Genomic DNA, 56,333 nt, shown 5'->3' with positions numbered 1-56,333 from the left:
TTGGGATCAGCCACTCTCACCAAGGGCGCCGATGCATCAACACGCGCGCCAGGTTGGACCATTACTTCAGTCACAATGCCTGCACGCGTTGCCAGCAACAGCGCCTCATTCCCAGCCAGCTTCACACCACTGGCAGCCAGCTCGGCGCGTCGGGCTTGGGCCATGGCCGCAGCCTCTGTGGCGCGTGCCTGTGTTGACTGCCATCGACTGGCTGCGATGATGCCGTCTTCATGGAGCAATCGGTCTCGCGTCAGGGATTGCTGTGCCAGCCGCGACTGTGACTCGGCTTCCGCCACTGCGCGACGCGCTTCATAGAGCTGAGGGCTGGTGAAAGTCACCACGGGCTGGCCCGCTCGCACGGACTGGCCTACAGCGACCAGCACACGTGGCAGCGCCCCCGCATAAGGCGCAGCCACAACGGCCTGAGCATCGGGTCTCAGAACCACACGCGCATGAGCCGAAATATTGAGCTCGTCAGAACTCTGGATGGACTGAAAGCGCACGCCCAAGGTACGCGCCTGCTCAGGGGATAGAGACACGGCCTCGGCGGCCATGCCTGCGACTGGCAGCGCAAGTGCGCCGGCCAACAGCCATTGGTGGAAGAACATTCCTGACTCCGGAAAAAGAAAAGACATGCATCCATGCGTATGCATGGATGCTGGCAAGCCTGTGAAAGGCTTGGGGGGTCAGGAAAACTGAGGCGGAGCTTGGGCCGGGGATGGTCGTATGACGCGACCTTGCCAGCGTGAAAGCCTGTGCGCCGGCTCGGGGGGCGGTGTGGGCCTTGCAGCAGTGCAACGCATGAGCGAGGCACGCAGACCCCAAGTCAGCAGAGTGAGGCCAATAACGGCCAGCAACGGGACAGGGAGCAGATCTAGTGGTTGCAGTGCGTTCTGCACGTCAACTTCAAAAGGCTCGGATTGAGCTTGATGGACATCGTGGTCACTGAGAGAGTCGTGTCCAGTGAACAGATGGAAATGAGAATCAGCAATTCTGGAAGGTGTCGCGTGCACATGCAGGCCAGATTGATTCGGAGTCCCGAAGTGGCCGTGCAGCAGCGGTATCAGCAGTTGCGCCGCCATGATCAGCAGCAGCAATGCGCTCCGAAGAGAAAGTCTCTGGATGGCACGCGACATGCGATCGATTGTAGCGCTGCGACCTTCGGTGTAACAGCGCAATCTATTGATCAGGATTAGACATTCCGCCGACAAGACGCCCGGCCGTTCGGCTGGCCGCTGCTGGGCGGCTATCCGCAGCAGCGTCTACAGCGATGGATATGGCTCGAGTGCATGGCGCCGTGCCGGGCATTGCATGGCTGCTGCAGCGCAGCCAAAAAAGGGGAGCCAAGCTCCCCCTTCGAATTGCTGGTGCCCTCAAGAAAGAGCCTGATGAGCCGCATATCCAGCGCTGCAAGTCATGCCGGCTGGGGCGGCCTATTGCACGGCTTCGTCCTGGTCGGCCAGGAAGCCGCCGCTCTGGTGCGCCCAGAGCTTGGCGTAGATGCCGCCGCGCTGCAGCAGTTGCTGGTGCGTGCCTTCTTCCACGATATGGCCTTCGTTCATGACGATCAGGCGATCCATGGCGGCGATGGTGGACAGGCGGTGGGCAATGGCGATCACGGTCTTGCCGTCCATCAGCGAGTCCAGGCTTTCCTGGATGGCGGCCTCCACCTCGCTGTCCAGCGCGCTGGTGGCTTCGTCGAGCAGCAAAATCGGAGCGTCCTTGAGCATTACGCGCGCAATCGCCACGCGCTGGCGCTGGCCGCCCGAGAGCTTGATGCCGCGCTCGCCCACCTGGGCGTCATAGCCGCTGCGGCCCTTGAGGTCGGTCAGTGTGGCGATGAAGTCCGAGGCCTCGGCCTTGTCGGCCGCGGCCTGCATCTCGGCTTCGCTGGCGTCGGGGCGGCCATAGAGGATGTTGTCGCGCATGGAGCGGTGCAGCAGCGAGGTGTCCTGCGTCACCATGCCGATGGCGCTACGCAGGCTGTCCTGCGTCACGCTGCGGATGTCCTGGCCGTCGATGGTGATGCGCCCGCCTTGGGGCTCATGAAAGCGCAGCAGCAGGTTGACCAGCGTGGACTTGCCCGCGCCCGAGCGTCCGATCAGGCCGATGCGCTCGCCGGGACGGATGTGCAGGTTCAGGTGGTCCAGCACCTTTTTGCCGCCAGCCTTGTAGCCAAAGCTCACATCCTCGAAGGCAATCGCTCCTCGCGTGACCTGCAGCGGCTTGGCGTCGGGTGCATCGACGATGGTGCGCGGCTTGGTCAGCGTGGTGATGCCGTCCTGGATGGTGCCCACGTTCTCGAACAGGCCCGTCATCTGCCACATCACCCAGTGCGAGTAACCCATCAGCCGCAGCGCCATGGCAATCACGGCAGCCACCACGCCCGCAGATGCCTGAGCCTGCGTCCACAGATACAGCGCCGTGCCGCCGCTGGCCAGCAGCAGCAGGGCAATCATCAGGTGGTTGGTGATCTCGAACAGGCTGACCAGACGCATCTGCGCATAGCCCGTGGCCTTGAAGGCTTCCATGGCATTGCGCGCATATTCGGCTTCGCGGCGCGTGTGGGCGAACAGCTTGACGGTGGCGATATTGGTATAGGCATCGGTGACGCGGCCCGTCATCATGGAGCGCGCATCGGCCTGCTCCTTGCCGATCTGGCCCAGGCGCGGCACAAAGTAGAAGCAGGCGCCGGCATAGGCGACGAACCACAGTGCAAACGGAATCATCAGCCGCCACTCGAAGCTGGCGGCCAGAATCAGAATGCCGATCATGTAGACGCCCACGCCCACAAACACATCCACCACCATGAACACCACTTCTCGCACCGACAGCGCGGTCTGCATGATCTTGGTGGTGATGCGGCCGGCAAATTCGTCCGCATAGAAAGACATGCTCTGGCCCAGCATCAGCTTGTGGAACACCCAGCGCAGCCGCATGGGAAAGTTGATGGCCAGCACCTGGTGCATGACGGTGGTGTGCAGGGCCAGCAGCACCACGCTGCCAAGCAGGATGGCGGCGATGCCCAGTACCGTGGCTTGCTGCTCGGCCCAGAAGTTGGCGGGCGAGACCGTGCCAAGCCAATCCACCACGCGGCCCATGATGGCGAACAGCACTGCTTCGTAGGCGGCCAGCAGTGCCGAGGTGAGGGTCATCAGACCAATCCAGCCGCGCATGCCCTGGGTACAGGCCCAGACAAAGGCAAAAAAACCTTTGGGCGGAACCTTGGGCTCCTGTGCTGGATAAGGTGGAACCTGTTTTTCAAAAAATCGGAACAAGATGGAAATTCTCCCGGTTCATGCTTGTGGCATATCTTGTCTCCATGGTAGGGGAGTGCCCTGGATTGGTGTCAAGCGTACGGGATGACCGCTTGTCCCATGGGCCATTGGTGCGGGCCTGATGAATGCATGGCGCGCTCGGGCTATAGCGAGTTGTAGCGGGCTATATAGCGGGCTGTTGCGGCGGCTTGCGCGGCGAAAAAAAACGCCGCATCTTGTGCGGCGTGGCAGCAAAGCGCGCGGCGCGATCAGGCGTTGGGCAGAAAGCCTTCCACCGACAGATAGCGCTCGCCCGTGTCGTAGGCAAAGCCCAGCACCCTGGCGCTGGGTGGCAGCTCGGGCAGCTTCTGGGCAATGGCGGCCAGTGTGGCGCCCGAGGAGATGCCGACCAGCAGGCCTTCCTCGCGAGCGGCGCGGCGCGCGTATTCGCGTGCGGGCTCGGCCTCCACCTGAATCACGCCGTCGAGCAGGCTGACGTCAAGATTCTTGGGCACAAAGCCGGCGCCGATACCCTGGATCGGGTGGGGCGCGGGCTGACCGCCGGAGATCACGGGCGATGCCGCGGGCTCCACCGCATAGACCTTGAGGTTGGGGAACTTGGCCTTGAGCACCTTGGCCACGCCGGACAGGTGACCACCCGTGCCCACGCCGGTGATGAAGGCGTCGATGCCGTCGGGGAAGTCGCGCAGAATTTCCTGGGCCGTGGTGGCCTCATGCACGGCCACGTTGGCGGGGTTCTCGAACTGCTGGGGAATCCAGGCGCCGGGCGTCTGGGCGGCCAGTTCCTGGGCGCGGGCGATGGCGCCCTTCATGCCTTTTTCCTTGGGCGTCAGATCGAACGATGCGCCATAGGCCAGCATCAAGCGGCGGCGTTCGATGCTCATGCTCTCGGGCATGACCAGGATCAGCTTGTAGCCCTTGACGGCCGCGACTAGGGCCAGGCCCACGCCGGTGTTGCCGCTGGTGGGCTCGATGATGACGCCACCGGGTTTGAGCGCGCCGGATTTCTCGGCGTCCTCCACCATGGACAGGGCAATACGATCCTTGATGGAGCCGCCCGGGTTGCTGCGCTCGGACTTGATCCAGACGTTGGTATTGCTGCCGAACAGACGGTTGATGTGAATGACGGGCGTGTCGCCAATCGTTTGCAGAATGTTGTCAGCTCTCATCGGACCTCCGCGAATAAGGGATGGTGGGACAGTGGATCGCAGCGCAGGTTGTCTGCGCAGACACAGAGCATTGTGCACGCAAGCGTTCTGCGAATGGGCTATATCGATATGACCCGAAAAGTGGGCAAGGCCGCGGGCGATGATTAACATCGACCCATGAATCTACGGTTTCTGGAAACCTTTGTGCTGCTGGCCGAGCTGCGCAACTTCCGCATGACGGCCGAGCGGCTGTTCACCACACAGGCTGCCGTCTCCAGCCGCATTGCCACGCTGGAGCAGGAGTTCGGCGTGCGCCTGTTCGATCGCGGCGTGCGCGAGGTCACGCTCACGGCCGACGGCGCCAAGGCCCTGGTGCATGCCGAGCGCATGCTCAGGCTGATGCGCGAGATGCGCGAGGACATGCTGGACAAGCAGGCCTATGCGGGCGTGATCCGCATCGGCGCCATCGAATCCATCGTGCACAGCTGGTTCCCCGACTTTCTCGCGCTGCTGCAGCAGCGCTATCCGCGCCTGCAGGTGGAGATCGCCTGCGACACCACCATCCATATGTCGGAGCAGCTGCTCAAGGGCCAGCTCGATGTCTCGCTGCAAGCCAAGCCCGTCTCCGGCGGCGCCATCGCCAATCTGTCGCTGGGCGAGTTCGCCATGGCCTGGGTGGGCAGCCCCAAGCTGGGCATAGGCGACGAGACCCTGAGCCTGGCCGAGCTGGCGGCTTTTCCCATCATGAGCTTTGCGCGCGGCTCGGAGCCGTATGCGGTGATCGAGCAACTGTTCAGCGCCGAAGGCAGCGCCTCGCCGCACATGAACTGCATTGCCTCGGTGGCGACCATGATCCGCGTGGTCTGCGACGGCCTGGGCGTGGCGGCCGTGCCGCCGGCCATCATCCAGCGCGAGCTGGCCGAGCAGCGCCTGCGCCTGCTGCGCGTGGATCGCGAGTTTCCTTCGCTGCCGCTGGTGGCCTGCTGGCGCAACGATCACCAGAACCCGCTGGCCGAAACCGTGGTGCGCGCCGCCGAAGAGGTGGCCACGGCCTTTGCGCTGAACCACGGCCAGGCCGTGGCGCGGCTGCCCGGCCCCCGTCTGGCGGGGGATGCATAAAGCGCAGGAGCAGGCGCCAATGCCTGCCGTGCATTGGGGTGTGCCTCAGTACTGAATAAAAAAGGAGCTGCCAGCGCCTGATACCTATCTATTTCAGAGTGTTTCTTGTCTAAAATCGATTGCAGTCAAGCGCTAGCAGCTCCTGTTTTTTTCTCAGCAATCAGGCTTGGGCGAGCAAAGCCTCGACGGCCAGTGCCACCGACAGCAGGCGTTGGTCCTGACCGGCCGTGCCGGCCAGGCTCAGGCCCACGGGCGCTTCGCCCGCGCGGTGGCAGGGCAGGGACACCGCGCAGCCGTCGAGGAAGTTGATCAGCGTGGGATTGCGCAGCATCAGCCCGTTGGCCGCGAAATAGGCTTCGTCGCTGGCCTCAAGCTCGGCAATCTTGGGCGCGACCACGGGCACCGTGGGCATGAGCATCAGGTCGTGATCGGCCATCTGCGCCTGGACTCGGGCAATCCACTGCTGGCGGCGCGCCAGCAGCTCGATATAGTCGGCCGCGCTGATGTCCTTGCCGCGCAGAATGCGCGTGCCCACGCGCGGATCGTATTCGGCCAGGCGGCCGGCGCCGTCGATATGGCTGCGGTGCCAGGCCCAGGCCTCGGCGGCCGTGAAGCCGCCCTTGGCATTGATCTGCGCAAGCTCGGAGAAGGGCGGCACCACGGCCTCGGTGATCTGCACGCCGGCCGCGTACAGCAGCGACAGCGCACGCTGCCAGGCTGCGGCCACGGCGCTGTCCATGCCGTCCAGCACCACATTCGTGGGCGCCAGCAGGCGCAGGCCCTGCAGCGAGGCCGCGCGCAGTTCGCCATGCGATTGGCCCGACAGCACCGTGTCCAGCGCGGCGCAGCAGCGCACGCTGGGCGCCAGCGGTCCGATGGAGTCCAGATTGGCCGACAGCGGCAGCACGCCCTGCATGGGCACGCGGCGCGCCGTGGGCTTGAAGCCGGTCAGGCCGCACAGCGCCGAGGGAATGCGCACCGAGCCGCCGGTGTCCGAGCCGATGGCGGCCAGTGCCATGCCGTCGCTCACCGAGATGGCCGCGCCCGAGGACGATCCGCCGGGAATGCGGCCGCCGTCGATTTCACGCTGCCAGGGATTGCGCGGCGTGCCGTAGTGCGGATTCAGCCCCAGGCCCGAGTAGGCGAACTCGGTCATATTCGTCGTGCCCACGATGACCGCGCCCGCGCGGCGCAGGCGCTGCACGACTTCGGCCGTTTGCGTGGCGGGTGCGGCATCGGCCAGCAGTCTGGAGCCGCCCAGCGTGGGGTGGCCCGCGATGTCGAACAGATCCTTGACCGAGATGGGCAGGCCTTCCAGGGGCGAGCGCGCCAGGCCGGCCGCGCGCAGCGCATCGCTGGCGCGGGCTTCGGCCAGAGCCTGCTCGCGCAGCACGCGGGTGAACACGCGCGGGCCTTCGCCTTGCGTGGCGCGCTCCAGGGCCTGCTCAGCCAGTTGCACAGCGCTGGTCTGGCCTTGGGCCAGGCGCTCGGAGACCTGGTCCAGGCGGGGAGAGACTGAAGTCATGGGTAGCTCCGTGTTCAGGCGACGATGTCCAGCAGCTCGCTGAGGTAGCGGTGGCGGATGCTGCGCTGGCTGCGCGGGTCGTACAGCTCCATGGCGAACTGCGTGGCAGGGCGTATGCCGCCGATGGCCGCCATGGTGCCGCAGGTCATGCCGCTGCCTTCGGGCAGCTGGCTCTGGCCGCCGGTGTAGCCCGCGATCAGGTCCTGGGGCGTGCGCAGGCTGGCCAGCGTGCCTTCCTGGTACAGCACTTCGCAGCCGTCCTCCACGATCCACGAGCGCAGGATCAGCTCGTCCCAGTGGCCGGCCACATCGGCAAAGCGCCAGGCCTGGGTGGCCACGGGCTTGATGCAGGCCTGCTTGGAGAAGGCCACGCTATAGGCCTCGAGCTTGCGGTCGGTGTGGTCCGAGGCCAGGCTCACGAACATCTCGCCGCCGTGGCTGAAGACGAAGACCTCGGCCTCGCCCGAGGAGTCCGGGCCCAGCACCTGCAGCGTGCTGCTCTGGCTCAGCTGGTTGCTGGCGATGCGGTAGTACAGCGGCACGGCGCTGGGGCGCGGAATGCCGAGCGCGGCCAGTTCCTCGATATGGTGCTCGATGGCCGCATGGTCGCGTCCGGCCCAGCCGGCGACGATCAGGGTGTCGAAGATGGGGGCCAGGGTCTGGCCTTCGGGGGTGGTGAATTGCAGTTGCATGGCGAAAAGCTCAAAAGGGGGAGGCGGGGCCGTGGGCCCCGCACAGCGGCGCTGCGCAGGCAGCGTCAGGCGGTCACTGCTTCTTGACGAAGAGCACGACCAGGAAGGCGGCGAGGAACTCCAGCGCGGCCACGAAGTACAGCCCCGAGGACAGCGAGCCGGTGCTGGTCTTGAGCGCGCCGATCATGTAGGGCGCCACAAAGCCGGCCAGGTTGCCGATGGAGTTGATGAGGGCGATGCCGCCTGCGGCCGCCGTGCCGGCCAGAAAGGCCGAGGGAATGGACCAGAACACGGGGAAGGCGGCGAGGATGCCGACGGAGGCCAGCGTCAGCGCGCACAGGGCCAGCACGGCGTCGTGCAGGAACATGCCGGTCAGGATCAGGCCTGCTGCGGCGATCAAGGCGGCGATGGCGCTGTGCATGCGGCGCTCGCCGGTCTTGTCCGAATGCATGCCGTTCCAGACCATGGCCAGCGTGCCGGCGAGAAAGGGAATGGCCGAGATCAGACCGATCTGCAGATTGTTCTGGATGCCGATCTCCTTGATGATGGACGGCGACCAGAAGGCGATCGTGGCGTTGCCACTGACGATGCAGAAGTACACGGCAGCGCACAGCCAGACGCGGTAGTTGCGGCAGGCATCGGCGAAGGAATGCTGCTTGTGGCCTTGCTGGCTTTCCTCGGCCACGGCGGCGCTGACGGCGCGCTGTTCGGCGACGCTCAGCCACTTGGCGTTCTCGGGTTTCTCGGGCAGCCAGGCCAGCACGAAGAAGCCGGCGATCACCGAGGGAATGCCTTCAAGGATGAACAGCCATTGCCAGTTGGCCAGATGGCCCACGTCCTGCATGCCGTTCATGATGGCGCCCGCGATCGGGCCGCCCACGGCGCCGGCGATGGCGAACGAGGTCATGAACAAGCCGTTGATGCGCGCGCGGTGGCGGGCCGGGAACCAGTAGGTCAGATACAGCACCACGCCGGGGAAGAAGCCCGCCTCGACCACGCCCAGGATGAAGCGCAGCACATAGAACATGGTGGGCGTGGTCACATAGGCCATGGCCATGGAGGCAGCACCCCAGAGGATGGTGATGCGCGCCAGCGTCTTGCGTGCGCCGATCTTCTCCAGCAGCAGGTTGCTGGGCACTTCGAACAGGAAGTAGCCGATGAAGAAGATGCCGGCGCCCAGGCCGTAGACGGCCTCGCTGAACTGCAGGTCCTGCAGCATCTGCAGCTTAGCGAAGCCGACGTTGACGCGGTCTATCCAGGCCAGGACAAACAGAAAGACCAGAAAGGGGATCAGGCGCCAGGTGATCTTGCGGTAGGTGGCGTCCATGTCGGGGTGCGCGTGCGCACCGGCATGGCCGGCAAGAGGGTGGGTGGCGGAAGCCGGGCTGCTCATGGGGAGTCTCCTGTATGCGAAAGTGCAGCGGGCACATGGGGCGCTTTTGCTGGCGCTCCTGTGTGTCTTGGAACATTGGGATGCGGCGCGGGCCGGTGTTCCTGTGGCGGCAGTATCGAAAGGCAGCGAGGGGCTGTCCAACAAGAAATTCTGAGCAGCCCTGAATGCAAATTCTTATGAGCAGAGGTGGTGCGGGCTGTGCACCGGCACGAGGCAGGCGTGCACCGATAAAGCGCGGGAAAACCCTAGGCGTCATGCGCGCCCGATCGCACTGCCGGGCCGCTCAAAACCCCGGTCTGTGCCTGGTGTCAGGGATTGGTGATTGATTCACATCAAGCCTTGGGGAGATGGTGTTTCCCCTTGGGCCTGCAATCGGGAACAATGGGGCAAAGTCTGTTTGAGGGAGGACTGCTCTTGCTCACGTTCAACACAATTCTGGTGCTGCTGGGGGTCTGTTGCGTAGGCCTGCTGGTCGGTTTTTCCTGGCGCGAGCAGCGCTGGGGCCCCTGGGTCATGCTGGTGTTCGTGGTGAGTCTGCTGTCGCTGATGAGCTACGCGATTCTCAATCTGCTGCTTTAGCACCGCAGGCCAAGGCGGGACGCGCGCGCAGCGGGGCCTTCCACAGCTCGGCCAGCAGCAGACCGGCAATCGTCATGATGCCGCCCACGGCATGGTAGGCCGCCAGGGGCTCGTTCAGGGCGAATGCCGCGATCAGGGCGGTGAATACGGGGATCAGATTGAAGAACATGCTCGATCGCCCGGGCCCCAGCGTCTGCACCGCCTTCATCCACAGCAGCGGCGCGGCGATGGAGGCCATGATGCCGGCATAGCCCACCAGCGGCAGGTTGCTGGCGTCAAGCCCGGTCTTGGGCGAGAAGAGATAGAGCGGGAACTGCACGATCACGGCAACCAGCACCTGCAGATACAGCAGCTGCACCGTGGCCAGGCGCGGCATGGGCCAGCGCTTGAGCAGGATGTTGTAGACCGCATAGGCCAGCATGGCCAGGAACATCATGGCGTCGCCCAGATTCAGGCCCTCGGAAGCCAGATGGCTGAGCCGGCCCGATGAAACCACAAGCGCGACTCCCAGGATCGCCAGCAATGAGCCCCAGATGCCGCCATGCGTCAGCGGCTGGCCCAGCATGAACACGGCCAGGGCCAGTACCAGCATGGGCGTGAGCGAGCCGATGATGCCCATATGCGTGGCCGTGGTGAAGTGGGCGGCGTAATAGGCCAGGCTTTGGTAGATGACCATGCCCAGCACGCCCAGCACGAAGATCCGTGGCAGCAGAGGCTTGATGTCGGCGCGCTGGCGCCAGATCGAGGGCAGGACGAAGGGCGTGAACAGCACGGCGGCCACCAGCCAGCGAAAGAACCCGATCTCGGCCGCGCTGATGCTGTCTGCGGCCAGCTTGCTGACCACGGTGTTGACCGACCAGATCAGCACCGCGCCCAGTGGTAATAGGTATGCACCCATATGAAACTCCTTGAGGTGCTTATGATGCGCTTGACGTATTTGAAGCGCATTGCTGATTTCAGACATTTCATAACTCAAGCCGGACGAACCCATGCCTGCCTCTGCCCAGACTCCCGGCCCGGCCGCCAAGCGGTACGCCGTACAGATACTGGACACCGACACAGTGCCTGGCAGCTACTACTTTCGGTATGACGAGTTCGGCGAACACAGCGAGGCTCCGCCGCACAGCCACCGCTGGGGGCATCTGAACTATGCGGCCCACGGCAGCCTGAACATGGATGTGCCCAGCGGCCATATCCTGTGTCCGCCGCAGCACGGGGTATGGATTCCGCCGGGCGTGGTGCACAGCTGCTATTTGCAGCATGCGGTGCAGTACCGCTCCGTCTATCTGGCCCCTGATCTGTGTGCGGACCTGCCGCAGACGGCGGGCTGCATGCGCCTGGGACCCATCGTCAAGGCCGTGCTCGCGGACTTCGGCGCCAGGGGCGTGCAGATCCCGGTGACGGACGCAGATCTGCGTCTGGCCCGGGTGGTGCATGACCAGTTACGAGCCACGCCGCTGGAGCTGAGCTTTCTGCCCATGGCCCGGCATCCCGCGCTGGTGCAGGTGCTGGACGCCATGCAGTCGCGCCCCGACGACCACCGCAGCCTGGCCGAATGGGCCGAGACCGTGCACATGACGGAGCGCACGCTGGCACGCCACTGCCAGCGCGAGCTGGGCATGAGTCTGGGCGAATGGCGCCAGCGCATGCGTTATCTGCAGGCCATCGACGCGCTGGAGGCCGGCCACACCGTGCAGCAGATCGCCTACGATCTGGGCTACAGCACGCCCTCGGCCTTTATTGCCATGTTCCAGCGCGAGTCTGGCCTGCCTCCCGAGCAGTTCAGGCGCGAGTTCTGTGCAAGTTCTTTCTGAACGCGGGATAATGCGCGCCGTGAAGTGCGCCAGACCGCCGCTGGTACAAGTGCCGAAAGGCCGTACTGGAGGAACGTCCGGACTGCATAGGGCGGCGTAGCAGCTAACAGCTGTCCACCGTGAGGTGAGGATCAGAGCAACAGAGACGAGTCTGGCAGGAGTGCCGCAAGGCAGACCAACCAGGGTGAAACGGGCAATCTCTACGCGCAGCAATACCAAGTAGGCACACGTTGACGGGGCCCCCGGAGTGTGCGGGTAGGTAGCACCGAGCCATCAGGCGACTGATGGCCAAGATTAATGGCGGTCACATGGCGGGCAACCGTTGTGCACAGAATCCGGCTTATCGGCGCACTTCACACTTTCTTCCTCGATCGGGCACAGCCCGGCGAATCCACTGCATTCACTCCACCATCAGCGCGAACAGCTGATGGCGGTGGTGGATATCGAGCCGCGCAAAGGCGCGGTTGCGATAGGTCTTCACGGTGGCTGCGCTCAGTCCGAGATCGGCCGCAATGCCGTCCTGGGTCATGCCGCGCAGCAGGCGCAGGCAGACCTCGAGTTCGCGCACTGTCAGACCCGGTGCCAGCTCTCGCAGGCGAGCCGACCATTTCTCATCGCCGGCAGCCATGTCCGCCGTCAGCGCTATGTGCTTGTGCGTCAGAGCCATCAGGGCGCTGGACAGGTCCGCGAAGTCGCTCAGATGCCGGTCGGCAAAGGGTTTCTGGTGCGCATGGCGATAGAGGTTGACGGCGAACACCGAGCCATCGGCACCGGGCTCGGCAATCGAGATGCGCTCTGCCACGCCATGCGCGTCATACACGCACTGGCGATGCAAGGGCGTGACCTCGTTGGCCTGCACATGGACCAGATTGCGGGCGCCTGGCGTGCGCATATGTCCGGGCCATTCCTGGCCCCAGCTTCTGTCCTCGTGCTGGGGTCCCGATAGATAGGCGCTCCAGCACTGGCGCGTGGTGTCCAGGACGCCCTGGGAGGCCGAGAGAAACAGCCGCGGCCGGCAGCTGCCGATGCGATACACCGACAGCGAGGCCGTGGGCGCAATGGCGCTCAGCTGCGCGAGCGCGGCCTGGGCAAAACAGCCCTGTCCCAGATGCTCCACCAGACCAGCCAGCAAGGCGCTGGCCTGGGCCATGCCACTGGCCGGCATGGAGTCAGTCGTCGAAGGTAGCTTCCAGGTTCTCATCGGTGTGTCTTGGCGTGGGTTGTCATCTTCTTGGGGGACAGCGAAATCTTCAACAGTGCTTACGCTCATGTTCCTGTGCTTGGACATCGCAAGGAGAGCAATGCTGTCGCCAAACCATGATTTCCAGATTGCCGCTCCAGGGCTGCGCCACTTTGCCGAATTTCGCGTGCAGGTGGGGCCGGCGCAGGAGGTGGGCGAAACGACACGCGGCTTGCGGCGTGTGATCCCCATCGTCGGCGGCCAGGTACAGGGAGAGGACTGGTCGGCGCGTGTGCTGTCGGGCGGGGCCGACTTCCAGCTGCTGGTCAGCGATGAAGTGGCCGAGCTGGACGCACGCTATGTCATCGAAACCGACGGCGGCGATCTGATCTATGTGAGCAACCATGCCTTGCGCACCGGGCCGGCCGAGCTGATGCAGCGTCTGCGCCGCGGCGAGAGCGTTGATCCCTCGGCGATCTACTTTCGTTGTGCGCCCCGCTTTGAAACAGCCTCCAAGCGCTTTGCCTGGCTGGGGCAGCGCCTATTCGTGGGTGCGGGAGCGCGCTTTCCGGAGCAGGTCGTCATGCGGTTTTTCGAAGTGCTGTGAAACAGCATCGCAACAAGGAGACAAAACATGAAAGTACTGCAAATGCAGAACCTGCCCGGACTCACTTCAGCACGGGCCTGGCGACGTCGGCGGCTGGCCCTGGCACTGCTGGCCGGCGGCAGTGCAGCCCTGGGCGTCGCTCAGGCCCAGACGGCTTATCCGAGCAAGACGGTGCGCATGATCGTGGGCTTTCCGGCGGGCACGGGACCCGATGTAGTGGCCCGGCTGCTGGCACAGAAGCTTTCCGAAGCATGGGGAGGCGTGGGCGTAGTGGTGGACAACAAGCCCGGTGCCGCCGGCCTGATCGCAGCCAGCGAGGCGGCGCGTGCATCGGCCGACGGCTACACCATCATGCTGGCCGAGACGGGACAGCTCAGCATCGCTCCCAATACCTACCAACGGCTTGCCTACCAACCGCGCAAGGATTTCGCCCCCGTCAGCCAGGTGGTGAGTTCCGACTTCGTGCTGCTGGTCAACCCCGAAAAGGTCAAGGCGCGTAACGTCAGGGACTTTGTGGCCTGGACCCGGCAGCAAAACGGCTTGTTCATGGCCACCTTCGGAGCGGGAACGCCGGGGCATTTCGGGGCTTATATGTTTGGCGATGCCGTGCAGTCCAAACCCGAGGTGGTGCACTACAAGAGCACTTCGGATGCCTTGAGCGGCCTTTTCAGCGGCGATGTGCAGGGGGTGTTCGCTTCCTCCGGCATGGCGATCCCGCAGGTGCGTGCCGGCAAGCTGGTGGCCCTGGGAAGCACGGGCAGCGCGCGCGTGGAGCAACTGCCCGAGCTGCCGACCATGAAGGAGCAGGGCTTTGGCAACCTGGAGTTCAGCTCCTGGTTCGGCATCGTGGCGCCCGCCAGGACACCTGCGGAGGTGGTGAGCAAGCTCAATACCGATCTGCTCAAGGTCCTGCAATCGGGCGACGGCAGGGCGCGGCTGCAGGAGGCGGGCTTCAGAGTCACGGGCACCAGCGCGCAGCAGTTTGCCGACATCATTGCTGCCGATACCGTCAAATGGGGCAAGGCGGTGGCAGCGACGGGCTTCAAGGCGGATTGAGCGGACCGGCGCGTGCCGCGGCCGAGTCCGGTTGGCGGCGCGCGAAGGCCGTTCCGCTCAGAACCTTTCCCAGGGCATCAGATAGCGCCACTGGCCCTCGGGCACCTTGGCCAGAGAGACGCGGCCAAGGCGCAGCCGGCGCATGCTGACCACCGTCAGGCCGATGGCGGCGCACATCTTCTCGATCTCTTCGGGCGCAATGCCCTTGAGAGCGAAACGCAGGTGGTTTTCGCTCTGCCAGCTCACATGGCAGGGAGGCATGCGACGATGGCCGTTGCCGCCAGGGATAGGCAAGCCTTCGTACAGAATGTCCAGGCCATCTTCAATGATCTGGCCCTCTACGCCGACGATGATTTCCTGCTCCAGCCACATGCCTTCTTCGGCCAGCTTGCGTGCCACGCGCTTGTCCTGGGTGTAGACGATGAGGCCGCTGGCAGGCAGGGGAATCGTCAGAAACGACTCCAGATTCCTGAAGTGATGATCCAGCACCAGCTGGGGCATGGGCGTATCCAGCTTGGCTTTGGTGTCTTCTCTCAGCAGCGAATGCGCGCTGCGCACCCGGCCATAGGCCGGGCCCTGGGTCATGCCCGAAGGCTTGTTCATCAGGATGGTGACGGGCGGAATGGCTTCAGGCTTGGCATCCTTGCGCAGGATCACTACCTGATCGGGGCGCACGCGGGTTTCGGGCACTTGCACCACTTTGCCGTCCACCTGGACATTGCCCGCGACGATATGGAGCTCGGCTTCGCGGCGCGAGCATTGTTCTTGCTCCGCCACGCGCTTGGCCAGGCGGATGCTTTCTTGTTCAGGCAGGGATTCAGACATGGCGAGAGCTTAATGCTCCGGCCATGTCCTAGTTGTCCACAGGTCTAGCGCGGCGGTCGCGGCGCGCTATCTGCCAAGGCAGAGCTTCTGGATGCGCTCCACATGCGCCAGCAGCGATTGCTGGGCCACGGGCCACAGGGCTTGCGGCGTGTCGGCGTAGGCAATCGCCACCCAGTCCTGAATGCTGCCGTCCGGCTTGGTGCGCATGGCCTGATGCACCTTGGCCTCGCGCGCCAGGCGGTGGGCCTTGAGACGTGTGATCTGATGTCGCGCAAAGCCCAGCACATAGCCGTGGGCGGGAAGGATGTAGCGAATGTCGTACTCCAGACACAGGGAGTGCAGCCGGTCCAGCGAATCGAGGTAGTCGATCATGTTGCCGTCCGGCGGGCTGATGACGGTGGTGCTGCCATTGAGGATGTGATCGCCACTGAATAGCAGTGCGTCCTCCTCCAGCAGAAAGCACAGGTGGTTGGCCGCATGGCCGGGCGTGAAGATGGCTTGCAGCGTATGCGTGATTTCGCCTTCTGCCCCTTGTCCGCTAAGCGTGATGCGTTCTCCGTCCTGTAGCGTCACCTCGGGTTTGAAGCGACTGTTGGTGCGCGCGGTGGGCGCCGAAGGCCGGCCCATGATGGGCGGCCTGGCATGGCCGGAGAGCAGGACCATGGCCTGCAGCGGCGCGGCACCCGGCGAGTGATCGGGGTGGGAATGGGTGCAGACGATGTAGCGGATATCGCCGCCGGCGGCATCGTGCAGTCGCTGCAGATGCTCGGCATCGTTCGGTCCGGGGTCGATGGCGATATAGCCGGTATGCGCATCGCCGACCAGATAGCTGTTGGTGCCGGGGCCGGTCATCATGCCGGGGTTGGGGGCCGTCAGACGCAGCAGGTTCTTGCGCAGCGGCACGGCTTTTTCAGGCTGCCAGTCCAGATGGTGAATGCCGTGGCCGTCGGGCAGCACCATTTCCAGTTCGCCATAGGCCATATCGGTTTCGGTATGGCGTGTGTCTTTGCCTTTCAGGTGGCCGCCACGGGGGCAGGCCTGCCACAGCGGCTTCTCGCTGAGCAGGGCGTGGATCACGGCCTGGGTATCGGGCTGGTGAGCGATGCGCTGCAATGTACGCTGGGTGGGAAAGAGGATAAACAGCTTTTTCTCTTCAAAGCGCGCAATCGCATCCTGCGGAGAAATCCAGGTGGGCTCGAACTGCTCGGTTTCGTCGGCCACCGCCGTCTGACCCTCGGGCATGCGGGCCACAAAGAACGGCACGTTAAAGCGCTTGGGCAGGTCCAGTGGTGCGGTCCAGTGGGCCAGATACCAGAGCTGGTCCACGGCCAGCGTCCAGCCGCGCGCGCGGCATTGCTCATACAGCGATGCCTTGCGGTCCAGTTGCTGAACTTGGGCCGGTGGAACGGGTTGGCCGGCCTGGTCATAGGCCAGCAGGATGCCCAGCTCCTCAAAAGTCTCGCGAATGCCTGCCAGAGCCTGGGTGATGCGTTCATCTCCCGCCTCGGCGATCATGCTGGGGCGCACGCGCGCCAACGCATGACTGGCTGGGGCTGCATCTTCATCTTCCTGGCCGCCGCCGGGGAAAACATAGGCATTGGCAAAGATGCCTTGATCTGCACGCCTTGTCATCAGCACTTCAAAACCCTTGCCGTCGGCGCAGTCGCGCAGCAACAAAAGCGTGGAAGCATCGCGCGCGGGAACTGGCGTGCGCTGGGGCTGAAGCAACTGGCTGGGGCGGGGCTGGCTGGGTGATGTCATGAGGTCACATTATGCGAAGTCGCCGCGTTCGTGAATGTCACACCTGGACTAGTTGTGCACTCCTGCTGCGCGAATCGGGGAAAGCACTGAGAGCAAACGGCCAAGGATGTCTTGCATTTAGTTATTTTAAATAACAATAATGATGCAAAAGGAATGGTTATGACTCATAAAGAAATTGCAGTTGAGTTCCGCGGCGAAGCCGAACAGGTCGCCGTCATTCGCCTGATGCGTGCCGCCAAACGCAACGCCTTGTCCGATGGGCTGGTGCTGGGTCTGCGCGATGTATTCATGAATATGCCCGCCAGCGTGCGCGCTGCAGTGGTGGATGGAGATGGACCGCATTTCTGCGCCGGCCTGGATCTGAGCGAACTCAGCGAACGCGATGCGGCCCAGGGCGTTCTGCACTCACGCATGTGGCATGAGGCGCTGCGCCAGGTGCAGTTCGGCGCGGTGCCCGTGGTCGCCGCCCTGCATGGTGCCGTGGTGGGGGGCGGCCTGGAGCTGGCCAGTGCCTGCCATATCCGTGTGGCCGACAGCAGTACTTTCTATGCCTTGCCCGAAGGTTCGCGCGGCATTTTCGTCGGCGGCGGCGGCTCGGTGCGCATCCCACGCCTGATCGGAGCCGCACGCATGGCCGACATGATGTTCACAGGCCGTGTGTACAAGGCCGAAGAGGGTGAGCGCATTGGTCTGTCGCAATATCTGGTGCCCGAAGGACATGCGTTGGACAAGGCCGTGGAACTGGCGCTGCGCATTGCCGAAAACGCCCCCATGACCAATTACGCCCTGATGCACGCATTGCCCAGGATTGCCGATCAGCCCGCCGATCAGGGGCTGATGACAGAAGCTCTGATGGCTGCCGTGGCGCAGAGCGCGCCAGAAGCCAAGTTCCGTTTGCAGGAATTTCTGTCAGGGCGGGCCGCCAAGGTCAGCAAGGACTGAAAGCACTCTCAAAAAACAACGCTGTGGAGACAAAGACAATGCAGGAGACAAACACAGCCATGCAGGCCCTCGGCCAGGTGGTAGAGGGGGGCAGGCCCCGGTACCGCGAACTGGAGTTCGGCGTGCGCAGCATCCAGGTCAGGGAGGCAGGCGACGGCACTTTCTACGTGCGCTCCGACCGGGAGCTGGCAGAGCACGCAGCACGCATGACTGACAGGCTGCTGCACTGGGCGCAGACCACGCCGCAGCAGACCTTCATCGCCCAGCGGCAACGACTGGCCGACGGCAGCACCGGTGATTGGCAGCGCATCGACTATGCCCAGACGCTGGCAGCGGCGCGCAGCATTGCGCAGTCCTTGCTGGACAGAAAGCTCTCGGCAGAGCGTCCCGTCATCATCCTCAGCGAGAACGATCTCGACCATGCCATGCTGGCCATGGGTTGCCTGTATGCAGGCGTGCCCTATTGCTCGGTCTCCACGGCCTATTCGCTGGTCAGCACCGATTACGCCAAGCTGCGCCATGTGGTCGATACGCTCACGCCAGGCCTGATCTTTGCCGCCGATGCGGCGCGCTATGACAAGGCGGTACGCGCCGTGCTGTCCGAGGGCTGTGAGGTGGTGTACCGCAAGCCGGCCGTCGATGCCCGGACCTGCACCTTGTTTGCCGACCTGCTGGCGACCGAGCCCACAGCTGCGGCGGATGCCGCCATGCAGGCCACCGGGCCCGACACCATCACCAAGTTCCTGTTCACCTCGGGATCGACCAAGCTGCCCAAGGCCGTCATCAACACCCACGGAATGTGGTGCGCCAACCAGCAGCAGATTGCCCAGACCATGCCCGATATGGTCAAAGGCCCGCCCGTGCTGGTGGACTGGCTGCCCTGGAATCACACTTTCGGAGGCAACAAGAACATCGGCCTCGCGCTCTATCACGGCGGCACTGTCTATATCGACGAGGGCAAGCCTACGGCGGCGGGCATTGCCGAGACGCTGCGCAATCTGCGCGAGATCTCTCCCACCGTTTACTTCAACGTACCAACTGGCTTCGAATACATCGCCCGTGCCATGGAGAGCGATGCGCAGTTGCGCAGCAGCCTGCTCAAGCGCGTCAAGATGTTCTTCTACGCAGGAGCCTCTCTGGCACAGCCCGTCTGGGATAGCCTGCACCGCACGCAGGAGGCCGAGTGCGGCGAGCGCATCGTGATGGGCACGGGCCTGGGCATGACCGAGTCCTCGCCCTCGGCCCTGTTCATCAACCGTCCCGATGTGCGCTCGGGAGACCTGGGCGTACCGGTGCCGGGTCTGGAGCTCAAACTGGCGCCTGTGGATGGCAAGCTGGAGGTGCGCTACCGCGGGCCGAACGTCACGCCCGGCTACTGGCGCGCGCCCGAAGCCACGGCAGAGGCGTTTGACGAGGACGGATTCTTCCGCACCGGCGACGCCGTGCAGTGGCGCGACCCGCAGGATCGAAACCAGGGTCTGCGCTTTGACGGCCGCATTGCCGAAGACTTCAAGCTGGCCACGGGCACATTCGTCAACGTGGGGCCGCTGCGGGCCAGGATCATCCATGCCGGCGCGCCCTATATCCAGGATGTGGTGCTGACTGGTCTGGATCGCAAGGAGGTCGGTGCCATCGTTTTCGGGACCCCGGCCTGTGCAGCCTTGAGCGGCCTGGCAGCGGGAGCGACGCTGGAGCAGATCATGCACAGCGAGCCCGTGCAGCAGCATTTGCAGACGGTTCTGAACCAGCTGGCGCAGACGGCAACCGGTAGTGCCACCCGCATTGCGCGGGCAGTGGCGGCGATCAGGCCGCCCTCGCTGGACCTGGGCGAGGTTACGGACAAGGGCTCCATCAACCAGCGTGCCGTGCTCCAGCATCGCGCCGATGTGGTGGCAGGCCTGTACGACGAAACGCTGGCCCTGATCCTGAAGCCCAATCTCTGAGCCAGGACAGGCTTGAGCCCAATGACAGAAAGCGCAAGCAGCTTTTAAAAGGATAGTGATATGCAAGTTCAGGATCAGATTGCCATCGTCACCGGAGGAGCCTCGGGCCTTGGCGAAGCCACGGCGCGTGCGCTGGCTGCCGCAGGCGCCAGAGTTGCGGTGCTGGATCGTCAGCTCGACAAGGCCAAGGTGGTGGCTGCCGAGATCGGCGGACTGGCGCTGGAGAGCGATATCTGCGATGCGGCCAGCGTCACTGCGGCGCTGGATGCCGTTCGCGAGCAATGGGGCTCGGATGCACGTATTCTCATGAATGTGGCCGGCATCGGCACGGCCAAGCGCGTGATCGGCCGCGATGGTGAGCCCGCACCGCTGGAGGACTTTGAACGCGTGATCCGCGTCAACCTTGTCGGCAGCTACAACATGACGCGGCTGTTTGCCGCACGCTGCGCCAAGCTGGCGGCGCTGGAGGATGGCGCGCGCGGCGTGATTCTCTACACCGCCTCGGTGGCTGCCTTCGATGGCCAGGTGGGACAGCAGGCTTACAGCGCATCCAAGGGCGGCCTGGTCGGCATGACGCTGCCCATGGCGCGTGATCTGGCCCAGCACGGCATTCGTGTCTGCACCGTGGCGCCAGGCCTGTTCGCCACGCCGTTGATGAAGGAGCTGCCCGAGCCCGTGCAGCAGTCGCTGGCGGCATCCATTCCCTTTCCTTCGCGCCTGGGCAAGCCTTCGGAGTTTGCCGATCTGGCCGTGCATATCGTGCACAACGATCATCTCAATGGCGAGGTGATTCGTCTGGATGGTGCGCTGCGCATGGCTCCGCGGTAAGTGTTACCCCCTGAGGCACTTTGCGCCTTCCCCCAAGGGGGACGACACCATCGCTGCGGGGCTGCCCTTGCTCGATGTCTCTGGGTTGGAGAGTGCCAGAGCCAGCTCAGTGCCAAAGATTGAGACGTGTATTGATTCCACAGGACCGAAGAGTCCGTATTTCAAGCAGGAGACAAGTCATGCAAGGTCGTCGCAATTTCGTCAAAGGCCTGGGCGCTGGTGCCGCGCTGGCTGCATTCGGCGGCATCGCCAGCCGCAGTGCCTATGCCCAGGGCGGTGGCCCGCTGGAGCAGGTGCGCATTCTGTACGGCTTTCCGGCAGGCAGCGCTGGTGACTCGGTGGCCCGCCGCGTGGCCGAAAAAATGGGCGGCAGCAGCTACACCAGAAATATGGGCGTGGTGGAAAACAAGCCCGGAGCAGGTGGCCGCATCGCGCTGGAGAATTTGCGCAATGCCGTCGGGGACGGCTCGGTGATTGCGCTGTCCCAGGTCTCGGCCTTCTCCATCTACCCGCATATCTATAGCAAGCTGAGCTATCAGGCCAAGGATTTCGAGCCAATTTCGATTGGAGCCATCATGCACCATGGGCTGGCTGTCGGCCCCGCCGTGCCGGCCGAGGTGAAGACGCTCAAGGATTTTCTGGCCTGGTGCAAGAACAACCCCGACAAGGCCAGCTTCGGCAGCCCCGGTGCCGGCAGTCAGCCGCATCTGCTGGGGGCGCTGCTGAGTCTGCGCTCCGGCGTCAGGCTCAGCCATGCGCCATATCGCGGCATGGCACCCGGCGTCTCGGACGTCGTGGGCGGTCAGATCGCCGCCATCATGGGTACGTGCGGCGACTACCTGAGCTATTACAAGGCCGGCAAGCTGCGCGTGCTGGCCACCAGCGGCCCGCAGCGCAACCCCTATCTGCCCAATGTGCCCACCTTTGCCGAGCAGGGCTTTGCCGATTTGACGGCGGAGGAGTGGTTTGGCTTTTACGCCAATGCCAGGACACCCGCCGACGTGCGTGCACGCGCCCATGCGGCCATCACGGCAGCGCTCAAGAGCGACGCGCTCAAGGAAAGCCTGGGTGTGGTGGGCCTGATTGCCACCAGCTCCACGCCCGAGGAGATGGCCCGTTCGCAGCAGGCCGAGTTCGAGCGCTGGGGTCCGCTGGTCAAGCAGATCGGTTTTACGGGCGATTCCTGATGACCCCTCGGTATCGAATAGCATTCGGGTCGGGATTTTTCAGACAGGCTCAAGCCTGCATATAGCGATCGAACAATAGAGGAGACAAGCCATGCAAGATCGTCGCAATTTCGTCAAAGGCCTGGGCGCTGGTGCAGCGCTGGCCGCATTCGGTGGCATCGCCGGCCGCAGCGCCTATGCCCAGGGCAGCGGGCCACTGGAGCAGGTGCGCATTCTCTACGGCTTTCCCGCAGGCAGTGCCGGTGACTCGGTGGCGCGCCGTGTGGCGGAAAAGATCGGCGGCACCAGCTACTCCAAGAATATGGGCGTGGTGGAGAACAAGCCCGGTGCCGGCGGCCGCATCGCGCTGGAGAATCTGCGCAACTCCGTGGGCGACGGCTCGGTCATCGTGCTGTCGCAGGTCTCGGCCTTCTCCATCTATCCGCATATCTATAGCAAGCTGAGCTATCAGGCCAAGGACTTCGAGCCGATTTCCATCGGAGCCATCATGCACCATGGACTGGCTGTCGGCCCTGCCGTGCCGGCCGAGGTCAAGACCCTCAAGGATTTTCTGGCCTGGTGCAAGAACAACCCCGACAAGGCCAGCTTCGGCAGCCCCGGTGCCGGTACCCAGCCGCATCTGATCGGCTCCCTGCTCAGCCTGCGTTCGGGCATCAAGCTCAGCCATGTGCCTTACCGCGGCACGGCGCCTGCGGTGTCCGACCTGGCTGGTGGTCAGATTGCAGCCGTGATGGGCCCCAGCGGCGACTTCCTGAGCTACTACAAGGCCGGCAAGCTGCGCGTGCTGGCCACCAGCGGCCCGCAGCGCAACCCCTATCTGCCCAATGTCCCTACCTTTGCCGAGCAGGGCTTTGCCGATTTGACGGCCGAAGAGTGGTTTGGCTTTTATGCCAATGCCAAGACGCCTTCCGATGTGCGTGCACGCGCCCATGCGGCCATCACGGCGGCGCTCAAGAGCGACGCGCTCAAGGAAAGTGTGGGTGTGGTCGGCCTGATTGCCACCAGCTCCACGCCCGAGGAAATGGCCCGTTCGCAGCAGGCCGAGTTCGAGCGCTGGGGACCGCTGGTCAAGCAGATCGGCTTTACTGCGGATACCTGATACACCCCCTGAGCCGCTTCGCGGCTTCCCCCTCTCTCGCTGCGCGGGAGGGGACGATGCCTTCGCGGCGGGACGGCCCTTGCTTGGCATCTCTGGCATGGGCCGCGCTCGGCGCGTATGGAGTCGTTATTTAGAGATTTTCATTTGCTGCGTTGCAGCCGGTTATGTATGTCTTATTTGCCTGCCAGTGCCGATAACGCGTTTCTTCTATTTGATGTGCTCAAGGCCGATGAGCAGTTGCAGCGCCTGCCGGCGCATGCTGCAACGGATCAGGCGCTGATGCAGCAGGTGCTGGAAGAGGCCGGCAAATGGGTGGGTGAAGTGGTGGCGCCGCTGTCGCGCGAAGGTGATGAGGTCGGCGTGCAGTTTGCAGCGGGCAAGGTCACCACGCCGCCTGGATTTGCCCAGGCCTATCAGGACTTCTGGCAGGCGGGCTGGCCTGCACTGGCCTGTGCCGAGGAGGACGGCGGCCAGGGGCTGCCCTGGGTGCTGGAAGGCGTGCTGTACGAATGGCTGAGTGCCGCCAACCATGGCTGGACCATGGCGCCGGGCCTGCTGCATGGTGCTTATGAGTGCCTCAAGCACCATGGCAGCGATGCGCTCAAGGCCGCCTATCTGCCCAAGGTGGCCAGCGGTGAATGGCTGGCAACCATGTGTCTGACGGAGGCCCATGCGGGCAGCGACCTGGGGCAGGTACGCACGCAAGCCGTTCCGGTTGGCGAATCCGAGCAGGGCGAGCGCTTCGAGATCAGCGGCAGCAAGATTTTCATTTCGGGCGGCGAGCATGATCTGACCGATAACATCGTGCATCTGGTACTGGCGCGTCTGCCCGGGGCTCCGGCAGGGCCCAAGGGCCTGTCGCTGTTTCTCGTGCCCAAGCTGCTGCCAGGCGGCGAGCGCAACCGCGTGGTCTGTGAGCGCATCGAGGAAAAAATGGGCCTGCATGGCAGCCCCACCTGCGTGATGCGCTTTGATGGGGCTGCAGGCTGGTTGATAGGCCAGCCCGGAGCGGGCCTGAACGCCATTTTCGTCATGATGAATGCCGCGCGTCTGCATGTGGCGCTGCAGGGCATAGGCCTGCTGGACGCAGCATGGCAGAAGGCCCATGCCTATGCGCTGGAGCGCCGTCAGATGCGCGCGCCAGGGGTAGTTCCGGCCTCGCGTGGCACAGGCGATGCAGCAGATCTGATCATCGAGCATCCGGCCATTCGCCGCACGCTCGATCTGCAGCGTGCCTGGGTGGATGGCGGGCGTGTGCTTGCCTACCAGACCGGTATTTATCTCGATGTGGCGCGACATGCCGAAAGCGCCCGCGAGCGCGAGCAGGCCCAGCAGTGGTGCAGTCTGATCACGCCCGTGCTCAAGGCCGCCTGGACCCAGCAGGCATTCGAGGGTGCCAGCGCCTGCCTGCAGGTGTTCGGCGGCCATGGCTACATCCGCGAGTGGGGCATAGAGCAGATCGTGCGTGATTCGCGCGTGGCCATGATTTACGAAGGCACGAATGAAATTCAGGCCATCGATCTGCTGGTGCGCAAGGTGCTGCCGGACGGTGGTCAGGCCATGGGGCAATGGCTGCTGACTTTGCGCAACAGCCTGGATGCAGGTCGGGCGCTGGATGCAGAAGTGCTGCGCTGCCTGGCCCAGCTGCGCTACTTCACCACGGTGCTGGCGCAGGCCTGCAAGGAAGATGACACCCTGGCCTGGCGCGTGGCCGACGACTACCTGCGCTGCGTGGCCGTGGTGCTGCTGGGCTGGGCGTGGGCACGTATTGCGGCTACAGCAGGGGGCGATAGTGAGCGCTGGCGAGGCCCCTGCAAGCAGGTGCAGCAACGCATATTGCCCGAAATGGACTGGCGTCTGACTCTGATGAAGGCGCAGTGGGCGCAGGCTTCCGTCGTGCACGGCAACCAGCTGTTCACCTCCGCGCATTGATCAAAATGGCTGCAAGATGCGAGCAATACCGGCACAATTGCGGTCTTTTCATCGCGCTCCTGGATTGCTCTTTTGCCTTCGAAGTTGACATCGCCAATGCTCGCTCACAAGACTGCTGAACCAGACTCCAAACCTGCACGCTCCTTGCGCGGCACGCGCTCCAGAGAGGTGGGTTCGGACCTCCCGGGCTCGGGGCAGGAGCCCAGGGACAGTGCCGAGGTTTTTGCCGTCGATCAGGTCGATGCCAGCTTTCTGGAGTCGCTGCTGGGCTACAACGCCAGGCGCGCCTCGCTGGCTCTGGTGGGAGTTTTCATGCGCTGCATGGAGCGTTTTGACCTCAAGATCGTCGAGTTCTCCGTGCTGTCTCTGGTGGGCAGCAATCCGGGTATCACCTCGCGTCAGCTCTGTCAGCAACTGGCCGTGCTGCCGCCGAATATGGTGGGCATGATCGATGCGTTGGGCAAACGCGGCTTTCTGGAACGGCGTCCGCACCCGCGAGACGGCCGCGCCACGGGTCTGTACCTGACCGCGGCAGGGCGCGAACTGGTGGATACGGCCGAGCCCGAGCTCAAGAGCAGCGAGACCCGTGCCATCGCGCACCTGAGTGCTGCCGAGCAGGTGCAACTCATGGAGTTGTTGCAAAAGCTGTATCGCTGATCCCATGGCATGGCGCAGATCCTGCGCCCGGCGCGATAATGTGCGGCATCATGCAGATTCGCTTTACCAAGATGCAAGGTGCGGGCAACGACTTTGTCGTGCTTGACGAAACCCAGGCTCGCCTGGGCTTGAGCACCGCCCAGTACCGCTACCTGGCCAATCGTCACTTTGGCGTGGGCGCCGACCAGATTCTGACGGTGCGCCCGGCACCCGCAGAGGGCGTGGACTTTGAATATGTGATCCACAACGCCGACGGTGGCGAGGTCGAGCAGTGCGGAAACGGCGCACGCTGTTTTGCGCGCTATGTGCATGACAAGGGTCTGACCGACAAGAGCGTGATCCGCGTACAGACCCTCTCGGGCGTCATCGCCCCCGAAATTCATGGCAATGGCCGCGTCACGGTCGATATGGGGGCGCCTCAGCTGGATCCGGCCAAGGTGCCATTCACGACCGACGGTCTGCAGGCCGAGACTCTGGGTTCGACGCAAAAATGGCCTCTGACGCTTGATACTCCTTTGCAGCCGGCTACAGTCTGGATAGCAGCCGTTTCCATGGGCAATCCGCATGCGGTGCAGTTGGTGGACGATGTGGATGCTGCTTTGGTGGGGTTGCACGGCCCGTTGATAGAGAACCATGCCCGTTTTCCTCAGCGTGTGAACGCCGGCTTCATGCAGATCCTCAACCGCGGTGAGGTCCGCTTGCGTGTCTATGAACGTGGTGCCGGCGAGACCCTGGCCTGCGGTACGGGGGCTTGTGCCGCCGTGGTGGCCGGCATTGGCTGGGGCCTGCTCGATCAGCGAGTCGATGTGCATACCCGCGGCGGTCTGCTGACCATTGAATGGACTGGCGGTGCGCACGATCGCGTGCGCATGACCGGCCCTGCCGAATTTGTTTTTGAAGGCCAGATCGACATACCTGATACCTTATGAACAGCTTGACCGATACCGCCATGACCGAAGAGTCGATTGCCGATTACCTCCAGGAAAACCCCGATTTCTTCGAGCGCCATGCCGAGATGCTGACAGGCGTGCGTTTGATCAGCGGCCATGGCCCACGTGCCGTCAGCCTGCAGGAACGTCAGGCCGAGATGCTGCGCGAAAAGATCAAGGGTCTGGAGCATCGCATCATGGACATGGTGCGCCATGGCAGCGAGAACGCTTCCATCGCCAACAAGATTCATCAGTGGACCCATGCCCTGGTCAAGGTGCAGGACCTGCGCGAGCTGCCCCATGCGCTCACCGCCAGCCTGCAGCACACGTTTGATGTCCCCCAGGTCGCACTGCGTCTGTGGAATGTGGCGGGCGCGCACAGCGGCACCGTCTACACCATGGGAGTCAGCGATGATGCCAAGGCCTTTGCTTCGTCTCTGACCATGCCGTTCTGCGGCCCCAATATGGGTTTCGAGCCCGTGACCTGGCTGCCCAACCCCAATGCGGTGCAGTCGGTCGCGCTGCTGACTCTGCATGACGGTGCCATGGACAGCACTTCCAATGCCTTTGGCATGCTGGTGCTGGGCTCGCCCGACCCGCTGCGCTTCGATGCCACCATGGGTCTTGAATTCCTCTCCCGCATCTCCGAGCTGGCCAGTGCCTCGCTCTCGCGCATGCGCGCTCCTGCGCTGACGCTGGCGCACGGCTGAGGCTGCAAAAGGGGGTAGATACCGATGCAAGAGCGCGAGCAGCCCTCTTTTGAGGAGCAGTACGCGCAGCTTCCGGAAGTTGTCCACAGCTATCTGGAGCATGTGCGTGTGCAAAAGCGCCTGGCCGAGCGCACGCATACGCTGTATGCGCTGGACCTGATCAAGCTGCAGAGCTTTGCGCAGGCGGCAGCTCAGGAGCTTTTGACGCTGCAACCCTCGCATATCCGCCGCTTTGCTGCGCAAATGCATGGCGCCGGCCGCAGTGCACGCGGTATCGCACTGATTCTTTCGGGCTGGCGCAGCTTTTTCCGCTGGGCGGCCCAGCGGGAGCTGGTACCTTTCAACCCCGTGGAGGGCGTGCGCGGCCCCAAAGCCGCCAAGCCTCTTCCCAAGGCACTGGCTGTGGATGATGCCGTGCAACTGGCCAGCTTTCAGAACCCCGAGGCCGATCCGTGGATGGAGGCGCGTGACGTCGCTATGACCGAGCTGCTCTATAGCTGCGGCTTGCGTGTGGCCGAACTGGTGGGGCTGGATTTGCGGCCCGACCAGCAGAGCCGGCATGAAGGCAGAGGCTGGATCGACCTGGAGGCGGGTGACGCCCATGTTCAGGGCAAGGGCAGCAAGCGCCGCATCGTGCCCGTGGGGCGCATGGCGATCCTGGCCTTGCAGCGCTGGCTGGCGCTGCGCAGCAGCGCGCTGGTCGGCACTGCACAGCTCAAGGCACAGGATGAAGCGGCCTTGTTCGTCGGCCGCCGGGGCGAGCGGCTCAGCGCCCAGTCGGTCTGGTCACGTCTCAAGCAGCGAGGCCAGCAGGCGGGGCTTGCGACTGGCGTGCACCCGCATGTGCTGCGTCACTCCTTTGCCAGTCATATGCTGCAGTCCAGTGGCGATCTGCGTGCCGTGCAGGAGCTGCTCGGGCATTCCAGCATTGCCACCACGCAGATATATACGCGGCTGGATTTCCAGCATCTGGCCCAGGCTTATGAAAAAGCCCACCCGCGTGCGCAGCGCAGCAGCGTCGGAGAGACGCCCGCTCCATTGCGCATGCCGGACGACGAAGAGCAAAACTGAAGAGTCCTGATTTGATAGCTTGAAGTGATTGTTGAGTATGTGATGGAGGTGATTTTTTGCTGAAATTTCTGCCATCCCTGCTGCCCATGCGCGCTTGAAAGCACCGCTACACTCCCCAGCTGTTATCACCGGAGCGCGCATAGGGATGCGCCGCCCGTGTTTTTTGGACAGCCGCATGTGGCGGCTGGCCGCAGCAAGAGGTTTCAACGCATGGCTCTCATTCCTGTCACCATCCTCACGGGCTTTCTGGGCTCGGGCAAGACCACGCTGCTCAAGCGCGTGCTGCACGAATCCCACGGCATGAAGATTGCCGTGATCGAGAACGAGTTCGGCGAGGAGAACATCGACACCGACATTCTCAAGACCGAATCCAAAGAACAGATTCTGCAGATGAGCAACGGCTGCATCTGCTGCACCATCCGCGAAGACCTGCGCGAGGCTTTGCAGTTGCTGGCCGCCAAGCGCCGCAAGGGGCAGGTGGACTTCGACCGCATCGTGATCGAGACCACCGGCCTGGCCGATCCCGGTCCCGTGGCCCAGACCTTCTTCATGGATGACGAGATCGCCGAGACCTATCTGATCGACTCCATCATCACTCTGGTGGATGCCAAGCATGCCAACCAGCAACTCGACGATCGCCAGGAAGCGCGCCGTCAGGTGGGCTTTGCCGACCAGATGTTCCTGTCCAAGACCGATCTGGTGACGGATGCGGAAAAGGAGGCGCTGATCCATCGCCTCAAGCACATGAACCCGCGCGCGCCCATCCGTGCCGTTCATTTTGGCGATGTGCCCCTGAGCGAAGTGTTCGACCTGCGTGGCTTCAACCTGAACGCCAAGCTGGACATCGACCCTGATTTCCTCAAGGAAGATGATCACGACCACGATCATCACGACCACAGCGCTTGCGACCATGACCATGGCCAATGCGAACACGATCATGAACACCAGCACGACGAGCATTGCGGCCACGACCACCATGACCACGAGCATGGCGAGCACTGCAATCACCCACATCACCATCATCACGACGATGACGTGAAGAGCTTTGTCTACCGCGCCGATCGCGCGTTCGACCCGGCCAAGCTGGAAGACTTCCTGGGCGCCATCGTCAATATCTACGGCCCCAAGATGCTGCGCTACAAGGGCGTGCTCGACATGAAGGGCACCAGCCGCAAGGTCATCTTCCAGGGCGTGCACCAGCTCATGGGCAGCGATCTGGGCCCCGAGTGGGAAGCCGATGAAAAGCGAGTCAGCAAAATGGTCTTCATCGGCATCGACCTGCCGCAGGACATTCTTCGCCAGGGACTGGATCAATGTCTGGTGTAAACCCTGGATTTGGGGGCTGTTTCGGCGAAAGCTAACGGTTTGCTGACAATGACTGACGGCCTGCCAAGCAGGCCGTTTTGTTTGTCTGTTATTTCTCGCAAACTGACCGAAACAGGCGCAGGCTTTGTTGCAAATTGTGGGGTATGTGCAACGGAGCCGGGATGGGGGGACTGGCGTGGCTACAATGCCGGCCCTAAAGAGGGTGTTGGAGCAATCCGGCCCTGCAAGGGCTCTGTACTGTAAGGAGACAGGACGTGACCGCTGTGAAAAGTAATCTGCCCAAGGCTGCAGCCAAAGCTGCGGCAGCGGCTGTGCACCCCCGCAGCGTCGAGACCTCTTTGGTGGACGCCGCGTTGGACAACCCGGTGCTGGTACCTGCAGCAGCGGGAGAATCTTCCAAATCGTCCAGATCCAAGCGTTCTGCATCGCCTCCAGCGCGGCAGCCTGAAACAGATGTTCCGCCCCTGGCAGCTTCGGCAGTCAAGGCTGCGGCAACCATGAGAGATACGAAAGCAATGACCAACACAAAGCAAGCTGTGCCCAAGAAAGATCCCAAGCTGGCCAACGCCTGGAAGACCAAGTCGGTAGAGGAGCTGACCGATGCTGAAGTGCTGGCCATGTCTGATGACGATTACATGAACGACGCCCAGCTGGCCTACTTCCGTCGCAAGCTGGTCGCGCTCAAGAACGATATGCATGTGAATGCGGGCGAGACTGCGGAAAACCTGCGTGAAGACACCGTCGTGGTGCCCGATCCTGCCGATCGTGCCACCATCGAGGAAGAGCACGCTCTCGAGCTGCGCACCCGTGACCGCGAGCGCAAGCTGCTCAAGAAGATCGACCAGTCCATTGCCCGCATCGATGCCGGCGACTACGGCTACTGCGACGAAACCGGCGAGCCAATCGGAGTGGGACGGCTGCTGGCCCGCCCCACGGCTACACTGTCGCTGGAAGCCCAGCAGCGCCGTGAACTCAAGCAGAAGATGTACGGCGATTGATCTGCGTCAGGCGTTGGCGGGGCTGCAGGCAGCAAAGTAGAGGACCATGGTGAAAGAAGAAAACAAGTCGGGAGGGTTGCTGTCCAAGGTGGTGCGTTTCGTGCGCCACCCGACCGTGAATTGGTCCGATTTGGAAAATCTCAACCAGGAAAGCGAAGAAAGCCAGTACAGCAAGCAGGCGTTAAAGGAGATGCTGGAGCGCAAGCGCCAGAACGACTTTGTGCGAAAGCGCGAGTTTGACCAGCTGCGCAAGCTGCGTCAGGCTCAGCTGTCCAAGACGGCGGTGACTGCCAGGGCTCCGCTCGAGACGCCGACCCCACTGGCACCTTCCTCTTTTTTGCAGACTGCCCAAAGCTCCGTGCCGGGCGAGCGCGCAGAAACCATCAAGAAGATCGACGAGATCGAAGCGCAGATGGCCCAGCAATGGTGGCGCGGCAAGCTGGCCGCTGATGCCGCCACCATGCCGCTGCAACTGCCCGAGGTCGGAGGCAGCATGCCTTCGGTATTTAAAAGCCAGCCGCTTTCGATCAGCACGTTGCCGCTGCTTCAGGATGTGTTGCCAGGCGATCTGGAGCTGCCGCAATCGGGGCGGCAGGGCAATCCTGTTGCTTTGCCGGGCCTGCGTGGCGAGACGGACTTTTCGCCGGCGTTTGCAACGACCGAGGTCTCCGCTCCAACCGATATCAACATGGTTCCGCCGTCCTTTGCGCGCTTCGAGCATGATGTCGCGCTGGAGGATGCTGCGATTGTCTTTGCCAGCGGTGACAGCGTAGCAGCCGAGACCAGTCTCAAGGCCTTGATTGCCGAGCGTGCTCAGGATACGCCGGCACAGTTGCAGGTCTGGCTGGCACTGCTGGACATGTACCGCGCAGCAGGCATGCAGGCTGAGTTTGAAGACGCTGCCATGGACTTTGTGGCGCGCTTCGGTCGTTCGGCCCCGCAATGGTTTGTGATGCCGCAGCAGGCGGGCAGGCTTAGCGAAACCGCGCCGGATGTCGCAGCAGTGCAGACCGGCTTTCGCTGGCAGGCTCCTGTGCATTTGGATGAGCCTGGCTTCAAGGCGCTGCTGGCCAGCAAGGCGCGCAGCGTCGGCAGCTCGGTCATGGACTGGAGCGTTCTGGAGAGCCTCGACCCCGGCGTGAAGAAGCCGCTGCTGGATGCGGCACAGCGATGGGCCGACGAAAAGGGATCACTGGTTTTTGCCGGCCATGAAAGATTGCAGGCCGTGCTCAGCAAGCACACCCCTTCCGGTGATCGAGCCGTCGATCAGGACTGGTGGTATTTGCGTCTGGCCATGCAGCGCCTGATGCATCTGCAGGACGAATTTGAGCTGACGGCGCTGGACTATTGCGTGACCTACGAGCTGTCGCCACCCTCGTGGGACGATCCGGTCTGTGCGTATTCGAACGAAGGGCAGGCGCAGAACCTGCGTGCCCAGGATAGCCGGCTCTTGGGGCCGGAGACGATTCAGCCCGGCATGCTCTGGAAGGAGCATCAGCCGCGTTTTGCGCTGCAAGGCGTGATCGACGGCGATGCATTGCCCTGGCTGGCCGAGGTTCAGGAAAAGGCCAAGCTTGGCGAAGCCATTGCCATTGACTGCGCGCGCCTGGTGCGCATGGACTTTGCTGCCGCAGGCTCGGTGCTGAACTGGGCTGCGCAGATGCAGGAGCTGGGTCATGTGTTGCAGTTCGGTCAGTTGCACCAGTTGCTGGCGGTGTTCTTCAATGTTGTTGGCATTCAGGAGCATGCACAGGTGATCCCAAGGAGGGACTAGCTCCCTGGGTGGCTATGCCGCCTCCCCCCAAGAGGCGGCGTCTCCGGCTGGAGTCGGGCCGTTTGAGGCCTTATCCACAGCAAGCGCTGCAAATTTAATTTTTCAGGGCCTCTTGAGGTCGATCTTGTCTGTCCCCATCTGCTCCAGATGGAACAGTTTCACGGCACCACCATTTTGAGCGTGCGCCGCCAGACTCCCGAGGGCGTGCAAGTCGCCATCGGCGGTGATGGTCAGGTCACATTGGGCAATATCGTCATCAAGGGCACGGCGCGCAAGGTGCGCAAGCTCTATCACGGCAAGGTGCTGGCGGGCTTTGCGGGGGCCACCGCAGATGCCTTCACGCTGTTCGAGCGCTTCGAGGCCAAGCTGGAAAAACACCAGGGCAACCTGACTCGTGCCGCGATCGAGCTGACCAAGGAGTGGCGTACCGACCGCGTGCTGCGCAAGCTCGAAGCCATGCTGGCCGTGGCCGATGCGACGACCTCGCTCATCATCACCGGCAATGGCGATGTTCTGGAGCCCGAGCAGGGCATTGTGGCCATCGGCTCCGGCGGTGCCTATGCGCATTCCGCAGCCAAGGCCTTGCTCAACAACACCGAGCTGTCGGCCGAAGATGTGGTGCGCAAATCCCTGGCGATTGCCGGCGAGCTGTGCATCTACACCAATATGAATCACACGATCGAGACGCTGTAAGCACCTCGACTATCCGAATTGATAGCTGTCGGCGCTTTATGGATGGGCGCCGGAGGCATATTTGACTGAGAATTCACATGTCTTCTGCCATGACTCCCCAGGAGATCGTCTCCGAGCTGGACAAGCACATCGTCGGCCAGCATGGTGCCAAGCGCGCGGTGTCGATTGCCTTGCGCAATCGCTGGCGCCGTCAGCAAGTGCCCGAGGGCCTGCGCCAGGAAATCACGCCCAAGAACATTCTGATGATCGGCCCCACGGGCGTGGGCAAGACGGAGATCGCCCGCCGCCTGGCAAAACTCGCCGATGCTCCCTTCATCAAGGTCGAGGCGACCAAGTTCACCGAAGTGGGCTATGTGGGCAAGGATGTGGACGCCATCATCCGCGATCTGGCCGAAGTTGCCGTCAAGCAGACGCGCGAGTCGGACATGAAGAAGATGCGTGCGCGCGCCGAAGATGCTGCCGAGGAGCGCATTCTCGATGTGCTGATCCCGCAGGCCCGCACCGGCGAAGTACCCGCGGACAACACGGCGCGTCAGGTTTTCCGCAAGAAGTTGCGCGAAGGCCAGCTTGACGACAAGGAAATCGAGATCGATATCGCCGAGCAGATGCCTCAGGTGCAGATCATGGGCCCCCAGGGCATGGAAGAGATGGCCGAGCAGCTGCGCGGCATGTTCAGCCATATGGGCCAGGAAAAGCGCAAGACGCGCAAGCTCAAGATCGCCGAGGCCCTGAAGCTGCTGACCGATGAGGAAGCAGCAAAGATGGTCAATGAGGAAGACGTCAAGACCCGCGCCATTGCCAATGCCGAGCAAAACGGCATTGTCTTCATCGACGAAATCGACAAGGTGGCGACGCGCCAAGAAACCAGTGGCTCCGATGTATCGCGTCAGGGTGTGCAGCGCGACCTGCTGCCCTTGGTCGAAGGTACCAGCGTCTCGACCAAGTACGGTGTGGTCAAGACAGACCACATTCTGTTCATCGCTTCGGGTGCTTTTCACCTGTCCAAGCCCAGCGATCTGATTCCCGAGCTGCAGGGGCGCTTTCCCATTCGCGTGGAACTGGAATCTCTGTCGGTACAGGACTTCGAGGCGATTCTGATGCAGACTCACGCCTCCCTGGTCAAGCAATATCAGGCGCTGCTGGCGACCGAAGGCGTGACTCTGGAGTTCAAGCCCGAGGGCATCACGCGTCTGGCAACGATTGCTTTTGACGTCAACGAGAGTACCGAAAACATCGGTGCACGGCGTCTGTCCACAGTGATGGAGCGTCTGCTTGACGAAGTCAGCTTCGATGCGGCCAAGCTTTCGGGGCAGACCGTGGTGATCGATGCAGCCTATGTGGATCAGCGCCTGCAGGTGCTGAGCAAGGATGAGGATCTGTCGCGCTTCATTCTTTGAAGAACCGAGCGCTTGAAGCGAGCTGCCCGCCTGTGCGGGCAGTTTGCGTTTGTAGGAGAAGGTCGAGACTTAAATCAGTTCTTTCCATTGAATTGAATGGTTGCAATTGACGTCTCCTAATGAGAGTCCACTTGCATTGACTTTGCTAAGTGCTTGTAAAGGAAAGGTATTTTCAGAATAAGGCTTTTCTTTTTCTCTCTAAGTGCTTGATTTCATTGCAAATAATTGTTCCTTCGGGTTTGGATTCACCTTAAATTGCTGATACAGTGCAAAAAAGTGCAATTAAGTGGTGAAAGCTGCCCTCGTGCCCATTTTTGGGGAACGAGCGGCTCCAGATGACCGGAGTAACTTGCCGTGTTTCAAGGGGCGTCTTCGCTGAATCTCGATGGAAAGGGTCGGCTCTCAGTGCCGACCCGGCATCGTGACGCCCTTTTGTCCTTGGCGGAGGGGCAGGTCACTTTCACCAAGCATCCCGATGGCTGTCTGTTGCTGTTTCCGCGCCCCGAGTGGCTGCAGTTTCGCGAACGCGTCGCGCAACTGCCGATCACGGCTCAGTGGTGGAAACGGATTTTTCTGGGCAATGCCATGGATGCGGAGATGGATGCAACCGGTCGGCTGCTGATTTCGCCCGAGTTGCGTGAGGCCACAGGTCTGACCAAAGAGGTCTTGATGCTGGGCATGGGGGCGCATTTCGAGGTCTGGGACAAGGCCACTTATGAAATGCGCGAAGCGGAAGCGCGCCAGCAACCGATGCCGGCGGCTTTCCAGGATTTTGTTTTGTAGGAAGTGCTTGTGAATCAGCCGTTGCAACATATCACCGTCTTGCTGGACGAGGCCGTGGACGCCCTGCTGGGTGGTGCCGCCAAGCCGCCTGCCGGCCAGTGGGTCGATGCGACGTTCGGTCGAGGCGGTCATTCCCGGCTCATTTTGCAAAGGCTGGGGCCGGACGGGCGCTTGATCGCGTTCGACAAAGACCCGGACGCAATTGCTGAGGCGGCGCGCATCACCGATGCGCGTTTTTCGATTCGGCATGAAGGATTTCGCCATCTTGGCGAACTGCCCGAAGGCAGTGTGCAGGGTGTGTTGATGGACCTGGGGGTGAGCTCGCCCCAGATCGACAACCCGGACCGGGGCTTCAGCTTCCGCTTTGACGGCCCCCTCGACATGCGCATGGACACCACGCGTGGTCAGAGCGTGGCCGAGTGGCTCGAAGATGCGGAAGTGCAGCAGATTGCGGAGGTGATACGTGACTACGGCGAAGAACGGTTTGCTGGCCCCATTGCAAAGGCGATTGTTGCTCGGCGCGAAAGCCAGGGCCCATTACGCACCACTGCCGAGCTGGCCCAACTCGTGGCTGGCGCGGTCAAGACCCGCGAGGCTGGGCAAAACCCGGCAACACGGACCTTCCAGGCTCTTCGGATTTTCATCAATGCCGAACTTCAGGAGCTTGAGCAAGCGCTAGAAGCCAGTCTGCGCGTGCTGGCTCCCGGCGGCCGTCTGGCCGTGATCAGCTTCCATTCGCTGGAAGATCGCATCGTCAAGCAGTTCATTGCCAAGCACTCCAAGGAGGTCTACGACCGCCGTGCACCGTTTGCGCCTCCCACGCCTATGCGTCTGAAGGCGCTGGAGCGCATCAAGCCCAGTGCTGCCGAGGTGGATGCCAATCCCCGTTCGCGTTCTGCCGTAATGCGCGTCGCCGAGCGCACCGAGGTGCCTGCATGATGCATCGCCATGCCGCTCCGAGCATGGCTGCGGGAGGGCTGCCATGCTGCGCATAAACCTGCTGCTGCTGCTGGCGGTCATGACCAGCGCCATCTTTCTGGTGCATACCCAGTATGAGTCGCGTCGCCTGTTCACCGAGCTGGACCGCGCCGAGGCAGAGGCACGTCGGCTGGCGACGGATCAACTGCGCCTGCAGGTGGAAAAGCGTGCCCAGGCCGCGCCTCAGCGCATCGAGACCTTGGCGCGCGAAAAGCTGCAGATGAAGCAGGCTTCTCAGGCCATTACGCAGTACGTGCATGAAACGGCTGCAGGAACTGCGCAATGACACGCAGCGTGCTCTATACCACCAGCCCTTTGCTGGCTTCGAAAACGCCGCTGTGGCGCAGCAAGTTCATCGTGGCTGCGCTGGCGCTGGGTTTTGTGGGCCTGGGTGCGCGTGCAGCCTATGTACAGGTCTTCGGCAATGACTTCTTCAAGCGTCAGGGTCTGGTGCGCTTTGCGCGTACTCTGGAGCTGCCGGCCAATCGTGGCCGTTTGCTGGATCGCAATGGCCTGATTCTTGCGTCCAGCGTGCCGGCGGCCAGTATCTGGGCCATTCCCGAGGACGTGGATCTGAAGGACCCTGAGGTCCAGCAAAAGCTCAAGGAAGTGGCGCGCCTCATGGACATGCCGCTGCGCTCCCTGATGGAGAAGCTGGATGTCGAGGACAAGACCTTTGTCTGGGTAAAGCGTCAGCTGGACTGGGATGTGGGCCAGAAGATCGTGGCGCTCAATATCAAGGGCATCTACAACCGCAAGGAATACAAGCGCCAGTATCCCGAAGGGGAGTCTGCGGCGCATATCGTGGGCTTCACCAATGTGGAAGACCATGGTCAGGAAGGCATGGAGCTGGCGTTCGACAAGGAACTAGCCGGCAAGGCTGGCTCGCGTCGTGTGATCAAGGATCGTCTGGGCCGCGTGGTGGAGGGCGTGGGCGATGAAGTGCCGCCGCAGGATGGGCAAGATATTCAGTTGTCCATCGACAGCAAGGTCCAGTACTACGCCTACCAGAAACTCAAGCAGCAGGTCGAGACCTTCAAGGCCAAGGCAGGCAGCGTGGTGGTCATGGATGCGCACACCGGCGAGCTGCTGGCCCTGGCGAACTATCCGAGCTACGACCCGGGGCATCGCAAGAATCTGACGGGCGAGCAGCTGCGCAACCGCGCGCTGACCGATACCTTCGAGCCGGGTTCGACCATGAAACCCATCACAGTGGCCGCAGCCCTGGAGCTCAAGCGTGTCAAGCCAAGCACCATCATCGATACCGCGCCCGGCCGCTACACGGTGACGGGCTCCACCATCACCGATACGCACAACTACGGCGCGCTGACGGTGGAGGGCGTGATCCAGAAGTCCAGCAACGTGGGCGCGACCAAGGTGGCGCAAAAGCTCTCACCCCAGGAAATGTGGGAGTACTTCAGTGCGCTGGGCTTCGGCCAGAAGCCGCAGATTCAATTCCCGGGCGCGGTCTCGGGTCGTCTGCGTGCCTGGAAGACCTGGAAGCCTATCGAGCAGGCCACCATGTCCTATGGCTATGGCCTGTCGGCCTCGCTGTTCCAGATGGCACGTTCCTACACCGTGTTCTCCAACGACGGCAACGTCATTCCCTCGACGATTCTGAAAACAAGCGAGCCTCCTGTGGGCGTGCGTGTGATCTCCAAGGAAAACGCCGAGGCGGTGCTGCACATGCTGCGTCTTGCTGCAGGCCCAGGCGGTACCGGCCAGAAGGCCCAGGCCGAGGGCTACACCATCGGCGGCAAGTCGGGCACTGCCCGCAAGCAGGTGGGCAAGAGCTATGCCGCTGGCAAGTACCGGGCCTGGTTCACGGGCATTGCTCCCATCGACAAGCCGCGCATCATCGTGGCCGTGATGGTGGACGAGCCGACAGCAGGTTCCTACTACGGCGGCACGGTGGCCGGCCCGGTGTTTGCGGACGTGGTCCAGCAGACATTGCGTTTCATGGGCGTTCAGCCCGACAAGGAAGTCAAGCCTCAGATCGTGGCTGCACCCGCTGAGGAGCCTGTGCTATGAGCACCCCCATTCAAATCCTGAACAATGCAGCCGAGGCCGTTGCCTGGCTGCGCAGCCGCGTGCAGGGTGACCTGCAGACCGATAGCCGCAAGGTCAAGGCCGGCGATGCCTTTGTCGCCTGGCCCGGTGCTGCCACTGATGGCCGAGCCTATGTGGGCAAGGCTCTGGAGCAGGGCGCCGCCGCCGTGCTGGTGGAGGCCGACGGTCTGCAGGCCTTCGATCTGAGCGGCGACAGCATTGCAGCTCTCAAGGGCCTGAAGGCCGCGACGGGACTGATTGCCGACCAATGGTTTGCACATCCCAGTGGCGAGCTCGACGTGCTGGCCGTGACCGGCACCAACGGCAAGACCACCACAGCCTGGTGGCTGGCGCATGCGCTCTCGAAAGTGACGCTGAACACACGCACCGGCTGTGCGCTGGTGGGCACCCTGGGTGTGGGCGTGCCGCCTGCATTGGAGTCGACAGGCATGACCACGCCGGACCCAGTGTTGCTGCAGCGCGCGTTCCGCAGCTACGCCGACCAGGGTCTTGCCGCCTGTGCCATCGAGGCATCGTCCATCGGCATCGTCGAGCACCGTCTGGACGGCAGCAAGATTCGCGTGGCGTTGTTCACCAATTTCACGCAGGACCACCTGGACTACCACGGCAGCATGGATGCCTACTGGCAGGCCAAGGCCCAGCTGTTCGACTGGCCCGGCCTGCCGGCCGCCGTGGTCAATATCGACGATGCGCATGGCGCCAGGCTCTGGGCCAGGCTGCAAGGCCGCGCCATGGATGTGTGGAGCGTCTCCATCCAGGGACCGGCTCGCCTGCAGGCCAAGGACATCGGTCTGGGCGACGAGGGTCTGAGCTTTACCGTGCTGGAAGCCGGTCACAGCCTGCGCATGAATACGCGTCTGGTCGGTCAGTACAACGTCTCCAATCTGCTCGGGGTGCTGGCCACCCTGCGCTGCCTGGGCCTGACGCTGGAGCAGGCCGTACAGGCTTGCGCCGATCTGGAGCCCGTGCCCGGTCGCATGCAGCAGATCGTCAAGCCCGGTCAGCCTCTGGTGGCCGTGGACTATGCCCATACGCCCGATGCGCTGGAAAAAGCCTTGCGCGCGCTGCAGCCTGCCGCGCGGCAGCGCCAGGGCAAGCTGTGGTGCGTGTTCGGCTGCGGCGGCGACCGGGACAACAGCAAGCGTCCGCTGATGGGGCAGGCCGCCCAGGCGCATGCCGACGGCGTTTTCGTCACCAGCGACAACCCGCGCAGTGAAGTGCCCGAAAGCATCATCGACCAGATCCTGGCCGGCATGCAGGCGGGCCAGGCATTGCATGTTCAGGCCGACCGCGCGGCGGCCATTGCCCAAGCCATTGCCCGTGCCGAAGCGCGCGACGTGGTGCTGATTGCCGGCAAGGGACATGAGGACTATCAGGAGACGAAGGGCGTGCGCCATCCGTTCTCCGACATGGCTGAGGCGCAGAAGGCGCTCGCAGCCCGCGAAGGAAAGATTCGGTCATGATGACCCTGGCAAAAGCGCTGGAGCTGATCCAGACGCATATCCCCCAAGCCCGTCTGGTCGGCAACGGCCAGCTGGAGTTGACACGCGTGCACACCGATACGCGCACGTTGCAGAACGGGGACTTGTTCGTGGCCCTGAAGGGCGAGCGTTTTGACGCCCATGATTTTCTGCCTCAGGCGCAGGCCGCCGGTGCTGTGGCGGCCATTGCCAGCCATGGGCTGGAGGCTGCAGGCATGGCCGGCATCGAAGTGCCGGATACGCTGCTGGCACTGGGCGCGTTGGCGCGGGCCTGGCGTGCGCAGTTCGATCTGCCCTTGATTGCCGTGACCGGCAGCAATGGCAAGACCACGGTCACGCAGATGATCGCGTCCATTCTGCGCGCGCATGTGGGCGGGCAGGGCGAGGCAGCACTGGCCACGCGCGGCAATTTCAACAACTCCATAGGCATGCCGCTGAACCTGCTGCGCATGACGGACGCGCATCGCATTGCGGTGCTGGAGATGGGCATGAACCACCCCGGCGAGATTGCCGAGCTGGCTGCCATCGGCCAGCCCACGGTGGCCCTGGTCAACAACGCACAACGTGAACACCAGGAGTTCATGGGCACGGTGGAGGCGGTGGCGCGTGAAAACGGTTCGGTGCTGCGCTTTCTGCCCAAGGACGGAGTGGCCATCTTCCCCGCCGGAGATGAGTACACGCCGCTGTGGACCGAACTGAGCGCTGGCCGCCCCAGCCTGATGTTTGGCGAGGCTGTTGATGGGGCTCAGGTTTTTGCCAGCGATGCGGTCTGGGCCAATGGAGCCTGGAGCTTTGCACTGAACACCCCGCAAGGCGTGGCAGCCGTGCAGCTGCATATTGCCGGCCGCCACAACGTGCGCAACGCACTGGCCGCGGCTGCCTGCGCCCATGCTGCCGGTGTGCCTTTGCCTGCCATTGCACAGGGACTCTCCGGCTTCGAGCCTGTGACGGGCCGCTCGCGCGCGCTGGCCGTGCAGATCAAGGGTCAAGGCGTCACGGTGGTCGACGACACCTATAACGCCAACCCCGACTCGGTTGCCGCCGCCATTGCGGTGCTGGCCGAGCTGCCCGCACCGCAGTTGCTGGTGCTGGGCGACATGGGGGAGGTGGGCGATGACGGCCCGCAGTTCCATGCCGAGGCCGGCGCGCTGGCGCAGCAGGCAGGTATTGCCCATTTCTTTGCTCTGGGTGACCAGAGCGCGTTTGCTGCCTCTGCCTTTGGCAGCGGAGCTAGGCATTTTGATAGCATGTCCGCCCTTGAGCAGGCGGTGTGCGCAGTTTTACCCAAGGTAGGTAGCGTGTTGGTCAAGGGTTCGCGGTTCATGAAGATGGAGCAAGTGGTGCAGAGCATTGAGGCCTGCGCAGACAAGAAGCAGGGCAACTGCGAGGAGGCCGCATGCTGCTGATGCTGGCTCAATGGCTGCAGGGTATCTCGCCGGAGTTCGGCTTTCTGCGCGTCTTCCAGTACCTGACGCTGCGCGCCGTGCTGGCCGCCGTCACCGCCTTGCTGATCGGCCTGTGGATAGGTCCCAAGGCCATCCGCATGCTGACCGCGCTCAAGATCGGCCAGCCCGTGCGCGGCTATGCCATGGAGACCCATCTGGTCAAGAGCGGTACGCCGACCATGGGCGGCGTGCTGATTCTGTTCTCGATTGCCGTATCCACCTTGCTGTGGTTTGACCTGTCCAACCGCTTTGTCTGGATCGTGCTGCTGGTCACGCTGGGCTTTGGCGCGATTGGCTGGGTGGACGACTGGCGCAAGGTCGTCAACAAGGACCCCGAGGGCATGCGCTCGGGCGAGAAGTATTTCTGGCAGTCCGTCATCGGTCTGCTGGCCGCCCTGTATCTGGTGTTCTGCATCTCCGAGAACAGCAATGCCGAGGTCTTCGCGCTGTTCGTCTCCTGGGTACAGTCGGGCTTTTCCATGGACCTGCCGCCCAAGGCCGGCCTGATGGTGCCCTTCTTCAAGGAAGTCAGCTATCCGCTGGGCGTGCTGGGCTTCATCGTCATGACCTATCTGGTCATCGTGGGCGCCAGCAATGCCGTGAACTTGACCGACGGCCTCGATGGCCTGGCCATCATGCCCGTCATCATGGTCGGCACGGCCCTGGGCATCTTCGCCTATGTGACCGGCAACGCCACCTATGCGCGCTACCTGCTGTTCCCCAGCATCCCCGGTACGGGCGAGCTGATGGTGTTCTGCGGCGCCATGGCGGGTGCTGGTCTGGCCTTTCTCTGGTTCAACGCACATCCCGCTCAGGTCTTCATGGGCGACGTGGGCGCGCTGGCGCTGGGCGCTGCTCTGGGAACGATTGCCGTGATCGTGCGCCAGGAAATCGTGCTGGCCGTGATGGGCGGCATCTTTGTGGCGGAAGCCATCTCGGTGATGCTGCAGGTGACTTACTTCAAGTACACCAAAAAGCGCTATGGCGAGGGCCGCCGTCTGCTGAAGATGGCACCGCTGCACCATCACTTCGAGAAGAGTGGCTGGAAGGAGACCCAGGTCGTGATCCGCTTCTGGATCATCACCATGCTGCTGTGCCTGCTGGGCCTGTCCACCCTGAAGCTGAGGTAGTCGCCATGCAAGACGAAGACCTCAAGCTCGATGATCAGGTTCTGCAGCCGGATGCGGTTGTGGATGCTATGCAAACGCAAGCACCTATCGCTGATATGCAAAGCATTTCAGATGGAAATATGTCTGAAATGATTCAGGAGCAAGCGCCAGAAGCTCCTGAAATGCAAGCGCCTGCCATCATCGCCAAGACGCTGGACGCCGAGCCGGTGCCCGATATCTCCACCTTGACGGCAGCCAGGGATGCGGCCGCCTTCGTTGCACAGATTTTTGCCGACCCCAGCATCTCCGATGCGGCCGATGCCGAAGTGACCGAGGTCGAGTCGCAGCCCGAAGCCGAGCTGGAAGCAGTGGTGGAGCTGCCACCTGTCCCCGTGCACTGGCCGCAAGGCGCGGCCCAGCACCTGCAGGGCCAGCGCGTGTTGATTCTGGGTCTGGGCATCTCGGGTATCGCCATGGCACGCTGGTGCGTGCGTGCCGGTGCCGAGGTCACGGTGGCCGACACGCGCGAAGCCCCCCCCTATCTGCCTGCGCTGCAGGCCGAACTGCCCGGCGTGCGCTTTGTTGCCGGCGCATTCACGGCTGCTCTGGTCGATGGCCAGAGCCTGAGTTCCGTCTACCGTTCGCCGGGCCTGAGCCCGGCCAGCGTTGCCTCGGTCTTCGATGCCGCGCGCAGCATCGGCCTGCCCACGGGCGGCGAACTGGATCTGTTTGCCTTTGCGCTCAAGGGCCTGCGCGAGGCCCATGGCTATGCGCCCAAGGTGCTGGGCATCACCGGCACCAACGGCAAGACCACGGTCACCTCGCTGACCGGTCAGTTGCTGGAGCATGGCGGATTGAGCGTGGGCGTGGCCGGCAATATCGGTCCTTCGCTGCTCGACACCCTGTCCGCTCGCATCGATGCCGAGACTCTGCCTCAGGCCTGGGTGCTGGAGTTGTCCAGCTTTCAGCTCGACGACTGCCGCGGATTCGAGCCCACGGCGGCCACGGTGCTCAATATCACCCAGGACCATCTGGACTGGCATGGTGGCATGCAGGCCTATGCCGATGCCAAGGCCCATGTCTTTGGCGAGCAGGCTCTGATGGTCCTCAATCGCGAAGACCCCGTCGTCATGGCCATGCTGCCAGCGCCCGTGGCGGTGCCCGGCAAGCGCGGCAAGACTTTCCAGCGTGCCCATGTCAGCTTTGGCGGCGACATGCCGCGCCGCCCCGGAGACTTCGGTCTGGAGGTGGTCAACGGCATGACCTGGCTGGTGCGCGCCCATGAGGCCGACGAAACCAGCAAGGGCAAGAACGCCGACGATCTGCACATCGTGCGCCTGATGCCCGCCGATGCGCTGCGCATCCGCGGCCGCCACAACGCCATCAATGCACTGTCGGCCCTGGCGCTGGCGACCGGTGCGGGATGCACGCTGGCACCGCTGCTCTACGGCCTGCGCGAATACCGGGGCGAGCCGCACCGTGTGCAGCCCGTGGGCCGGGTGGGCGATGTCGAATACTTTGACGACAGCAAGGGCACGAATGTGGGCGCCACCGTGGCGGCCCTCATGGGCCTGGGGCCGGACCACCGCATCGTGGTGATTCTGGGCGGTCTGGGCAAGGGCCAGGACTTCACGCCGCTGGCCGCTCCCGTCTCGCGCTATGTGCGCGCGGCCGTGCTGATCGGCCAGGATGCGCCGTTGATTCGCGAGGCGCTTGGCGACACCGGCGTGACTCTGCTCGATGCTGCAACCATGCAGGATGCCGTGCAGCAGGCCGCGCGTCTGGCCCATGCCAATGATGCGGTGCTGCTCTCGCCGGCCTGCGCGAGCATGGACATGTTCAAGGACTATGCGGACCGCGCCCACCAGTTTGTGGAAGCGGTGCGTGAGCTGGCGCTTGAAGCCGGCCAGCAACTGGAGGACGGCGCATGACAGCCGCCTTCCTGACCAGCCTCTCCGGCCGCATGCGCTCGTGGTTCCGCAGCGCAGAGGAAAGGCCCATCGACGTGCTGCCTGTGCGCGTAGGCGGGCCGCTGTACGACCGTCCCACCCGTACTCCGGCAAGCGTACTGGGGCTGGATCAGGCATTGATCTGGGTCGTCATCGCCTTGCTGTCCTGGAGTCTGGTCATGGTGTATTCGGCATCGATTGCGATGCCGGACAACCCGCGCTTCGGCAAGATCGAGCCCTATCACTTTCTGCTGCGCCACACCATGTCGATAGGCATGGCCTTTGTGGCCGCGCTGCTGGCCTTCCAGGTGCCCATGAATGTCTGGGAGAAGGTGGCGCGCAAGCTGTTTCTGATCTCCATTGTGTTGCTGGTGGCGGTGCTGATCCCGCATGTGGGCACGGTGGTCAACGGCGCGCGGCGCTGGCTGTCGCTGGGCATCATGAACTTCCAGCCTTCCGAGCTGGCCAAGTTCTCCATCCTGATCTACGCGGCCGATTACATGGTGCGCAAGATGGAGGTCAAGGAGCGCTTCTTCCGCGCCGTGCTGCCCATGGGCTTGGCTGTGGTCGTGGTGGGCGTGCTGCTGCTGGCCGAGCCAGACATGGGGGCCTTCATGGTGATCGTCGTGATCTCCATGGGCATTCTGTTCCTGGGCGGCGTGAATGCGCGCATGTTCTTCATCATCGCACTGCTGGTGGTGCTGGCCTTCGGCATGATCATCGCCACCTCGGAGTGGCGCCGCGAACGTATTTTTGCCTACCTCGATCCCTGGGATGAGAAGCATGCGCTGGGCAAGGGCTACCAGCTCTCGCATGCGCTGATTGCCATCGGGCGGGGCGAGATCTTTGGCGTGGGCCTGGGCCGCAGCGTGGAAAAGCTGCACTGGCTGCCCGAAGCGCATACCGACTTCCTGCTGGCTGTGATCGGCGAAGAATTTGGTCTGGTCGGCCTGCTGCTGATTGCTGCCGTCTTCTTCTGGCTGACCCGCCGCATCATGCTGATCGGCCGTCAGGCCATCGCGCTGGACCGTGTCTTTGCCGGGCTGGTGGCCGAGGGCGTGGCGATCTGGATGGGCTTCCAGGCCTTTATCAACATGGGTGTGAATTTGGGCGCCCTGCCAACCAAAGGCCTGACTCTGCCGTTAATGAGTTTTGGCGGTTCGGCCATTTTGATGAATTTGATTGCGATAGCTGTGGTGCTCAGAGTCGATTACGAAAACAAGCTGCTGATGAAGGGGGGCCACGCATGAGTCTGCTCATCAAGCCAAACAAGCCACGCACGGCACTGGTGATGGCCGGTGGTACCGGAGGTCATATCTTCCCCGGTCTGGCCGTGGCACAGGAGTTGCGTGCGCGCGGCTGGAATGTGCACTGGCTGGGAGCGCCCGGCTCCATGGAGTCGCGCATCGTGCCGCCCCAGGGCTTTGCACTGGAGCTGATCGAATTTGGCGGCGTGCGCGGCAAGGGGCTCAAGACCCTGGTGCAACTGCCGTTCAGGCTGGCGAAGGCCTTCTCGCAGGCGCGTGCCGTGATGAAGCGCGTGCAGCCCGATGTGGTCATCGGCCTGGGCGGGTACCTCACCGTGCCCGGTGGCCTGATGGCTGCGGCTTCGGGCGTGCCCGTGGTGCTGCACGAACAGAACTCCGTGGCCGGCATGGCCAACAAGGTCGTGGCCAAGGTTGCCAAGCGAGTGTTCACGGCTTTCCCCAAGGTATTTGCCAAGGGCGAATGGGTGGGCAATCCGCTGCGTCAAGCGTTTCTGGAGCAGGCCGAGCCCGCCCAGCGCTTTGCCGGTCGCAGCGGCCCGCTCAAGCTGCTGGTGGTGGGCGGCAGTCTGGGAGCCAGGGCGCTCAATGAGATCGTGCCCCAGGCTCTGGCCCTGATGCCTGCCGATCAGCGCCCCGTGGTGTTGCACCAGAGCGGTACGGCCCAGATCGATGCGTTGCGTGCCAACTATCAGGCTGCAGGCGTACAGGCTGAGCTGACTCCCTTCATCGATGACACGGCCAAGGCTTTTGCGGATGCCGATCTCGTCGTCTGCCGTGCCGGTGCCAGCACCGTGACCGAGATCGCCGCTGTAGGGGCGGCAGCGGTCTATGTGCCCTTCCCTGCTGCGGTGGATGACCACCAGACCAGCAATGCCCGCTTCCTCGTGGATGCTGGTGGCGGTTGGTTACAGCCGCAAAGTACTTTGAGCGCCCAAGGGTTGGCGGAAATGCTACAAAATATGCAGCGTGCGACGCTGTTGGAGCGCGCTGAACTCGCGAAGAAAATGCAAAAGACTGATGCCACCGCGAAGGTGGTCGCCGCTTGTGAGGAGTTGGCAGCATGAAACACGCCATTCATCACATTCACTTTGTCGGTATTGGCGGCGCCGGCATGAGCGGTATTGCAGAGGTTCTGCACAACCTGGGTTACGCCATTTCAGGCTCCGACCTGGCCGACAGCGCCACGCTGCGCCGCCTGGCCGGCCTGGGCATCAAGACCTTTGTCGGTCATGCGGCCGAGAACGTTGACGGCAGCGATGCCGTGGTGACATCCACGGCCGTGCAGGGCGACAACCCCGAGGTCCTGGCTGCGCGCGAGAAAAAGATTCCTGTGGTTCCTCGTGCGCTGATGCTCGCCGAGCTGATGCGTTTCAAGCAGGGCATCGCCATTGCCGGCGCGCATGGCAAGACCACCACCACCAGCCTGGTGACCAGTGTGCTGGCTGAAGCCGGTTTGGACCCCACCTTCGTGATCGGCGGCAAGCTCAACAGCGCCGGTGCGAATGCCAAGCTGGGCCAGGGCGACTACATCGTGGTCGAGGCCGACGAGTCCGATGCCTCCTTCCTGAATCTGCTGCCTGTGATGGCCGTCGTCACCAATATCGACGCCGATCACATGGAAACCTACGGCCATGACTTCGGCCGCCTCAAGCAGGCCTTTGTCGATTTCCTGCATCGCATGCCGTTTTACGGGCGCGCCATTCTTTGCGTCGACAGCCCTGCCGTGCGCGAGATCCTGCCCAAGCTGGCGCGTCCGGTCACGACCTACGGCTTTGCCGAAGATGCCCAGGTGCGCGCCGTGAACGTGCGTGCCGAAGCCGGTCGCATGCGCTTTACCGTGCGCCGCCAGAACGGCCAGAGCTACCCCGATCTGGAGGTTGTGCTGAGCCTGCCCGGCGAGCACAACGTGCTCAACGCCCTGTCTGCCGTGGCGGTGGCCATGGAGCTCGAGATTTCCGACGAGGCGCTGCTGCGCGCCTTGGAAGGCTTCAAGGGCGTGGGACGGCGTTTCCAGCGCTATGGCGAACTGCCGGCTGCCAATGGCGGCACGTTCACCGTCATTGACGACTACGGTCATCACCCCGTGGAAATGGCAGCCACGCTGGCTGCGGCACGCGGTGCCTTCCCGGGACAGCGCCTGGTGCTGGCCTTCCAGCCACACCGCTACAGCCGCACACGCGACTGTTTCGAGGACTTCGTGAAAGTCATAGGCAGCGCCGACTCGGTGCTGCTGGCCGAGGTCTATGCCGCGGGCGAGGCACCCATCGTGGCTGCCGACGGTCGATCCTTGGCTCGCGCCTTGCGTGTGGCCGGCAAGGTCGAGCCTGTATTTGTGGAAAACATTGCCGATATGCCGGCAGCCATCGCTGCCAATGCGCAAGCGGGCGATGTATTGCTGTGCATGGGGGCCGGATCGATTGGCGCCGTGCCTGGAAAATTGGTTGAAATGCTTCAGAAACAAGAGCTGGCCGCGCCCGCAGGGAGCGCGCAATGAGCATGTTTGGAACAAATATCGACGTGAAGGCACTGGGCAAGGTCGCCGTGCTTATGGGCGGTCGCTCGTCCGAGCGCGAGGTCTCGCTGATGTCTGGCGCTGGTGTGCTGGCCGCACTGCAGTCCAAGGGTGTCGATGCCCACAAGTTCGACCCTGCCGAACAGGGGCTGGAACAGCTCAAGGTGCAAGGCTTTGACCGCTGCTTCATCGCGCTGCATGGTCGCTACGGTGAGGACGGCACGGTGCAGGGTGCACTGGAGTTGCTGGACATTCCCTATACGGGTTCGGGCGTGATGGCTTCCAGCATCGCCATGGACAAGATCATGACCAAGCGCATCTGGCGCTTTGAAGGCCTGCCCACGCCGGACTGGCGCATGGTCGCCTCGGCCGCTGAAACCCGTGCCGCACTGGAAGCCCTGGGCGCTCCCATGATCGTCAAGCCCGCACGCGACGGCTCCAGCATCGGCCTGACCAAGGTGATGAACGCCGACGAATGCGCCAAGGCCTACGAGCTGGCGGCCCAGTACGACGCAGAAGTGCTGTGCGAGCAGTTCATTGCCGGTGACGAGACCACCTGCCCCGTGCTGGGCACGGGAGCCAAGGCCGCTGCGCTGCCGGTGATCCGAATCGTTGCGCCCGAAGGCAACTACGACTACCAGAACAAGTACTTCACGGATACCACGCAGTACCACTGCCCTAGCGGCCTGCCGGCTGCCGAGGAGGCCGAGATCCAGCGCATTGTGGAAAAAGCCTTCCGCACGCTGGGCTGCCGTGGCTGGGCGCGTGCCGACATCATGATTCGCGCCAGCGACCGCAAGCCTTTCTTGCTGGAGATCAATACCTCTCCCGGCATGACGGGGCATTCTCTCGTCCCCATGGCTGCGCGCGCTTCCGGCGTGAGCTACGAAAACCTGTGCCTTGGCATTCTGGCCATGAGCACGCTGGATGGAGAAGCGGAGCAGCCATGAACCGCAACCAGCCCACAGCCGTCGTTCCGTTCGACGTCAAGCTCATGAACATCACTGCCACGGTGATGTTCATGGGCTGCTTGACGGCGTGCGTGATGGCCGTGGGGTGGTGGTTGATGCGAACTCCGGCCTTCAATATCGGTCGCATCGTGGTGGAAGGCGAGCTGGTGCATAACAACGCCGTGACGCTGCGCGCCAATGTGGCGCCAGTGCTCAAAGGCAACTTCTTCACAGTGGACCTGAAGGCGGCCCAGCATGCATTCGAGCAAGTGCCCTGGGTGCAGGAGGCGCAGGTGCGCCGCGAATATCCGAACGGCTTGCGCGTTGCGCTCAAGGAGCATGTGGCCGAAGCCTTCTGGGGGGCTGAGACCGGTACCGGTCTGGTCAACAAGGCCGGCGAAGTGTTTGAAGCCAATCTGGGCGAACTGGACCGCGAAGGTCTGCCGCGTCTGCAAGGCCCCGAGGGCTCGGCACCGCGTGTTCTGCAGATGTATCGAGCGCTGGAGCCGGCCTTGAAGCCGCTCGATGTGGCGCTGGACAGCCTGACTCTGGATGCGCGTGGCAGTTGGACGCTGGTGCTGGACAACGATGCGCTGCTGGAACTGGGCGGCGGCACGACCGAAGACATCTTGCAGCGCGTGCAGCGCTTTGTGCGCACGCTGCCTCAGATCACCTCTCAATACAAGCGCTCGGCTGCGGCACTGGAGTCTGCAGACCTGCGTTACGAAGACGGCTATGCCTTGCGACTCAAGGGCGTGACCACTGGAACCTCCGCGCCGGCAACTGCTGCCAGGGCCAGACGATAAGCGGGAGCAGGGGAACAGACATGCAAGGCGCACACAAAGACAAGACAGAACCTACCGGGGGCGGAAGCTGATATGGCAAGAGAATACAAGGATGTGATTGTTGGGCTGGATATCGGCACGGCCAAGGTCATGGCGGTGGTGGCCGAGGTCATGTCCAATGGCGAGCTCAAGCTGGCGGGCCTGGGCGTAGCCCCCAGCAACGGCTTGAAGCGCGGCGTGGTCGTGAATATCGATGCGACCGTGCAAAGCATCCAGCAGGCGCTCAAAGAGGCCGAACTGATGGCGGATTGCAAGATCCAGCGAGTGTGCACCGGCATTACGGGTAGCCATATCCGCGGTCTGAATTCCAGCGGCATGGTGGCCATCAAGGACAAGGAAGTCTCGTCCACCGATATGGCCCGCGTGATGGAAACCGCCAAGGCCATCAATATCTCGTCCGACCAGCGCCTGCTGCTGGTCGAGGCGCAGGAGTTCGTCATCGACGGCCACGAGGTGCGTGAGCCCATCGGCATGAGCGGCATTCGCCTTGAGGCCAAGATCCATATCGTGACCGGCGCCCAGAGCGCGGCCGAGAACATCATCAAATGCGTGCGCCGCTGCGGCCTGGAAGTCGAGCAGCTGCTGCTCAACCCGCTGGCGTCGGCCCAGGCCGTGCTGACCGATGACGAGCGCGAGCTGGGCGTGGCCGTGGTGGATATCGGCGCGGGAGCGACCGATGTGGCCATCTTCACCGGCGGTGCGATTCGCCACACGGCCGTGATCCCGATTGCCGGTGACCTGATCACCAGCGACATCGCCATGGCCCTGCGTACCCCCACCAAGGATGCCGAGGACATCAAGGTCGAGAGTGGCTATGCCAAGCAGTTGCTGGCCGATCCCGATGCCCAGGTCGAAGTGCCGGGCCTGGGCGACCGCAGCCCGCGCATGATCAGCAAGCAGGCCTTGGCCGGCGTGATCGAGCCCCGCGTGGAAGAGATCTTCTCGCTGGTGCAGCAGGTCATCCGCGAATCGGGCTACGAAGAAGTGCTGTCCTCGGGCATCGTGCTCACGGGCGGCAGCGCCGTCATGCCCGGGATGATCGAGCTGGGCGAAGACATCTTTCTCAAGCCCGTGCGCCGCGGGCTTCCCAAATATTCCGGTGCGCTGGCCGACATGGTCGCCCAGCCCCGTGCCGCCACGGTGATGGGCCTGCTCGATGAAGCACGTCTGGCACGTCTGCGTGGCTACAAGGTGGCCCAGAAGAGCGGTTCCATGAAGACCGCTTTCGGCCGGTTCAAAGACTTCATCGTGGGGAACTTCTGATATGAGCACTTATCGCATGTTCATCACCGGACCACCACAGATGGATTTTTCGCGGTATCGACGACGAAGACCGCGAAGACCTCAAGAGTTCGAAATTTCTTTTCCACAGCAGCGACAAACCACCACTAGAGAACAGGAGCACCACCATGCCTATCGACATGATTGAAACCGAAGAATTCAACCAAGGCACGCAGATCAAGGTGATCGGCGTCGGCGGCGGCGGCGGCAACGCCGTCGACCACATGATTGAACGCAGCGTTCAAGGCGTCGAATTCATTACGGCCAATACCGATGCTCAAGCTCTGTTGCGCAGCCGCGCTCACCGCACCATCCATCTGGGTGGCAGCGGCCTGGGTGCCGGCAGCAAGCCCGACAAGGGCCGCGACGCTGCGGAAGCTGCTGTGGAAGATATTCGCGCTGCCATCGAAGGCGCGCACATGCTCTTCATTACGGCAGGCATGGGTGGTGGTACGGGTACCGGTGCATCGCCTGTGATCGCACGAGTGGCCAAGGAAATGGGCATTCTGACGGTGGGTGTGGTGACCAAGCCTTTCGAGTGGGAAGGCGGCCGCCGCATGCAGAACGCTGACGCCGGCCTGGCCGAGCTGGAGGCGAATGTGGACTCGCTGATCGTTGTGCTCAACGAAAAGCTGCTCGATGTGCTGGGCGACGATATCTCCCAGGACGAGGCTTTTGCCCATGCCAACGACGTTCTGAAGAACGCCGTGGGCGGCATTGCCGAAATCATCAACGAGTACGGCCATGTGAACGTCGACTTCGAAGACGTGCGCACCGTGATGGGCGAGCCCGGCAAGGCCATGATGGGCACGGCCAAGGCCGCCGGTCCCGATCGTGCCCGTATCGCTGCCGAGCAGGCCGTGGCCTGCCCGCTGCTGGAAGGCATTGATCTGTCCGGCGCCAAGGGCGTGCTGGTGCTGGTGACTGCAGCCAAGGGGAGCCTCAAGCTGTCCGAGTCGCGTCTGGCCATGTCCACCATCAATGCCTATGCGTCTCCCGATGCTCACGTGATCTACGGCGCTGCCTACGATGACTCGCTGGGCGACGAAATCCGCGTGACCGTGGTGGCCACCGGCCTGTCGCGTCCCAATGTGCGTCGCCAGAACATCCAGGTGGTGCAGGGCGGTCTGCGTACCGGTACCGACAACGTGGCAGTGGGTCTGCCTCCCCTGGGCGGCATGGACTACGGCACGGCCAACACCAATGTGCCCAGCGTCTGGCGCACCAACCGTACCCAGGCTTCGGAGCGCGTGAGCGCGCTGGCGTCTGGCGGCATGGACGATGTGGAGATCCCGGCGTTTCTGCGCAAGCAGGCTGATTAAGCTCCCCCTGAGCGGCTTTGCCGCTTCCCCCTCTCTGGCGCTTTGCGCCGGAGGGGGACGACACCCTCGGTGCGGGGCGGCGGGGCCGCCCAGGCCCTTCCTCGGTGTCTCTGCCTCCGAGTGCGCCAGCGCTTGAGAGTCAGCCGCAAAGGCCTTTGGTTCGTTAAGGACTGATGGCCCATCAGTTCGCTGTATCGCAGCGATTAAGACAACCCTGGGTCGGCGTAAGCCGGCTCGGGGTTGTCCCATTTAAAATACCAGCATGCTTCAGCAACGTACCATCAAGACCATTTCCCGTGCCGTAGGCGTGGGCCTGCACAGCGGCCAGCGTGTCGAGTTGACGCTGCGCCCTGCCCAGCCTGATACCGGCATCGTGTTCCGTCGCGTGGACTTGCCTGAGCCTGTGGATATCCCCATTTCCGCCGAGGCAGTGACCGATACGCGCATGGCTTCCACCATCGGCAGCGGCGGCGCCAAGGTGCATACGGTAGAGCACCTGATGTCGGCCATCGCCGGTCTGGGAATCGACAACCTCTACGTGGACATCACTGCCGAAGAAGTGCCGATTCTCGATGGCTCCTCGTCATCGTTCGTGTTTCTGCTGCAAAGCGCCGGAATCGAGTTGCAGAAAGCGCCCAAGCGCTTCATCCGCATCAAGAGCCCGATCGAGGTGCGTGAAGGCGAAGGCCAGAACCTCAAGTGGGCGCGTTTCGATCCCTACCACGGCTTCAAGCTGCGCTTCGAGATCGACTTCGCTCACCCAGCCGTGGACTCCACGGGGCAGTGCGTGGAGTTCGACATGGGTCTGGACAATTACACACGCGACATCGCCCGCGCCCGCACCTTCGGCTTCACCAAGGATGTGGAAATGCTGCGCAACAACGGCCTGGCACTGGGCGGGGGGCTGGACAACGCCATCGTCATGGATGACTACAAGGTCCTGAACAGCGACGGTCTGCGCTATGACGACGAGTTTGCCAAGCACAAGATCCTTGACGCGATCGGCGATCTGTATCTGATCGGCAAGCCCATTCTCGGTGCCTACAGCGCCTTTCGCTCGGGTCACGGCCTCAACAACAAGCTGCTGCGCGCAATGATCGAGCAGCCCGAGACCTGGGAGCTCGTGACCTTCGAGAGCGAGCGCCAGGCTCCCCAGGGCTTTGCCATGCCCGCTCAGGCCTGGTGAGCGAGACCTCCATGCTGATCTTTCGCTGGCTGGCCACCTTGCTGATTCTGGCTTCGGCATTGAGCTTTGCCTTCTATCTGGGAACCGGCAAGGCGCATTACAAGCGCCTGGGCTTTTTGCTGTTCAAGTGGACGGTGATTGCCGGTCTGGCCTTTTTTGCCGTGATGTTTGTCGGACGCATCATCTGAGAACTAATGAATATTGATAGCGGCTTGCCAAATCCGGCTCGGCGCTTCATAGGTTTCTGTTCTGTAAACAGCACGCAAAAAGTGGTAAATCGGCAGTTGCTCACTTCTTGCAGCGCCGAAATTGGGTAAAGATGGATCTGCTGCGGTCGCCATGACCGGCCGCACACCTTGTTGACCGAAACAATTCGACAAAGGAGTACCCATGTCCCGTTTGACTACCCGCATTCTTTCTGCCTCCATTGCCGCCTGCCTGGGTCTGGGCAGTCTGGCCGTCCAGGCGCAGCCCGGCCCGCCGCCCGGCCGCGGCAATGGACATGGAGCGCAGGACATGCGCCATGGCGGTCGCCATGATGATCGTGGTCGGCATGAGCAGCGCTATGACAGGCGCGACGACCGACGTGCCGATCATCACGACAATGGTCGCCGTGGCGGTGGTCCCGACCATAACTGGTACAAGGGCAGTCGCGTGCCGCCGCAATACCGCAGCCAGCACTATGTGGTGAATGACTGGCGCGGCCACCATCTGTCGGCGCCGCCGCGTGGCTATCACTGGATTCAGAACGGCGGCGACTATCTGCTGGTTGCCATTGCCACAGGCGTGATCGCCTCCATGGTGTTGAGCGCCTATTAAGCAAATCACACCATCAAAAAAGCCGTGGCATGTCACGGCTTTTTTTGTATCGGGCAGAGCTTTGAAGCAGTGTGTGCTCCAGCTCGGGGGCTGCGAGGAAAAGCCATCCTGCGATCCCTTTCGAAGAGAGAAGGGGAAGCCGCGAAGCGGCTAAGGGCGAGCTCAATAGACCCGTCCGCCCCGGTACATGGCATGTTGCTTGCGGCGCAGATCGGTGGACTTGGCCATCAGCCCCATGGCGGCAGCCGCATGGGCATGGGTGATCGCCAGCCCCAGCGCGTCGGCGGCATCGGTGCCGGGCAGGCCGGGCAGTTGCAGCAGCCGTTTGACCATTTCCTGGATCTGGCTCTTGGCTGCGCGACCATGGCCGACCACGGCTTTCTTCATCTGCAGGGCGGTGTATTCGGAAACCGCGAGATTGGCGTTGACCAGGGCCGTCAGCGCCGCACCACGGGCCTGGCCCAGCAGCAGCGTGGACTGGGGGTTGACGTTGACGAAGACGATTTCCACGGCAGCCACCTCGGGCTGATAGCGTGAGGCAACTTCGGAGATGCCGTCGAACAGCACCTTGAGACGGCCCGGCAGGTCGCCGAGTTCCATCTTGTTGGTGCGTATGGTGCCGCTGGCCACATAGGACAGGCGCTGGCCTTCCATGTCGATGACGCCAAAGCCCGTGGTCTGCAGGCCAGGGTCGATTCCTAGAATTCGCATGGCTGTCGATTATCCACGTACAAAACCTTCACGCTCCATGCGGGTGACAGCAAGCAAGAGCCGCTTTGCGGCGATGCTGCCGTCCTCCTCGGGGAAGGCGCGGGGCCGCCCAGGCGAAGCGCCTCAGGGGGGCGTCACCATCGGTATATAGCGCGCAATCGTGCGACTGCGCTGCGCCAGATAGCGCGATTGCGGCATTTTCTCGAAGCGCTTGGGTGCCGGAAGCATGGCGGCAAGTCGTGCTGCCTCGGCCGCATTGAGCTGGGCGGCACTCTTGCGGAAGTAATGCCGGGCGGCGGCCTCGGCGCCGAACACGCCCTGGCCCCATTCCACATTGTTGAGATAGATCTCCAGAATGCGCTGCTTGCTCAGCATCAGCTCCAGCAATTGCGCCAGCACCAGCTCCTGGCCCTTGCGCAGAAAATTGCGTTCGCCCGACAGCAGCAGGTTCTTGGCCAGCTGCTGGGTGATGGTGGAGCCGCCATAGACCTTGGCGGGCTTGCTGTTGTTTCCGGCTTTTTCTGCCTGCATGGCCCTGGCCTCGGCTTTTGCGTTGCGCTGCCAGGCCCTCTGAACGGCATCCCATTCCACGCCGTGATGGTCCATGAAGCCGGCATCTTCGGAGGCAATCACCGCGCGCTTGAGGTTGCTGGAGATCTGGCCGTAGTCCACCCATTGCTGGCGCCAGCGCAGGCCCTCGCTGCTGTGGGCAAGCTGCCAGGCTTCGGAGCGCTGATAGCTGGTGGACTCTGGATCCAGCCATGCCATGACTGCGATGCGTGCTACAAAAAACAATTGCAGCAGCAGGGTGGCACAAAGCACCAGCAACAGCAGTCGGCCAAGAGCTTTCATGGTGGGGCGAGGTTTTAGTGAGCGGCTTCAGCGTGCAGCAGAGCGCGCAGTTCGGCCAAGACTTGTGCAGAGGGCGGACGCACGCCGCGCCATAGCGCAAAGGACTCGGCGGCCTGCTCCACCAGCATGCCCAGACCATCACGCGCCAGCGCGCCGTGGCTGCTGGCCCAATTCAGAAAATTCTGAGCGGCGGGGCCGTACATCATGTCGTAGGCCAGACTGCGTGCGTGCAGCACGCTGGCGGGCGCGGGCACATCAGCCCCAGCCAGGCTGCTGGCTGTGGCATTGATGATGATGTCGAAATTTTGG

The 56,333-nt window shown here is 63.0% G+C and carries 52 protein-coding genes and 1 other RNA gene (2 of these 53 cut by a window edge); 39 read left to right on the top strand and 14 right to left on the bottom strand.

Features of this window, described 5'->3' with window-relative positions; genetic code table 11:
• The 3 genes from FSY45_RS04415 to cysK all read right to left on the bottom strand — a co-directional run.
• A protein-coding gene (locus FSY45_RS04415; RefSeq protein WP_046460576.1) for an efflux RND transporter periplasmic adaptor subunit crosses the window boundary here: on the bottom strand, window positions 1-608 show its 5' portion. Its footprint begins 460 nt before the window's first position; only the first 608 of its 1,068 coding nucleotides appear in the window; the start codon lies at window positions 606-608; its stop codon lies beyond the left edge, outside the window.
• A gap of 825 nt (window positions 609-1,433) precedes the next feature.
• Window positions 1,434-3,278, bottom strand: a complete 1,845-nt coding sequence (locus FSY45_RS04405) for an ABC transporter ATP-binding protein (RefSeq protein WP_046460577.1) — start codon at window positions 3,276-3,278, stop codon at window positions 1,434-1,436.
• Between the two features lie 248 nt (window positions 3,279-3,526).
• Window positions 3,527-4,447, bottom strand: coding sequence for a cysteine synthase A (cysK, locus tag FSY45_RS04400; protein WP_012839856.1), 921 nt, complete (start codon window positions 4,445-4,447; stop codon window positions 3,527-3,529).
• 156 nt (window positions 4,448-4,603) lie between these two features.
• Here cysK and FSY45_RS04395 point away from each other — a divergent pair, with 156 nt between their 5' ends.
• Complete coding sequence (locus FSY45_RS04395; RefSeq protein WP_046460578.1) at window positions 4,604-5,545, top strand: LysR family transcriptional regulator; 942 nt, start codon at window positions 4,604-4,606, stop codon at window positions 5,543-5,545.
• Window positions 5,546-5,705: 160 nt separating this feature from the next.
• On the opposite strand, the gene FSY45_RS04390 is transcribed toward FSY45_RS04395, so the two are convergent.
• The 3 genes from FSY45_RS04390 to FSY45_RS04380 all read right to left on the bottom strand — a co-directional run bounded on the left by FSY45_RS04390 (window position 5,706) and on the right by FSY45_RS04380 (window position 9,155).
• A complete protein-coding gene (locus FSY45_RS04390) occupies window positions 5,706-7,070 on the bottom strand; it encodes an amidase (protein ID WP_046460579.1) in 1,365 nt (454 codons plus the stop codon).
• 14 nt (window positions 7,071-7,084) lie between these two features.
• Window positions 7,085-7,762 (bottom strand): DUF2848 domain-containing protein, encoded by a 678-nt coding sequence (locus tag FSY45_RS04385; protein ID WP_046460580.1) that lies wholly within the window; start codon window positions 7,760-7,762, stop codon window positions 7,085-7,087.
• Window positions 7,763-7,835: 73 nt separating this feature from the next.
• Window positions 7,836-9,155, bottom strand: a complete 1,320-nt coding sequence (locus FSY45_RS04380) for an MFS transporter (RefSeq protein WP_046460581.1) — start codon at window positions 9,153-9,155, stop codon at window positions 7,836-7,838.
• 414 nt (window positions 9,156-9,569) lie between these two features.
• On the opposite strand from FSY45_RS04380, the gene FSY45_RS04375 reads away from it, so the two are divergent.
• A complete protein-coding gene (locus FSY45_RS04375; RefSeq protein WP_223305621.1) occupies window positions 9,570-9,734 on the top strand; it encodes a hypothetical protein in 165 nt (54 codons plus the stop codon).
• On the opposite strand, the gene FSY45_RS04370 is transcribed toward FSY45_RS04375, so the two are convergent.
• Entirely contained in the window at window positions 9,718-10,632 is a 915-nt protein-coding gene (locus FSY45_RS04370; RefSeq protein ID WP_039050235.1) for a DMT family transporter, read from the bottom strand. The two genes, FSY45_RS04375 and FSY45_RS04370, sit on opposite strands and share 17 nt — an antisense overlap.
• Window positions 10,633-10,723: 91 nt before the next feature.
• On the opposite strand from FSY45_RS04370, the gene FSY45_RS04365 reads away from it, so the two are divergent.
• Window positions 10,724-11,548: a helix-turn-helix domain-containing protein gene (locus FSY45_RS04365; RefSeq protein ID WP_046460582.1), complete on the top strand. Its 825-nt coding sequence runs from the start codon at window positions 10,724-10,726 to the stop codon at window positions 11,546-11,548.
• A 21-nt stretch (window positions 11,549-11,569) separates the two neighbouring features.
• An RNA gene (gene rnpB / locus FSY45_RS04360) (RNase P RNA component class A) lies at window positions 11,570-11,907 on the top strand.
• A 41-nt stretch (window positions 11,908-11,948) separates the two neighbouring features.
• On the opposite strand, the gene FSY45_RS04355 is transcribed toward rnpB, so the two are convergent.
• Entirely contained in the window at window positions 11,949-12,749 is an 801-nt protein-coding gene (locus FSY45_RS04355; RefSeq protein WP_080944390.1) for a LuxR family transcriptional regulator, read from the bottom strand.
• A gap of 100 nt (window positions 12,750-12,849) precedes the next feature.
• Here FSY45_RS04355 and FSY45_RS04350 point away from each other — a divergent pair, with 100 nt between their 5' ends.
• Window positions 12,850-13,335, top strand: a complete 486-nt coding sequence (locus FSY45_RS04350) for a DUF3237 domain-containing protein (RefSeq protein WP_046460583.1) — start codon at window positions 12,850-12,852, stop codon at window positions 13,333-13,335.
• 27 nt (window positions 13,336-13,362) lie between these two features.
• Window positions 13,363-14,391 carry a tripartite tricarboxylate transporter substrate binding protein gene (locus tag FSY45_RS04345; RefSeq protein WP_223305622.1) on the top strand — a complete coding sequence of 343 codons (1,029 nt, stop codon included), beginning with the start codon at window positions 13,363-13,365 and terminating at the stop codon, window positions 14,389-14,391.
• Between the two features lie 57 nt (window positions 14,392-14,448).
• Here the strand turns inward: FSY45_RS04345 and FSY45_RS04340 are convergent, their stop codons facing one another.
• Window positions 14,449-15,216 carry a pseudouridine synthase gene (locus FSY45_RS04340; RefSeq protein ID WP_046460585.1) on the bottom strand — a complete coding sequence of 256 codons (768 nt, stop codon included), beginning with the start codon at window positions 15,214-15,216 and terminating at the stop codon, window positions 14,449-14,451.
• Between the two features lie 66 nt (window positions 15,217-15,282).
• Window positions 15,283-16,977 carry an MBL fold metallo-hydrolase gene (locus FSY45_RS04335; RefSeq protein WP_046460586.1) on the bottom strand — a complete coding sequence of 565 codons (1,695 nt, stop codon included), beginning with the start codon at window positions 16,975-16,977 and terminating at the stop codon, window positions 15,283-15,285.
• Window positions 16,978-17,136: 159 nt separating this feature from the next.
• Between FSY45_RS04335 and FSY45_RS04330 the strand changes: the two genes are divergently transcribed.
• The 32 genes from FSY45_RS04330 to FSY45_RS27760 all read left to right on the top strand — a co-directional run bounded on the left by FSY45_RS04330 (window position 17,137) and on the right by FSY45_RS27760 (window position 53,830).
• A complete protein-coding gene (locus FSY45_RS04330) occupies window positions 17,137-17,919 on the top strand; it encodes a crotonase/enoyl-CoA hydratase family protein (protein ID WP_148747923.1) in 783 nt (260 codons plus the stop codon).
• A 38-nt stretch (window positions 17,920-17,957) separates the two neighbouring features.
• A complete protein-coding gene (locus FSY45_RS04325; protein WP_046460587.1) occupies window positions 17,958-19,862 on the top strand; it encodes a feruloyl-CoA synthase in 1,905 nt (634 codons plus the stop codon).
• Between the two features lie 60 nt (window positions 19,863-19,922).
• Window positions 19,923-20,690, top strand: a complete 768-nt coding sequence (locus FSY45_RS04320) for an SDR family NAD(P)-dependent oxidoreductase (protein ID WP_003069033.1) — start codon at window positions 19,923-19,925, stop codon at window positions 20,688-20,690.
• A 179-nt stretch (window positions 20,691-20,869) separates the two neighbouring features.
• The gene (locus tag FSY45_RS04315) at window positions 20,870-21,877 is read left to right on the top strand and encodes a Bug family tripartite tricarboxylate transporter substrate binding protein (protein WP_046460588.1); all 1,008 of its coding nucleotides are present in this window, start codon (window positions 20,870-20,872) and stop codon (window positions 21,875-21,877) included.
• 91 nt (window positions 21,878-21,968) lie between these two features.
• Window positions 21,969-22,976: a Bug family tripartite tricarboxylate transporter substrate binding protein gene (locus FSY45_RS04310; protein ID WP_003069028.1), complete on the top strand. Its 1,008-nt coding sequence runs from the start codon at window positions 21,969-21,971 to the stop codon at window positions 22,974-22,976.
• Window positions 22,977-23,144: 168 nt separating this feature from the next.
• Window positions 23,145-24,908: an acyl-CoA dehydrogenase family protein gene (locus tag FSY45_RS04305; RefSeq protein WP_046460589.1), complete on the top strand. Its 1,764-nt coding sequence runs from the start codon at window positions 23,145-23,147 to the stop codon at window positions 24,906-24,908.
• A 96-nt stretch (window positions 24,909-25,004) separates the two neighbouring features.
• Entirely contained in the window at window positions 25,005-25,565 is a 561-nt protein-coding gene (locus FSY45_RS04300; protein ID WP_003069024.1) for a MarR family winged helix-turn-helix transcriptional regulator, read from the top strand.
• 50 nt (window positions 25,566-25,615) lie between these two features.
• Window positions 25,616-26,494 carry a diaminopimelate epimerase gene (dapF, locus tag FSY45_RS04295; RefSeq protein ID WP_034362972.1) on the top strand — a complete coding sequence of 293 codons (879 nt, stop codon included), beginning with the start codon at window positions 25,616-25,618 and terminating at the stop codon, window positions 26,492-26,494.
• Window positions 26,491-27,204 (top strand): DUF484 family protein, encoded by a 714-nt coding sequence (locus FSY45_RS04290; RefSeq protein WP_003069020.1) that lies wholly within the window; start codon window positions 26,491-26,493, stop codon window positions 27,202-27,204. Before dapF ends, FSY45_RS04290 begins: the two co-directional genes overlap by 4 nt.
• Before the next feature lie 24 nt (window positions 27,205-27,228).
• Complete coding sequence (locus tag FSY45_RS04285) at window positions 27,229-28,275, top strand: tyrosine recombinase XerC (protein WP_046460590.1); 1,047 nt, start codon at window positions 27,229-27,231, stop codon at window positions 28,273-28,275.
• 210 nt (window positions 28,276-28,485) lie between these two features.
• The gene (locus tag FSY45_RS04280; RefSeq protein ID WP_034362970.1) at window positions 28,486-29,601 is read left to right on the top strand and encodes a GTP-binding protein; all 1,116 of its coding nucleotides are present in this window, start codon (window positions 28,486-28,488) and stop codon (window positions 29,599-29,601) included.
• Between the two features lie 254 nt (window positions 29,602-29,855).
• Complete coding sequence (dksA, locus tag FSY45_RS27765; protein WP_003069012.1) at window positions 29,856-30,599, top strand: RNA polymerase-binding protein DksA; 744 nt, start codon at window positions 29,856-29,858, stop codon at window positions 30,597-30,599.
• A gap of 46 nt (window positions 30,600-30,645) precedes the next feature.
• Window positions 30,646-32,373: an STAS domain-containing protein gene (locus tag FSY45_RS04270; RefSeq protein WP_046460591.1), complete on the top strand. Its 1,728-nt coding sequence runs from the start codon at window positions 30,646-30,648 to the stop codon at window positions 32,371-32,373.
• 147 nt (window positions 32,374-32,520) lie between these two features.
• Window positions 32,521-33,066, top strand: a complete 546-nt coding sequence (gene hslV, locus FSY45_RS04265) for an ATP-dependent protease subunit HslV (protein ID WP_003051248.1) — start codon at window positions 32,521-32,523, stop codon at window positions 33,064-33,066.
• 77 nt (window positions 33,067-33,143) lie between these two features.
• Window positions 33,144-34,463 (top strand): ATP-dependent protease ATPase subunit HslU, encoded by a 1,320-nt coding sequence (hslU, locus tag FSY45_RS04260; protein WP_003051251.1) that lies wholly within the window; start codon window positions 33,144-33,146, stop codon window positions 34,461-34,463.
• A gap of 354 nt (window positions 34,464-34,817) precedes the next feature.
• A complete protein-coding gene (mraZ, locus tag FSY45_RS04255) occupies window positions 34,818-35,246 on the top strand; it encodes a division/cell wall cluster transcriptional repressor MraZ (protein ID WP_003051254.1) in 429 nt (142 codons plus the stop codon).
• 9 nt (window positions 35,247-35,255) lie between these two features.
• A complete protein-coding gene (gene rsmH / locus FSY45_RS04250; RefSeq protein WP_039050001.1) occupies window positions 35,256-36,185 on the top strand; it encodes a 16S rRNA (cytosine(1402)-N(4))-methyltransferase RsmH in 930 nt (309 codons plus the stop codon).
• Window positions 36,186-36,228: 43 nt separating this feature from the next.
• Window positions 36,229-36,510, top strand: a complete 282-nt coding sequence (ftsL, locus tag FSY45_RS04245) for a cell division protein FtsL (protein ID WP_003068998.1) — start codon at window positions 36,229-36,231, stop codon at window positions 36,508-36,510.
• Window positions 36,507-38,255 (top strand): penicillin-binding protein 2, encoded by a 1,749-nt coding sequence (locus tag FSY45_RS04240; protein ID WP_046460592.1) that lies wholly within the window; start codon window positions 36,507-36,509, stop codon window positions 38,253-38,255. Before ftsL ends, FSY45_RS04240 begins: the two co-directional genes overlap by 4 nt.
• On the top strand, window positions 38,252-39,757 hold the full coding sequence (locus tag FSY45_RS04235; protein ID WP_003068991.1) for a UDP-N-acetylmuramoyl-L-alanyl-D-glutamate--2,6-diaminopimelate ligase: 1,506 nt from the start codon (window positions 38,252-38,254) through the stop codon (window positions 39,755-39,757). Before FSY45_RS04240 ends, FSY45_RS04235 begins: the two co-directional genes overlap by 4 nt.
• Window positions 39,754-41,181, top strand: coding sequence for a UDP-N-acetylmuramoyl-tripeptide--D-alanyl-D-alanine ligase (murF, locus tag FSY45_RS04230; protein WP_046460593.1), 1,428 nt, complete (start codon window positions 39,754-39,756; stop codon window positions 41,179-41,181). Before FSY45_RS04235 ends, murF begins: the two co-directional genes overlap by 4 nt.
• The gene (mraY, locus tag FSY45_RS04225; RefSeq protein ID WP_003068985.1) at window positions 41,172-42,350 is read left to right on the top strand and encodes a phospho-N-acetylmuramoyl-pentapeptide-transferase; all 1,179 of its coding nucleotides are present in this window, start codon (window positions 41,172-41,174) and stop codon (window positions 42,348-42,350) included. The genes murF and mraY overlap by 10 nt, the downstream gene beginning before the upstream one ends.
• Window positions 42,351-42,355: 5 nt before the next feature.
• Window positions 42,356-44,260, top strand: coding sequence for a UDP-N-acetylmuramoyl-L-alanine--D-glutamate ligase (murD, locus tag FSY45_RS04220; RefSeq protein WP_046460594.1), 1,905 nt, complete (start codon window positions 42,356-42,358; stop codon window positions 44,258-44,260).
• The gene (gene ftsW, locus FSY45_RS04215) at window positions 44,257-45,528 is read left to right on the top strand and encodes a putative lipid II flippase FtsW (RefSeq protein ID WP_012839829.1); all 1,272 of its coding nucleotides are present in this window, start codon (window positions 44,257-44,259) and stop codon (window positions 45,526-45,528) included. Before murD ends, ftsW begins: the two co-directional genes overlap by 4 nt.
• Window positions 45,525-46,610, top strand: a complete 1,086-nt coding sequence (gene murG, locus FSY45_RS04210; protein ID WP_003068977.1) for an undecaprenyldiphospho-muramoylpentapeptide beta-N-acetylglucosaminyltransferase — start codon at window positions 45,525-45,527, stop codon at window positions 46,608-46,610. The genes ftsW and murG overlap by 4 nt, the downstream gene beginning before the upstream one ends.
• Window positions 46,607-48,040, top strand: coding sequence for a UDP-N-acetylmuramate--L-alanine ligase (gene murC, locus FSY45_RS04205; RefSeq protein WP_003068975.1), 1,434 nt, complete (start codon window positions 46,607-46,609; stop codon window positions 48,038-48,040). Before murG ends, murC begins: the two co-directional genes overlap by 4 nt.
• A complete protein-coding gene (locus FSY45_RS04200; protein WP_003068971.1) occupies window positions 48,037-49,008 on the top strand; it encodes a D-alanine--D-alanine ligase in 972 nt (323 codons plus the stop codon). Before murC ends, FSY45_RS04200 begins: the two co-directional genes overlap by 4 nt.
• Window positions 49,005-49,814, top strand: a complete 810-nt coding sequence (locus tag FSY45_RS04195; protein WP_003068968.1) for a cell division protein FtsQ/DivIB — start codon at window positions 49,005-49,007, stop codon at window positions 49,812-49,814. Before FSY45_RS04200 ends, FSY45_RS04195 begins: the two co-directional genes overlap by 4 nt.
• Window positions 49,815-49,886: 72 nt before the next feature.
• Window positions 49,887-51,116, top strand: coding sequence for a cell division protein FtsA (ftsA, locus tag FSY45_RS04190; RefSeq protein WP_003051293.1), 1,230 nt, complete (start codon window positions 49,887-49,889; stop codon window positions 51,114-51,116).
• Window positions 51,117-51,262: 146 nt separating this feature from the next.
• Window positions 51,263-52,456, top strand: a complete 1,194-nt coding sequence (gene ftsZ, locus FSY45_RS04185) for a cell division protein FtsZ (protein WP_003068965.1) — start codon at window positions 51,263-51,265, stop codon at window positions 52,454-52,456.
• A gap of 262 nt (window positions 52,457-52,718) precedes the next feature.
• Window positions 52,719-53,642 carry a UDP-3-O-acyl-N-acetylglucosamine deacetylase gene (lpxC, locus tag FSY45_RS04180; protein ID WP_003068962.1) on the top strand — a complete coding sequence of 308 codons (924 nt, stop codon included), beginning with the start codon at window positions 52,719-52,721 and terminating at the stop codon, window positions 53,640-53,642.
• Between the two features lie 11 nt (window positions 53,643-53,653).
• Window positions 53,654-53,830: a hypothetical protein gene (locus FSY45_RS27760; RefSeq protein ID WP_003068960.1), complete on the top strand. Its 177-nt coding sequence runs from the start codon at window positions 53,654-53,656 to the stop codon at window positions 53,828-53,830.
• Window positions 53,831-53,833: 3 nt separating this feature from the next.
• Here FSY45_RS27760 and FSY45_RS04175 read toward each other — a convergent pair whose 3' ends face one another.
• The gene (locus FSY45_RS04175) at window positions 53,834-54,034 is read right to left on the bottom strand and encodes a hypothetical protein (RefSeq protein ID WP_131667110.1); all 201 of its coding nucleotides are present in this window, start codon (window positions 54,032-54,034) and stop codon (window positions 53,834-53,836) included.
• Here FSY45_RS04175 and FSY45_RS04170 point away from each other — a divergent pair.
• Window positions 54,033-54,461, top strand: a complete 429-nt coding sequence (locus tag FSY45_RS04170) for an RcnB family protein (protein ID WP_046460595.1) — start codon at window positions 54,033-54,035, stop codon at window positions 54,459-54,461. The genes FSY45_RS04175 and FSY45_RS04170 overlap by 2 nt on opposite strands.
• Before the next feature lie 162 nt (window positions 54,462-54,623).
• On the opposite strand, the gene ruvC is transcribed toward FSY45_RS04170, so the two are convergent.
• From ruvC to aroE, 3 genes are all read right to left on the bottom strand, one after another.
• Window positions 54,624-55,172: a crossover junction endodeoxyribonuclease RuvC gene (ruvC, locus tag FSY45_RS04165; protein WP_003068955.1), complete on the bottom strand. Its 549-nt coding sequence runs from the start codon at window positions 55,170-55,172 to the stop codon at window positions 54,624-54,626.
• 123 nt (window positions 55,173-55,295) lie between these two features.
• A complete protein-coding gene (gene mtgA, locus FSY45_RS04160; RefSeq protein WP_003068953.1) occupies window positions 55,296-56,024 on the bottom strand; it encodes a monofunctional biosynthetic peptidoglycan transglycosylase in 729 nt (242 codons plus the stop codon).
• Between the two features lie 14 nt (window positions 56,025-56,038).
• On the bottom strand, window positions 56,039-56,333 hold the 3' end of the coding sequence (gene aroE, locus FSY45_RS04155) for a shikimate dehydrogenase (protein WP_046460596.1). Its footprint extends 572 nt past the window's final position; only the last 295 of its 867 coding nucleotides appear in the window; its start codon lies off the right edge, out of view; its stop codon occupies window positions 56,039-56,041.

Source organism: Comamonas sp. Z1, assembly GCF_008121555.1.
Taxonomy (GTDB): Bacteria; Pseudomonadota; Gammaproteobacteria; order Burkholderiales; family Burkholderiaceae_C; genus Comamonas; species Comamonas thiooxydans.
The sequence above is the reverse complement of the archived record's forward strand: the minus strand, read 5'-3'. Positions and strand labels throughout refer to the sequence as shown.

Excerpts from the sequence above, each read along its gene's own strand:
- cysK (WP_012839856.1), bottom strand. The coding sequence starts at position 4,447 with ATGAGAGCTGACAACATTCTGCAAACGATTGGCGACACGCCCGTCATT.
- FSY45_RS04395 (WP_046460578.1), top strand. The coding sequence starts at position 4,604 with ATGAATCTACGGTTTCTGGAAACCTTTGTGCTGCTGGCCGAGCTGCGC.
- FSY45_RS04390 (WP_046460579.1), bottom strand. The coding sequence starts at position 7,070 with ATGACTTCAGTCTCTCCCCGCCTGGACCAGGTCTCCGAGCGCCTGGCC.
- FSY45_RS04385 (WP_046460580.1), bottom strand. The coding sequence starts at position 7,762 with ATGCAACTGCAATTCACCACCCCCGAAGGCCAGACCCTGGCCCCCATC.
- FSY45_RS04380 (WP_046460581.1), bottom strand. The coding sequence starts at position 9,155 with ATGAGCAGCCCGGCTTCCGCCACCCACCCTCTTGCCGGCCATGCCGGT.
- FSY45_RS04370 (WP_039050235.1), bottom strand. The coding sequence starts at position 10,632 with ATGGGTGCATACCTATTACCACTGGGCGCGGTGCTGATCTGGTCGGTC.
- FSY45_RS04365 (WP_046460582.1), top strand. The coding sequence starts at position 10,724 with ATGCCTGCCTCTGCCCAGACTCCCGGCCCGGCCGCCAAGCGGTACGCC.
- FSY45_RS04355 (WP_080944390.1), bottom strand. The coding sequence starts at position 12,749 with ATGAGAACCTGGAAGCTACCTTCGACGACTGACTCCATGCCGGCCAGT.
- FSY45_RS04350 (WP_046460583.1), top strand. The coding sequence starts at position 12,850 with ATGCTGTCGCCAAACCATGATTTCCAGATTGCCGCTCCAGGGCTGCGC.
- FSY45_RS04345 (WP_223305622.1), top strand. The coding sequence starts at position 13,363 with ATGAAAGTACTGCAAATGCAGAACCTGCCCGGACTCACTTCAGCACGG.
- FSY45_RS04340 (WP_046460585.1), bottom strand. The coding sequence starts at position 15,216 with ATGTCTGAATCCCTGCCTGAACAAGAAAGCATCCGCCTGGCCAAGCGC.
- FSY45_RS04335 (WP_046460586.1), bottom strand. The coding sequence starts at position 16,977 with ATGACATCACCCAGCCAGCCCCGCCCCAGCCAGTTGCTTCAGCCCCAG.
- FSY45_RS04330 (WP_148747923.1), top strand. The coding sequence starts at position 17,137 with ATGACTCATAAAGAAATTGCAGTTGAGTTCCGCGGCGAAGCCGAACAG.
- FSY45_RS04325 (WP_046460587.1), top strand. The coding sequence starts at position 17,958 with ATGCAGGAGACAAACACAGCCATGCAGGCCCTCGGCCAGGTGGTAGAG.
- FSY45_RS04320 (WP_003069033.1), top strand. The coding sequence starts at position 19,923 with ATGCAAGTTCAGGATCAGATTGCCATCGTCACCGGAGGAGCCTCGGGC.
- FSY45_RS04315 (WP_046460588.1), top strand. The coding sequence starts at position 20,870 with ATGCAAGGTCGTCGCAATTTCGTCAAAGGCCTGGGCGCTGGTGCCGCG.
- FSY45_RS04310 (WP_003069028.1), top strand. The coding sequence starts at position 21,969 with ATGCAAGATCGTCGCAATTTCGTCAAAGGCCTGGGCGCTGGTGCAGCG.
- FSY45_RS04305 (WP_046460589.1), top strand. The coding sequence starts at position 23,145 with ATGTCTTATTTGCCTGCCAGTGCCGATAACGCGTTTCTTCTATTTGAT.
- FSY45_RS04300 (WP_003069024.1), top strand. The coding sequence starts at position 25,005 with ATGCTCGCTCACAAGACTGCTGAACCAGACTCCAAACCTGCACGCTCC.
- dapF (WP_034362972.1), top strand. The coding sequence starts at position 25,616 with ATGCAGATTCGCTTTACCAAGATGCAAGGTGCGGGCAACGACTTTGTC.
- FSY45_RS04290 (WP_003069020.1), top strand. The coding sequence starts at position 26,491 with ATGAACAGCTTGACCGATACCGCCATGACCGAAGAGTCGATTGCCGAT.
- FSY45_RS04285 (WP_046460590.1), top strand. The coding sequence starts at position 27,229 with ATGCAAGAGCGCGAGCAGCCCTCTTTTGAGGAGCAGTACGCGCAGCTT.
- FSY45_RS04280 (WP_034362970.1), top strand. The coding sequence starts at position 28,486 with ATGGCTCTCATTCCTGTCACCATCCTCACGGGCTTTCTGGGCTCGGGC.
- FSY45_RS04270 (WP_046460591.1), top strand. The coding sequence starts at position 30,646 with ATGGTGAAAGAAGAAAACAAGTCGGGAGGGTTGCTGTCCAAGGTGGTG.
- hslV (WP_003051248.1), top strand. The coding sequence starts at position 32,521 with ATGGAACAGTTTCACGGCACCACCATTTTGAGCGTGCGCCGCCAGACT.
- hslU (WP_003051251.1), top strand. The coding sequence starts at position 33,144 with ATGTCTTCTGCCATGACTCCCCAGGAGATCGTCTCCGAGCTGGACAAG.
- ftsL (WP_003068998.1), top strand. The coding sequence starts at position 36,229 with ATGCTGCGCATAAACCTGCTGCTGCTGCTGGCGGTCATGACCAGCGCC.
- FSY45_RS04240 (WP_046460592.1), top strand. The coding sequence starts at position 36,507 with ATGACACGCAGCGTGCTCTATACCACCAGCCCTTTGCTGGCTTCGAAA.
- FSY45_RS04235 (WP_003068991.1), top strand. The coding sequence starts at position 38,252 with ATGAGCACCCCCATTCAAATCCTGAACAATGCAGCCGAGGCCGTTGCC.
- murF (WP_046460593.1), top strand. The coding sequence starts at position 39,754 with ATGATGACCCTGGCAAAAGCGCTGGAGCTGATCCAGACGCATATCCCC.
- mraY (WP_003068985.1), top strand. The coding sequence starts at position 41,172 with ATGCTGCTGATGCTGGCTCAATGGCTGCAGGGTATCTCGCCGGAGTTC.
- murD (WP_046460594.1), top strand. The coding sequence starts at position 42,356 with ATGCAAGACGAAGACCTCAAGCTCGATGATCAGGTTCTGCAGCCGGAT.
- ftsW (WP_012839829.1), top strand. The coding sequence starts at position 44,257 with ATGACAGCCGCCTTCCTGACCAGCCTCTCCGGCCGCATGCGCTCGTGG.
- murG (WP_003068977.1), top strand. The coding sequence starts at position 45,525 with ATGAGTCTGCTCATCAAGCCAAACAAGCCACGCACGGCACTGGTGATG.
- murC (WP_003068975.1), top strand. The coding sequence starts at position 46,607 with ATGAAACACGCCATTCATCACATTCACTTTGTCGGTATTGGCGGCGCC.
- FSY45_RS04200 (WP_003068971.1), top strand. The coding sequence starts at position 48,037 with ATGAGCATGTTTGGAACAAATATCGACGTGAAGGCACTGGGCAAGGTC.
- FSY45_RS04195 (WP_003068968.1), top strand. The coding sequence starts at position 49,005 with ATGAACCGCAACCAGCCCACAGCCGTCGTTCCGTTCGACGTCAAGCTC.
- ftsA (WP_003051293.1), top strand. The coding sequence starts at position 49,887 with ATGGCAAGAGAATACAAGGATGTGATTGTTGGGCTGGATATCGGCACG.
- ftsZ (WP_003068965.1), top strand. The coding sequence starts at position 51,263 with ATGCCTATCGACATGATTGAAACCGAAGAATTCAACCAAGGCACGCAG.
- lpxC (WP_003068962.1), top strand. The coding sequence starts at position 52,719 with ATGCTTCAGCAACGTACCATCAAGACCATTTCCCGTGCCGTAGGCGTG.
- FSY45_RS27760 (WP_003068960.1), top strand. The coding sequence starts at position 53,654 with ATGCTGATCTTTCGCTGGCTGGCCACCTTGCTGATTCTGGCTTCGGCA.
- FSY45_RS04170 (WP_046460595.1), top strand. The coding sequence starts at position 54,033 with ATGTCCCGTTTGACTACCCGCATTCTTTCTGCCTCCATTGCCGCCTGC.
- FSY45_RS04175 (WP_131667110.1), bottom strand. The coding sequence starts at position 54,034 with ATGGGTACTCCTTTGTCGAATTGTTTCGGTCAACAAGGTGTGCGGCCG.
- ruvC (WP_003068955.1), bottom strand. The coding sequence starts at position 55,172 with ATGCGAATTCTAGGAATCGACCCTGGCCTGCAGACCACGGGCTTTGGC.
- mtgA (WP_003068953.1), bottom strand. The coding sequence starts at position 56,024 with ATGAAAGCTCTTGGCCGACTGCTGTTGCTGGTGCTTTGTGCCACCCTG.